Consider the following 57671-nt stretch of genomic DNA (forward strand, 5'->3'; position numbering starts at 1 on the left):
TACTTCATCAACCTATGATGAAACAACCGGCGTACTGACGGTCACTGGCACCAACATGGTCAAACAAGTCGGCGCTAACAATGATGTCGATATTACGAAGCTGACTTTCACCGGAGAGGGCGGTGCCACTTATACGCTCACCAGTGATACCAGCAGTGTGGAAATTACCAGTGCTACATCGTTTACCGTGACGTTGGGGGCGACGGATAAAGCCAGTGTTGACGCCTTGCTGGACCAGAACGGAACCTCTTCTAGCAGTAGCACCACCTATAACCTGGCGGCGGCGGATGACTGGAACGGGACGATCACCGGCGGCAGCATTGCGGATCTCACCGGCAATGGCATTACCGTCAGTGGCGTCAATGCCGCACCGGTGGTCAGTAATCTTAACGGCGACAGTGTAAGCTTCACTGAAGGCGGCAGCACGGTATTGCTCGATTCAGGCAGCGATAGCACGGTGACCGATGCGGATTCTACAGATTTCAACGGTGGCAACGTCACGGTCTCTATCACAGCCAATGGCGTGAGTGGCGAAGATGTGCTGGGGATTGTGGATCAGGGCACTGGAGCCGGACAAATTGGTTTGTCTGGAAGTAGTGTGTTGTATGGTGGCGTTGTCATTGGGACTTACGCCGGTGGCAGCAGTGGCAGCGATTTGGTGGTGACGCTTAATAGCAGCGCCACCCCCACAGCGGTGCAGGCATTATTGCGCACCTTGAATTATCAGAATACCAACACCACTGATCCCTCAACGTCTACCCGTACCGTCAGTATCACGGTGAATGATGGCGATGGAGGGACCAGTAACAGCTCCAGTGTTTCGGTGGGCGTGGTGGGCGTCAATGATGCGCCTACTGTCGCGGCGACCGGTAATGATCCTTCATATAACGAAAATGGCAGCGCAGTAGATCTGTTCAGTTCAGTGACGGTCAGTACCGTGGAAGCCGGGCAAACTATTACACAATTGATACTTACCGTGAGCAACCTGAGCGATGGCAGCAGTGAAGTCCTGGTGGCGGACGGTAGCAGCATCGCTCTCACTAACGGCAACAGCGGCACCACGACTACCAACAGCATGAGCTATAGCGTCAGTGTTTCGGGCAGCACGGCAACCGTGACATTCAGTAGTGTGGCTGGGATCAGCAGTGCAGCGGCCACTACGTTGGTGGATGGTCTCGGCTACCGAAATGATAGTGAGAATCCTACCAGCGACAGTCGGGTGGTGACATTAACCAGCGTGACTGATAATGGAGGTACCAGTAATAGCGGCGTGGATACCACGTCATTGTCACTGGCGTCAACCGTGACTGTTACGGCGATTAATGATGCTCCTACGCTTTCGGCTCCCGCATCAATCAGCGTTGACGAAGATGTTAGTACCGCCATTACCGGGATCAGTTTCGCGGATGTCGATGCTGGCAGCGCTACTGTCACCGCGACGTTTGCTGTCGGATCCGGAGCGCTGACTGCCACCAGCGGCAGCGGCGTCACCGTATCCGGCAGTGGTACTGCGACGCTCACGATGAACGGGTCGATTGCCAATATCAATGCGTTTATCGCGGCCAGTAATGTCACCTTTATCACCGATAGCAACGCCAACAGTAATGTTACACTGACAGTGACAATTGATGATGGCGGTAACACGGGGACCGATCCGGGATTGAGCGGCACCGGCAGCACTGAAGCCGCCTCGACAACAGTAACCCTGGCCGTTACAGCGATAAATGATGCGCCGGTAAACACGGTGCCTGCATCTCAGAGCACTCAGGAAGATACAAATCTGGTGTTCAATTCGGCCAACAGTAACCTTATCAGCATTAGTGATGTCGATGCTGGCAGTAGCGATATGCAGGTAACTTTGACTGCGACGCATGGCGTGCTGACATTGAGCAGTGTGAGCGGCTTGACGTTCAGTACCGGTTCTGGCACCAGTGATGCCACGATGACGTTCACCGGAACATTGACGTCCATTAATAATGCGCTTAATGGCATGGTATTTACGCCGGGCAGCGCTTATACCGGCAGCGCGTCTGTGCAAATAGTGACCAGCGATCAGGGCGCTTCCGGCAGCGGGGGCACACTGACTGATACGGATACCGTTACTATCGCGGTTAATCCGAACAGTGCCGCGATTTCCAATGTCAGTTCCAGCTCGGCCGACGGCAGCTACAAAATCGGGGATACGATAATCCTCACGGTCACGTTCGATGACACAGTGACGGTGGATACCAGTGGCGGTACGCCGACATTATTACTGGAAACCGGTAGCACTGATCGTCAGGCGACCTACCTTTCCGGGTCTGGCAGTAATACGCTAACGTTCAGTTATACCGTCCAGAGTGGTGATCTAAGTGCCGATCTGGATTATGTCAGTACCTCAGCGCTATCGTTGAATGGCGGCACCATCATTGATAGTAATAGCCTTGATGCAACCCTGACACTGCCGACGGTTGGCGGCGCCAGTGGTATTTCCGCGCAAAAGGCCATCCAGGTGGACGGTGTGCGGCCTACCGCCACGATAGACATGGCCGACACGGCGTTGAAGATAGGTGACACCTCGCTGGTGACCATTACTTTCTCCGAGGCGGTGAGCGGTTTTACCAATGCGGATCTGACGGTGGCCAACGGGACGTTAAGTAGCGTTGGCTCATCTGATGGCGGTATTACCTGGACGGCGACCTTTACCCCGACCGCCAGTATCGATGATGCCACTAATGTGATCACGCTGGATAACACCGGCGTGCAGGATGCGGCGGGCAATAGCGGCAGCGGCACCACCGATTCGGCGAACTACGCTATTGATACTCAGCGTCCTACCGCGACGATTACGTTGGCGGATTCGGCACTGAAGATAGGTGACACCTCGCTGGTGACCATTACCTTCTCCGAGGCGGTGACCGGCTTTACCAATGCGGATCTGACGGTGGCCAACGGGACGCTAAGTAGCGTCAGTTCATCTGATGGCGGTATTACCTGGACGGCGACCTTTACGCCGACTGCCAGTATCACCGACGCCACCAATGTGATCACGCTGGATAACACCGGCGTGCAGGATGCGGTCGGTAACAGCGGCAGCGGCACCACCGATTCGGCGAACTACAGCATTGATATGGTACGACCTACCGCCGCCATCGCCATGGCGGATACGGCGCTGAAAGCGAATGAAACGTCGCTGGTGACCATTACCTTCTCTGAAGCGGTGACTGGCTTTACCAACGCGGATTTGACGGTGGCTAATGGGACGCTGAGCAATGTCGCGTCATCCGATGGCGGTATTACCTGGACGGCGACCTTTACGCCCACCGACGGCATTACCGATGCCACCAATGTGATTACGCTGGATAACACCGGTATTCAGGATACAGCCGGTAACACCGGCAGCGGCACCACCGATTCGGCGAACTACAGCATTGAAACAGTACGACCCACCGCCGCCATTGCCATGGCGGATACGGCGCTGAAGATAGGTGATACCTCGCTGGTGACTATTACCTTCTCCGAGGCGGTGACCGGTTTTACCAATGCGGATTTGACGGTGGCCAACGGGACGCTGAGCAGTGTTAGCTCGTCCGATGGCGGTATAACCTGGACGGCGACCTTTACGCCGACCGTCAGTATCGATGATGCCACCAATGTGATCACACTGGATAACAGTGGACTCCAGAACGCCGCCGGTAACAGTGGTGCCGGCACCACTGATTCGTCAAATTACAGCGTTGATACTCTGCGTCCTACCGCTGCCATCACCATGGCGGATACGGCGCTGAAGATAGGTGATACCTCGCTGGTGACCATTACCTTCTCCGAGGCGGTGACCGGCTTTACCAATGCGGATCTGACGGTGGCCAATGGGACGCTGGGTAATGTCGCGTCATCCGATGGCGGTATTACCTGGACGGCGACCTTTACGCCGACTGCCAGTATCGATGATGCCAGCAACGTGATCACGCTGGATAACACCGGTGTGCAGGATGCGGCCGGTAACAGCGGCAGCGGCACCACTGATTCGGCGAACTACAGTATTGAAACAGTACGACCCACCGCCACCATTGCCATGGCGGATACGGCGCTGAAGATAGGTGATACCTCGCTGGTGACCATTACCTTCTCCGAGGCGGTGACCGGTTTTACCAATGCGGATTTGACGGTGGCCAATGGGACGCTAAGTAGCGTCAGTTCATCTGATGGCGGTATTACCTGGACGGCGACCTTTACGCCGACTGCCAGTATCACCGACGCCACCAATGTGATCACGCTGGATAACACCGGTATTCAGGATGCGGCCGGTAACAGCGGCAGCGGCACCACTGATTCGGCGAACTACAGTATTGAAACAGTACGACCCACCGCCGCCATTGCCATGGCGGATACGGCGCTGAAGATAGGTGATACCTCGCTGGTGACCATTACCTTCTCCGAGGCGGTGACCGGTTTTACCAATGCGGATTTGACGGTGGCCAATGGGACGCTGAGCAGTGTTAGCTCGTCCGATGGCGGTATAATCTGGACGGCGACCTTTACGCCCACCGACGGCATTACCGATGCCACCAATGTGATTACGCTGGATAACACCGGTATTCAGGATACAGCCGGTAACACCGGCAGCGGCACCACCGATTCGGCGAACTACAGTATTGAAACAGTACGACCCACCGCCACCATCACCATGGCGGATACCGCGTTGACAACGGGCGAAACGTCATTGGTGACCATTACCTTCTCCGAAGCGGTGACCGGTTTTACCAACGCGGATTTGACGGTGGCCAATGGGACGCTAAGTAGCGTCAGTTCATCTGATGGTGGTATTACCTGGACGGCGACCTTTACGCCCACTGCCAGTATCGATGATGCCAGCAACGTGATCACGCTGGATAACACCGGTATTCAGGATGCGGCCGGTAACAGCGGCAGCGGCACCACTGATTCGCCGAACTATAGCGTTAATACCCTTAGTGTTGATTTGACGGGCGATCCGGAATTCAAGTCTTCAGGGGGCAAGGGAGAATCGCTGACGGATATCAGTGGGTTTGGTTCGCAGTCACAGTTGGTGTTGATTAACTCACCTACCGAGATAGGTGGCGCCCTGGACGCTACCATGCCGTTCCTTACGACGTCTTCGTTGAGTGGGACGACGGCGGGCACTACCAGTGCATTCGCTCCTGCGTCTCAAGGTGGCGGTGCAACTCAACCAGGCAACATTGCCACCATATTTGCCGGTGATGGCGTGGCGACTCATGAGTCGGGCGTGGTATCGACCCGTATTCCATCATTGAATCAATCAATGGGTGGCCGTTCTACCTTGTCGGGGTTATTCACCGAACTTCCCCTACCGGATATGACACCGCTGTCCACTTTTTCCCAAGGTAGTTGGCAGGGTGTATTTGGTTCACACGTTACCTCTGGAGTTGCGCCGGTCTCTGTGTTCGGGACACCGGTGTTTAGCCAGCAGTTAAAAACCCTGGATGAGTATGACTATCAGCGACTGGCATCTCTTGCCGGGGCACTACAGCAAGTTAATCCATCGGTTTAAATGAACTCAGTAAAAATAAAAAATGGTGAGGGTAAGGAATTTTAATATGAATAAATACCCGAAAATTCTCAGTATCAGTGTTGTGGCGCTCGTTATCAGTGGTTGTACCGTGTCCACGAAGCCGATTAATAAAACGGAAAGCCTGCGGCGAGCAAACGCTGACCTCAGCATAATGTTTAGCCATCAGGAGCCGGTAACCGGGCCGATTACGCTACATGATGCGATGGCCAGAGCGCTTAAATATAATCTTGAAGCCAGGGTTAAGGTGATGGAGCATGCGTTGTCTCAAAATCAGCTCGATTTGGCGAGTTTTGATATGTTACCCAGACTGGCAGCAGAGGCTGGATATGTGACGCGCAGTAACATCAGTGCTTCCAGTAGTCGTAGTGTTGAAACCGGAAGCCAGTCTCTGGAACCTTCCACATCTCAGGATAAAACCCGTCGTGTCGCCGATTTGACCATGGTCTGGAATGTCCTCGACTTTGGCGTCAGTTATGTCACGGCGCAACAACACTCAGATCAGCGCTGGATTGCCGATGAACGCCGACGCAAAGTAGTACACACCATTGTACAGGACGTGCAATCTGCCTACTGGCGCGCTGTAGCTGCGGAGCGGTTGCTCAGTCGGATTGACGCACTAATCGATCGTGTAAACATGGCGCGGGAAAATAGCCAGAAAATGACCACTCAGAAAGTCGGTGATCTGGTGGAAGCCTATACTTATCAGCGTGCATTGCTGGATGCTACCCGGCAGTTGGAAGAACAGCGCCGGGCGTTGTCACTGGCCAAGACCGAGCTGGCGACCTTGATGAATTTACCATTAGGCACCCAGTATGTGCTGGCGTTACCGGATGAAAATCAGATGCCGGAACCGGCACTGCATGTTGACTTCAACCGGTTGGAAAAAGCCGCACTGGTTAACCGTCCGGAACTGCGCGAGCAGGATTATCAAGTGCGGATCAGCGCGGCGGAAACGCGTAAAACACTGTTACGCATGCTGCCGGGACTGGAAATGTCCGTCGGTGGAAATTACGACAGCAACTCGTTTTTGGTCAATCAAAGTTGGGCGGATGCCGGGATAAAAGTCACCTGGAATCTGTTTAATCTGTTTTCCGGCCCGACGGCGCATCGGGTAGCGAAAGCTGGGGAAGCCGTAGCAGAGGCTCGTCGTCAGGCGATGTCGATGGCGGTGATGGCGCAATTGTATGTAGCCCGTGCCAACTTTAGCGAAGCACAGCGGCAATACCGTACTGGGCGGGAACTACAAAAACTGGATTCGAAAATTCTGGAACAACTGCGTAATCGTTATAAGGCAGGCAGCATTGGTGAATTGCAGTTAATTCAGGGTGAACTGAATGCGGTGAATACTTCCTTGCGAAACGATCTGGCTTACGCGGAATTACGTAATGCTTATAGCCAGATTTTTGTGACGGTAGGACTCGATCCTCTGGCTGATAGCAAAGGGTTAAATGATATCGCGTCCGTAAGTCGGTCTCTGGATAAAACAGAGAAGAACTGGGCAGCAGGCAATATTGCCATGTAATACGACAGTATCAGCATGGCATCGCTAATGACTATCTATGATGATTTTTCGCGAGGCTAGTGGGTTTAGCAGTTAGTCAGGGATGACAATCAACACAGTGAAATAATCACTCTGATTTATCCCACCTTGCGTTTTGTATTAGGCTGGTAATGTGGACATTAGACTGACATCTTGGGTAAACACACTGTATTCGCTGGTGTTTGCCGGTTTTTTTACTATCTCATTCAATCTTTCCGCCGCTCAAACGGACGACGTTTTACTTCAGGAGCCTTCTGTACCCGCTGTTTCCGCTTCCACGCTCAGAGAAGCCAGAGGAGTGTTGCGCGCTATCGATCAGGCAACACTTTCCAGTGAACTGAATGCCAAAGTAGTGGAAATGCCATTCCGCGATGGCGAGTCGTTTCATAAAGGTGACTTGCTGGTGCGTTTTGATTGCTCGGCATATCAGGCCCAACTGGCAGCAGCGAAGGCGGCGGCACGTGCCGCTCAGCAGGAGCTGAGTCAAAACCGGCAACTGGCGGAAATGAAATCGGTGGGACGGAATGCTGTCGCGTTATCGGAAGCCCATCTGGCGCAGGCGGTTGCAGAAAGCCAAGTTTATCAGATTCAGACCAGCCGTTGTCTCATCACCGCGCCTTTTGATGGACAGATTGTCTCCCGCAAGGTTCAGGTATCCGAGTATGTTGGGCAGGGGACGCCATTGCTGGAGATTGTGGACAACCGTCATCTGGAAATACATTTGCTGGTGCCATCACGCTGGTTGATATCACTTAAGCCGAAACAGACCTTTACGTTTACCCCGGATGAAACCGGTGATCCGCTAGCGGCTGAAATCGTACGTATAGGCGCTCGTATCGATGAAAGCAGTCAGACTCTGAATTTGATCGGTCGGGTGATAAAACCGGATAGTCGTTTACTGGCTGGAATGAGTGGCAGCGCCCGCTTTACGGAGTCACAGTGAGTGAACCGCATTGCTCTCGTTCTGAACAGGTGTTTGCCAGGTTTATTCATCTTGAACATTTGGCCCGAGCCGCCAAAACCCCTGAAACATTGGCTTATACGATGGTCAATGATAGCCAGGGGCTATTTGGCTTTCGTCATGTCGCGTTGGTTATCGGTGGCCGGGTTCGCGCAGTAACCGGGGTTTCGGTACCTGACCCTCACGCGCCATTCATTGCATTTATCGAGCGGGCTTGCAGACAATTGGTCGTGAGACAGAAGGCCGCGCAGGCCACCACGATCGATGCCGCTTGGCTGGATCAACAGTCGCAGCATGACTGGCAAACATTATCTGCTCAAGAGGCGTTATGGGTGCCCTTAACGGATGGTCGTGGCCAACTGATAGGTGGGTTGTGGTATGCACGGGACCAGCCATGGCAGGAAGCTGAGCGTTTGTTGGCGGAACAACTGGCAGGCGCATACAGTCATGCCTGGTTAGCGTTGGAACCTCGTAAAGTCTGGCGGCCTGGCCTACCACGGGTAAAAGTTCTAGCCGGAGTCGTGGTATTGGCCCTGGTGATGATGATACCTGTACGACAATCGGTGTTGGCACCCGCGGAAGTTGTACCTTTAGAAGGGCAGGTTATCGCGGCGCCGCTGGATGGCGTCATTGCCGCGTTTATGGTGAAACCGAATCAGTCAGTAAAACAGAATGATGTGTTGGTACGCTTTGATAATACCACGCTGAAAGCGCAGGCGGATGTGGCTGCGAGAGCGTTGGGTGTGGCAGAAGCCGAGTTACGTACCCATTCTCAGCGTGCCTTTCAGGATATTGAATCCAAATCCAAACTTGACTTGCTTTCCGCTCAGGTGGAGCAGAAGCGTGCTGAGTTGGCGTATGCGAAGGATCTTTTACAACGCAGTGAGATCCACGCGGAACGCGATGGCATTGCCGTTTTTGCCGACGCTGATCGTTGGGCGGGTAAACCAGTCAGAACCGGTGAGCGACTGATGGAGTTGGCCAATCCCCAACAGGCAGAATTGAAGATAGAGTTGGATGTCGGGGATGCGATCCATTTCCCTCCATCGGCGGAGGTGGCTCTTTTTCTAAGCAGTGATCCGTTACAACGCCATGCCGCTAGCCTGGAACGCATAGCCTATGAAGCGGCACCAACGGATTATGGCACACTGGCATATCGTCTGGATGCCCGTTTTATCGGTGCGCCGCCCCGTATTGGTTTGCGTGGAACGGCAAAAGTATATGGTGAGCATGTGCCGTTGGGGGTGTATCTGTTTCGCCGGCCATTAGCGGCAGTACGTAAAACGTTGGGAATATGATGGCAGTTTTACCGGCGTTACGTGAAGATTTACAGCTCTCTGTCGCCGCTCCGGCATTGGACGGTTCACCTCAGTGGACGCTGGCGGATACGCTGGCCGGTCACTATTTCAAGTTGAACGCGACGGCGATCCGTCTACTACGCTATTGGTCATTGCAAGAGCCGGAGAGAGTGCTGGCGGCGGCCAACCAGGAACCCGGTATACCGGTTACTGATGCGGAATTGCAAAACTTGCTGCGATTCCTGCGCGCCTATGATCTGGTGTCTGCCTGTGATAACGAGCAGCGGGCCAGTTACGCCCTTAAAGCGGCGATGCGGCGTCAGAGCCTGCTAAAACAGGTATTACATCAATATTTGTTTTTCCGTGTTCCCTTATGGCGTCCAGAACCCTTTCTTAACCGCACATGGCCCTGGTTACAACGGAATGGTTATATCTGGCTGCGCTTTGTTTTACCGCTGATATTGCTGAGCGGGTTATTCCTGGTGGGTCGGGATTGGGCGCGTTATCGCAGCTCGTTTCCTCACTTGTTTAGTATATCGGGGATGATGGCGTTCGGCGGGGCATTGGTTTTTGCCAAATTCATTCATGAACTGGGTCACGCCTATATGGCGAAAAAAGCGGGTTGTCGGGTACAAAGTATGGGGGCGGCATTTATTGTCATGTTTCCGATGTTTTATACCGATGTCAGCGATGCCTGGCGTTTGAGCGACAATCGTTCACGTTTATTGATTGGCGCAGGCGGTATCCTGGCGGAACTGATGCTGGCTTCTGTCGCGTTGCTGGCTTGGTCTTTTCTTCCGGAAGGGCCGCTGCACACGGCGGCGTTTCTGCTTTCCAGCGCAACCTGGATTACTACGTTGATCGTGAATCTCAATCCCCTGATGCGTTTTGACGGCTATTTCATACTCAGCGATTTTTGGCAGGTTGATAACTTGCAGGGGCGCGCTTATGCGCTTTGTCGTTGGCATTTGCGGGAAATCCTGTTTGGGTATGGTGACGCTCCACCGGAACGTTGGTCACCCCGAATGAATTTTCGTCTGTTGTTGTGGGGATATGCCTCCTGGGTTTGGCGTTTCTTTTTGTTTTTCGGTATTGCGTTGACGGTATATCACTACTTTTTCAAGGTGTTAGGTATCTGCCTGATGTTGGTAGAGATGGGATGGTTCATCGGTTTGCCGGTGATGAGAGAAATGGTGCAGTGGTGGCAACAGCGCCATCGCAGTAATCCGCGTCGGGCAGTGGGGGCTGGTTTAGGTGCGGTGTTGCTACTACTTGTCCTGTTTGTCCCCTGGCGCAGCAGTGTGGAAATACCCGCAATACTGGAATCGGCACGCGTCAGTACATTGTATGCGCCTGCGCCGGCACAGATAATTCGTCTGCATGTCGTCAATGGTGAGATAGTGAAAGCGGGGCAGGTGCTGGCAGAGTTAGCATCACCTGATCTGAATTCCCGGTTGACCATCGTACGCCAGCGTATTGCTATTTTACAGTTACAGATGCGCCGTCAGGCGGCACGACGCGATACAGTGGGTGAAACATGGATACTGGAGCAAGAACTGGCGGAATCTCTGGCGCAATATCGTGGGCTGGCTGCGCAGTTGGCCCGCTTGCAAATCCGCGCCCCACAATCCGGGCAGGTGAGAGATATTGCAACCGATCTGACCCCTGGCCGTTGGGTTCCTTCTGAATTACCTTTACTGCGAGTCATGGACCCGAAGGCAAGTCGGGTACGAGGCTATCTGCGCGAAGATAACCTGCATCGTATTGTGAATGGTGAAACCGGACAATTCATTGCGGACGATCCTGCCTGGCCAGCAGTATCGGTGCAACTGACGTCGATTGATCCGACTGGCGTCCCTTTTTTGCAACTGGAGCCATTGACCTCTGATCATGGCGGTCCGATAGCCGTACGTCGGGACTATCAGAAAAAACCCATACCGATACAGGCCTGGTATGGCGTGGATATTAATGTCACATCCCCAATGGTTTTACCCGCTCAGCCGTTACGGGGAGTGGTGGTGCTCAGTGGCAAATCGGAGTCGCTGTTTTCCGGTATCTGGCGACGACTGGCGGCATTAGGTGTGAGAGAAAGCGGGTTTTAAACGATAACTTGGATTTTAGTTGAGAATATAGTTGGTCTGACGATCAGCATGTTTACTGACAGTCGAAAATAATATTTAGTCTTATGTGTTATTGCCATTCTGTAATAGAGGATGTTTTTTTACTGAAAAATACACTCCTCCTCTATTTTCTCCCTATTTTTTTCACTATGTAGTTAGGTATTGATTCATTTTACATCACACCAATTAACATTACTCTCAGATGACAGTTCTATACACTCAAGCTGTTAGTATTTTTCCAATCCTTGTTGATGTTATGTGTATACCCTGTCAGAGAGAGTAGTTTTTTCCCGCCTTGTGCGGGATTTTTTTTGCCAGAATAACCGGTCTGTAATGTGAAAAAACTAATATTACCTTAAGCTTGTAAGGATAAACTTGTTGCATCCTTATTATCCTATAGAGAAGGAATTCCATGAAAGAGAAATACCATTCTTCACAAATCGCATTACATTGGCTAGTTTTGTTGTTGGTGATTGCGACCTATGCATCGATGGAGTTACGAGACTTTGCTCCCCGGGGCGGTAGTGCGCGTGCATTGATGAGTTCCATACATTACAGCTGTGGTGTATCGGTTTGGGTTTTGATGATCGGGCGAATGTTATTGCGTTTCATTCATCCTACGCCCGAAATTACACCGAAGCCGGAACGTATTATCTCCATCGCTTCTCATGCAGTACACGGTCTTTTATATCTGATATTCCTTGCTCTACCCGTCTTTGGTGTTATGACGATGTATTTCCGTGGCATCGACTGGACAATCTTTGGTGTCTCAATGCCAATCGCGGCAGTACCTAACTATGATTTGAAAGAAACGATGGAAGGCATTCATGAAGTGATTGCCAATGCGGGCTATTTTGTGATTGGCCTCCATGCGGCAGCGTCACTGTATCATCACTATATAGTCCGTGATAATACGTTGCTGCGCATGATGCCTGGTAAAAAATAGTCCACTGATTCCAAATTATGATGGTTTAAACAGCTACCGGATCAAATCTCCGGTAGCTGTTTTATTGATGGTCGGTGTCTGGGGAGGGAAGTATTTCTCCCGTTTCCGCCAGAGTTTTAAATCGTTGCAACGTATTGCTCAGCATCTCTTTGGGCAGGAGTTGAAACACCTGGCTGATTTTCCTGCCTAAAAAACCTCCCGGTGGATCAAATCGGATCATTAATGTTACCGCTGTTCCATTCACTTGCGGCGCGGGACCGAATGATAACCGCCCTTCATTGGGTATGCGAGCGCCTTGCAGTGAGCGCCAGTAGATAAATTCTCCCGGTTGTTCGTCAACGATGCGCGCCTGCCACTCAATGTATTGCCCGAATGGCGCTTTCATTCGCCAGCGAGAGTCTGTTGCATTCAGAATATCGATTTGAGCAACATGACTCATTAATATCGGTAGTGTTTCCGGCTTCCTCCACAGGTCGAACAGGATGTCTGCCGGGCGTTCGATGACAATTGAGCTGCTGATGTGATCAGTATCGTGCTCGATTGTTCTCATGTGGCGTAAGAATAGTGATGGCACGTAAGATTCTCCCTTAACGAATGCTCAGTCCGACGATGAGCATTATCTAGCTGAATAGCATAGTAACAATGAAGTATGTCAATACATTGCCTGCCCCACTCATCATTATCCAGTATCATACTAAGGGTTGTAAGCATTTTGTGTACCCGACACATAATGGTTCAGCGAATTAGCTTGGTACGTCATATCATGGAGTATGGAATAACTTCGGAAAGTGTCGATGTAAATCAATTGGATGCTATGCTCATCATCGTTCAGATTGCAGGTACGTTATCTCTTGCAATACCCGATTAGCTCATTAACCTTAGACTCCGGTGTTATTGAGTAAAAATGCGGTTTTTCTGAAGATAGACTCATTTTCTCATAGCATAGAGAGGTTTTTTATAAGTATTTCTCTGTGTAATTTATTATTACCCGAGTGATTGTTTTTAATGATATTACTTCTGGTTTAAAAGGTACAATAAATATTGTTATTTTTGTCTCTTTTATATCTGTTTTTGTTTATTACTAAGGCTATCTTAAGGTTGGTGGCGTATATTTTTTTACAGGCAGAAGATAAATGCCTCGCCAGTGACACCAGGGAATTATTTCCTATAATAAGAAACATGGCCCACCAATAGGCGGGCTTTTTTATTGCTCTTCTTTAGTGGATTTATTCTGGCGGTGATAATCACATTGGTCATTATTTTTATTAATTTTGATATTACTAATGAAAAGTGAGTTTTTTATCAAGTAGCGGAACATTACCTGCCAATACCAACTGATTGCCGTTTCGATAAAATAAGAGATCGGTCGGGTTTCGTGATATGTTTTGAAATTTATGGGGTGTACATAGATGTATGTTTTTGATGAATAATTAACAGTGTTACTATTGTGAAATATTTCTCGCTGAAGTTAATATGGTTTTAAATAAGTCCAAAAAATAAAGTATAAAAACAGCAAAAGATAGTCAGTATCGCACCATCAGTGAGTTTTATATAATAAACTCTAACTTGTCTACCGGGGAGGGGGAACACTTTCCATTCAACCAATAATATCATTTATTCATGCTGTTGAAATAACTACCATAAACAATTTATTAATGTAATTCAGTATGATAACAGAAATTTATTGCCCATGATCTGACCCCATCCCTGATTTTCACTTCATATATATTATGTATACATGACGTATATTTTTCTTTTTCCCGTACACTAAACACAGCCTTTCACCCCAGTTTGCAAAGCTCATCGCATACCTTGCAGCAAGGCGTCTTTTCAGATGAAAAGTGCTACCCTGACTGGCGGGCTGTTAATTACTATGGTGTGGTTATGACAGAGAAAGAGGTGCTGCAGTTAAGTCGGCTGGTTGGGATCCGACTTAAGGATAATGGGGCTAAGGTGACTTGCGTCGAATCCTGTACGGGTGGATGGCTAGCCAAAGCTATCACCGATGTTGCAGGGAGTTCTGCCTGGTTCGATTACGGTTTCGTCACCTACAGCAATCAGGCTAAGCACGAGATGGTGGGTGTAAATGAAGAAACATTAGCGCGGTTTGGTGCAGTCAGCCAGGAAGTCGTACAGGAAATGGCCATTGGCGCTTTGCTTAGATCCAATGCCCACTATGCCGTTTCCATTAGTGGTATCGCTGGGCCTGACGGGGGAACGGAAGAAAAGCCAGTAGGAACAGTCTGGTTTGGATTTACCGATAATCAGGGGAAAACCCTTGCCCGAAAAGTTCTGTTTGAGGGCGACAGAGGTGACGTTCGACTTCAATCTGTCTATTACGCCTTGCAAATCTTGCTGGAAGAGTTTCTGCAAAAATAACCTTGATGCTGTATGGGTATACAGTATAATATCAACCATCAGTTCGGTGAATCATGATTAAGCAACAGTGTAAAAGCAGCCTTACGCTGCATGACAGGAGTAGAAATGGCTATTGATGAGAACAAACAAAAGGCATTGGCTGCGGCAATGAGCCAAATCGAAAAACAATTCGGTAAAGGTTCTATCATGCGATTGGGTGAAGATCGCTCAATGGATGTTGAAACCATCTCTACGGGCTCTCTGTCTCTGGATATCGCACTGGGTGCCGGTGGTTTGCCTATGGGTCGTATCGTGGAAATCTATGGGCCAGAGTCTTCCGGTAAAACCACGTTGACACTTCAGGTTATTGCCTCTGCTCAACGTGAAGGTAAAACCTGTGCATTTATCGATGCAGAGCATGCACTGGATCCGATCTATGCGAAAAAATTGGGTGTGGACATTGATAACCTACTATGTTCTCAGCCTGATACCGGGGAGCAAGCGCTGGAAATCTGTGATGCCTTGACCCGCTCTGGTGCCGTTGACGTTATCATCGTTGACTCCGTTGCTGCATTGACGCCAAAAGCTGAAATTGAAGGTGAAATCGGTGATTCCCATATGGGGTTGGCCGCCAGAATGATGAGTCAGGCAATGCGTAAGTTGGCTGGTAACCTTAAACAAGCCAATACGTTACTGATTTTCATCAATCAGATCCGTATGAAAATTGGTGTGATGTTTGGTAACCCAGAAACCACTACCGGGGGGAATGCCCTCAAATTCTACGCTTCCGTGCGCCTTGACATTCGCCGTATCGGTTCCATCAAGGACGGTGAAGAGGTTGTCGGTAGTGAAACTCGAGTAAAAGTGGTTAAAAACAAGGTGGCAGCACCGTTTAAACAAGCTGAATTCCAGATTCTCTACGGAGAAGGAATTAACATTTACGGTGAACTTGTCGATCTGGGTGTGAAGCATAAACTGATTGAGAAAGCGGGTGCCTGGTATAGTTACAATGGCGATAAGATCGGTCAGGGTAAAGCAAATGCCGGCAATTTCCTGAAGGAAAACCCGGCCATCGCATCTGAGCTGGATAAAAAACTGCGTGATATGTTGTTACATAAAAGTAGTGACTTAACGTCATCTGAATCCGCTGGTGATGTTGAGCTTGACAAAGTGATCGCTGGCGAAACTAGTGAAGATTTTTAATGTTGACGATGTCAGTAACGCGCTATCGAACAGTACTAGGATGACGGGATGTGCAGGCTATTACGTTATGCGATGAATGTGCTCTCGGTGCGTGACCATAGCGAAGCAGAAATACGCCGCAAACTAGCGGCGTATTTCTGTTCAGTAACTATTGAAGAAAGTCAGTCTTCCAGTAAAGAGCAGGAGATAGAGCAGGTTATCACCTACTGCAAGGAGCATGATTGGTTAGATGATACCCGTTTCGCTCGACGTTATATTGCCAGTCGCAGTCGTAAAGGTTATGGCTCACAACGTATCCGCAGTGAACTCAGTCAAAAAGGCATTGATAGATATACACAAGCTTTGGTATTTCAGGATTGTGATATCAATTGGTGTCAATTAGCTCAGGATATCGCCAGACGCAAATTTGGATCTCTCTTGTCAACGGAATGGAAAGAAAAAGCTAAAATCCAGCGTTATTTGCTCTATCGGGGCTTCTCGCATGAAGAAATTCAATCTATTTACATGAATTTTTCCGATTGAACGCACACGGTATTTTACTTCCCTCTTAAGAAAATTTATCTTATTCCCACTTTTCCTGTTCGTGTTTGGCATTGTTGCGTCGTTATGTCGCATTCATTTTGCCCACGACTGTTTTTTTTAGCTTGATTTCAGGATAATTATGAGCAAGAACACCGCTGAGATCCGTCAGGCGTTTCTCGACTTTTTTCATAGCAAAGGACACCAGGTTGTTTCCAGTAGCTCTCTGGTGCCGAGTAACGATCCGACATTGTTATTCACCAATGCGGGGATGAACCAGTTCAAGGACGTATTCTTGGGACTGGATAAGCGTAGCTATTCACGTGCCACTACCTCTCAGCGTTGTGTTCGTGCCGGTGGAAAGCACAACGATCTTGAAAATGTAGGTTATACCGCCCGTCATCATACTTTCTTTGAAATGCTGGGTAATTTTAGCTTCGGTGATTATTTTAAGCACGATGCTATCAGTTATGCCTGGGAACTACTGACCAGTGAGCAGTGGTTCAATTTGCCTAAAGAAAAACTGTGGGTAACGGTATACGCAACTGACGATGAGGCCTATGACATATGGGCCAATGAAGTGGGCATTCCCAGTGAACGTATTATCCGTATCGGTGATAATAAAGGGGCTCCATATGCCTCAGATAATTTCTGGCAAATGGGAGATACGGGGCCTTGTGGTCCCTGCACTGAAATTTTTTATGATCATGGTGACCATATTTGGGGTGGGCCTCCGGGAAGTCCGGAAGAGGATGGTGATCGCTATATTGAAATCTGGAACCTGGTTTTCATGCAGTTCAACCGCCAGGCTGACGGCACGTTATTACCGTTGCCAAAACCGTCAGTTGATACAGGTATGGGATTAGAACGTATTTCCGCTGTGTTACAGCATGTTAACTCCAACTATGACATTGACCTGTTCAAAACGCTGATCGATGCCGTTGCGAAGGTCATTGGCACTCAAGATTTGACTAACAAATCATTGCGCGTAATTGCTGATCATATCCGTTCCTGCGCATTTCTGATCGCAGATGGCGTGATGCCGTCTAATGAAAATCGTGGCTATGTACTGCGTCGCATCATCCGGCGCGCTGTCCGTCATGGTAACATGCTGGGTGCTGAAGAAACGTTCTTCTATAAATTGGTAGCGCCGCTGATTGATGTTATGGGGCCAGCGGCGGAAGCGTTGAAGTGTCAGCAAAACGTGGTTGAGCAGGCGTTGAAAAGTGAAGAAGAACAGTTTGCTCGCACACTGGAACGCGGTTTGTCACTGTTGGATGAGGAAATTAAAAACCTGCGAAGTGATACGTTGGACGGGGAGACTGCATTCCGCTTGTACGATACCTACGGATTTCCGCTGGATCTGACAGCCGATGTATGCCGTGAGCGTAATCTGAAGGTAGATGAGGCCGGTTTTGAACGAGCTATGGAAGCCCAGCGTCAGCGTGCTCGTGAGGCAAGTGGTTTTGACGTCGATTATAACACCCTGGTTCGTGTGGATACGGTTACACCGTTCTGTGGTTATCAACATACCGAGCTGCAATCCAACATTATTGCGTTGTATCGTGAAGGTGAATCCGTCGACGTGATTCATGCTGGTGATGACGCCGTCGTCATCTTGAATGAAACGCCTTTCTATGGCGAGTCGGGTGGGCAAGTGGGCGATCAGGGAGAGCTACAAACCCAAACAGCCCGTTTCATGGTGCAGGATACCCAGAAATATGGTCAGGCGATTGGTCATATTGGTAAGTTGACTATGGGTTCGCTACAGGTAAGTGATAGTGTTGATGCGTTGGTAGATAGTGCTCGTCGTAGTCGCATTCGTCTGAACCATTCGGCAACACATTTACTGCATGCCGCGTTGCGTCAAGTTCTGGGGGATCATGTTGCGCAGAAAGGATCCTTGGTGAATGACAGCTACCTGCGCTTTGATTTCTCTCATCAGGAAGCGATGAAACCTGAACAAGTGCGTCAGGTCGAGGATATCGTTAATGCTCAGATTCGCCGTAATCTCCCGGTTGAAACTGAAGTGATGGCATTGTCGGCGGCGAGAGAAAAAGGGGCAATGGCGCTCTTTGGCGAAAAATATGAAGATCATGTTCGCGTTTTAACCATGGGTGATTTTTCTATTGAGCTCTGCGGTGGTATACATGCCAGCCGTACTGGTGACATTGGTCTATTCCTGATTGAATCTGAATCCGGTACTGCCGCAGGTATCCGCCGTATCGAGGCTGTAACGGGAGACAATGCGATAGCTGCATTGCATCGTCAGAACGATCTTGTGGAAGATGTGACTCATCTTGTGAAGGGTGACAGCAATAATCTGGTTGAAAAAGTACGTTCTGTCCTTGAGCGCACTCGTATGCTGGAAAAAGAGTTACAACAGCTGAAAGCACAACAGGCGGCTCAGGAAAGTTCTTCTCTTTCCGGTAAAGCGAAAGATATCAATGGAGTAAAACTGTTAGTAGCCCAGTTGGACAATGTTGAGCCACAAATGCTTCGCACGATGGTTGATGATCTGAAAAACCAGTTGGGATCGGCGGTGATAGTGCTGGCAACGGCTTCGGATGGTAAGGTAAGTCTTATCTCTGGGGTAACCAAAACGTTGACTGACAGAGTCAAGGCTGGCGAACTCATCGGATTCGTGGCGAACCAGATTGGTGGCAAAGGTGGTGGTCGTCCTGATATGGCTCAGGCGGGCGGCAGTGATGTCAAGGCATTACCATCTGCGCTAGCCAGCGTTGAAGGCTGGGTGGCTAATAAGTTATAAGTATTATTATACCAAGCGCTATCCTGGCAAAACGCCATGACTCTTAATGGTTTTGGCGTTTTTGGCCTGCGGTAAAGGATGACCGTAAACAAGACGAATCGTGTGTCTCTTTCAGAATGTTGAATGCAGAATATGCCTTGGTCTGGTTGTGATAACAAAAAACGCAAGCTGTCTTATATCGGCTAAACTTAACATTAGTAACAAGCTATGAGTGGGATGATGAGGCAATTATTATCATCTAGGTTTACGTTTCCTCGGCACATGATGGATAATGGCGAGAGAACGAAGAGACCTGACTCTTTATAATCTTTCAAGGAGCAAAGAATGCTTATTTTAACTCGTCGAGTTGGCGAAACCCTCATGATTGGCGATGAGGTAACGGTTACCGTACTAGGAGTAAAGGGCAATCAGGTTCGTATTGGTGTGAATGCGCCTAAAGAAGTTTCTGTGCACCGCGAAGAGATTTACCAACGTATTCAGGCAGAGAAGTCTCAGCCAACATCTTATTGATTCACAATGCGTCTCGCTCTCACGAGGCGCTATTGTTGTTCTGGTTTTTTATTCGAATTTTCAGCTCCCTTCATTTTTATTTTTTGCATTCACATCTTGCCTGATACAGGATAATCAGTTGTTTTCCTGTTGATAATATATTCATTTTGTTGCCAATCCATCCGTGTTGGGTGCGAATTGTGCAAACAAACATGAGAAGGGAAAAATTGTTTGACTTATAAGTCCTGGAAAGTAATATGTGCGCCACGCAGTACCGGTGAGCACTGAACGAGAAATCAAAAAGTAATCATTGGTAGTGTAAGGTGAGGTGGCCGAGAGGCTGAAGGCGCTCCCCTGCTAAGGGAGTATGCGGTCAAAAGCTGCATCGAGGGTTCGAATCCCTCCCTCACCGCCATTAATATGCATCCGTAGCTCAGCTGGATAGAGTACTCGGCTACGAACCGAGCGGTCGGAGGTTCGAATCCTCCCGGATGCACCATTTAGTGGGTGTGTTTTGTCGGGTTTATCTAATGAATCCGAATAAAAAAGAGAATTTTCAGTAAGATTTAATGCATCCGTAGCTCAGCTGGATAGAGTACTCGGCTACGAACCGAGCGGTCGGAGGTTCGAATCCTCCCGGATGCACCATTAGCCTGTTGTTCTCTTCCTCTCATATCGAAACACAAACGATCCTGTTATCTCAGTATGCATCCGTAGCTCAGCTGGATAGAGTACTCGGCTACGAACCGAGCGGTCGGAGGTTCGAATCCTCCCGGATGCACCATATTGATTTGTTTCATCCATGTAGATTTTCCCTTCGTCAGCCGTTTTCTGAAATTTATCTTATAGTTCTGCTTTCATAGCCTGACGTTTGCCCAATTTTTTATGTAATTGTATGGTTTTATTGTGGTTATTGAGTCAGAGACAATGTTTTTACTTTACGTTAAAGTAGAAACTCTTTTTTAGTGACTGGAGTCGTGATGTACGATCGCTATCAAGGTTTGATCTTTGATATGGATGGCACCATCCTCGATACTGAACCAACACACCGTAGAGCATGGCAACAGGTGTTAGCAACGTATGGGATGCATTATGACCGTGTCGCCATGACAGCATTGAATGGATCTCCAACCTGGCGTATTGCGCAATCTATTATTGCCAGCCATCAGGTCAAACTTGATCCTTATATGCTTGCTGCTGAAAAAACGGCTATTGCAGAATCAATGTTGCTGGATGCGGTAAAACCTCTTCCATTGATAGACGTCGTCAAAAAGTATTATGGTCTCCGCCCAATGGCTGTCGGTACCGGTAGTTCACGAGCCCTGGCAGAACGTCTGTTGCGGCATCTTGGGTTACGTGATTATTTTGGTGCTGTTGTCGGTGCGGATGATGTGCAAAATCATAAGCCTTTCCCTGATACTTTCCTGCGCTGCGCCGAACTTATCGCAGTGGCGCCTGAACATTGTGTTGTTTTTGAAGATGCCGATTATGGTATTCAGGCGGCAGAACGGGCTCATATGGCTGTTGTTGATGTAAGAACATTTTGAGCGGAACCTGAGGGGATCTCCCTGTTCTGGCGCCGTTTTCTAAGTGTCTCCTTACGCCCCGCCAGATTTCGAAGCATTGCTGATCACTTTTAGTGATGAATAGCACAGGACTTATGCTATTGATATCTATCGTAACCATTGGGGAATGTGCTGAAAGATTAAGCAGTGTTGTTACTGGTCATTTTTTACCTGAACTGGAACGGTTGTCTCGTGTTGAAATGGCAATGCGCCAGTTACGCCATCATAGTCCAACTGCACTATTATTTAGCTGGGTTCCGGTAATAGGCGATTTATTATGTGTGTCGGCTGGTTGCGTACGCCCTGGTAAGGGTGACTCTTTATCTCTTTGTTGATAATGTCTTGCGCTATATCGTTTTTGACAAGGATCACTCTTCAAGGCATGGATGGTGATCCTGAACAGTTGTAATCATATCTGGTGAGCTCCATGTAGCCTTTACTATGCTTACCATCATTAAAATCAATAGCGGGAGGTCGATTTGATCCCGGACGTATCACAGGCGCTTTCCTGGCTGGAAAAAAATCCTCAGGCTATAAAGGGGATCCAACGAGGAATTGAGCGCGAAACATTGCGTATTATGGCAAACGGACATCTGGCTAATACGGGACACCCGGAACAACTAGGGGCAGCGTTGACGCACCCTTGGATTACAACGGATTTCGCTGAAACTCTATTAGAGTTTATTACTCCGGTGGATAGAGACGTTGATCATCTTCTTACCTTCTTGCGTGATATCCACCGTTATGTCGCCCGCAATCTTGGTGAAGAGCGGATGTGGCCACTGAGTATGCCGTGCTTTATTGCTGCAGAACAGGATATTGAGCTGGCGCAGTATGGCTCCTCTAATATTGGACGATTTAAAACATTGTACCGGGAAGGATTGAAAAATCGGTATGGTGCGCTGATGCAAACCATTTCAGGAGTACATTATAATTTTTCTCTGCCAATGTCCTTCTGGCGTGCCCGGGCCGGTGTTGAGGATGAGATTAGCGGCAAATCCGACATTTCTACCGGTTATTTCCAATTGATACGAAATTATTATCGTTTCGGTTGGATTATTCCGTATTTATTCGGTGCCTCACCGGCTATCTGTCAATCATTCCTGCAAGGCAGGGAAACCTCAATACCTTTTGAACGTACAGAAAACGGGATGTGTTACCTTCCTTATGCAACGTCGTTGCGCCTTAGTGATTTGGGTTATACCAACAAATCGCAAAGCAATCTTGGGATTACTTTCAATAACCTTGAGACTTATGTTTCGGCACTGAAGCGGGCGATAAAAACACCATCAGGGGAGTATGCTCGGATTGGGGTGAAAAAAGAGGGGCACTATCTGCAGTTGAACACAAATGTGTTACAAATAGAAAATGAATTGTATGCTCCGATTAGACCTAAGCGTGTTACACGTACAGATGAGTCTCCTTCTGATGCGTTATTACGTGGTGGTGTCGAATATATTGAAGTACGGTCATTGGATATCAATCCGTTCTCACCGACAGGTGTCAGTGCTGAGCAGGTACGTTTCCTCGATCTGTTCTTAATCTGGTGTACATTGGCGGATGCTCCGGAGATGAGTGCGGATGAGCTGCTTTGTACACGTAAGAACTGGAACCGGGTTATTCTGGAAGGGCGTAAGCCTGGTCAAACCATTGGTATGGGGTGCGAGTCTAAACAGCAGCTCTTGGCTGATGTGGGACGTAGATTATTTACCGATTTACGACGTGTTGCGGAATTGTTAGATCATGAGAATGACAAACCTTATTATCAGCAAGTCTGTGATCAGCTAGTCGGTGGTTTTGACGACCCAGAGAGTACTTTCTCTGGACGATTATTATCTATGATGTTGGAAAGCAGCAGTGGCAGTGTCGGGCTGAGATTGTCTGGACAGTACCGGGAAATCTTGTTGCAGGAGCCGTTGGAGATATTGTCAGAGTCTCGATTGGCGGCGGAAAGTGCACGTTCCTGGCAACATCAGCGTCAGTTGGAAGCAAGCGATACAGTGAGTTTCGATGAGTATTTGGCCGCTCATTAGTATCAAAAAGAAAAAGGCCACATGAGTAATGTGGCCAAAAGAAATATCTGATAATGATAATTAGGGATGATGATAATAAATGCGCGTCTTTCATATACTATGACTCGTACTGATCAGAAAAGTTTCCTGTAAACGAGAAAAATAATTTTTTCGATGAGGAGGTGGCAAGATGCCATTACTAGATAGTTTTACCGTAGACCATACCCGAATGGACGCTCCTGCAGTTCGTGTCGCAAAAATCATGAAAACCCCTCATGGTGACACGATTACTGTTTTTGACTTGCGTTTTTGTCGCCCAAATTCTGAAATCATGCCAGAGCGGGGTATTCATACGCTGGAGCATTTGTTTGCGGGGTTTATGCGCGATCATCTGAATGGAGATGGCGTGGAAGTTGTTGATATTTCCCCTATGGGTTGTCGTACGGGTTTTTATATGAGTCTGATTGGTACGCCAGCAGAACAACGCGTTGCTGAGGCTTGGAAAGCAGCAATGGCGGATGTACTGAAAGTCACTGATCAGCGTAAAATCCCGGAGCTCAATGTGTATCAGTGCGGAAGTTATACAATGCATTCTTTGGAGGAAGCGCAGGATATTGCTCGTCATATCCTGGAAAAGGATGTGTTAGTAAATAGAAATGACGATTTGGCATTGCCGAAGGATAAATTGGCCGAGTTGCATATTTAGTGGGCTAACTTTCCATATGCAGTGAAAAAAGAGAGCTCAGTGTTTAGGGGCTCTCTTTTTTTAATTTAGTGAGCAATAATGTTTTGAATAACCCTGCTGCCAAAATAGGCTAGCGTCAGTAATAATGCACCAATCAGGTTAAACCATACTACCCGACGACCTCGCCATCCTTCATGATAATGTCCCCATAACAGCAGGATATAAACAAACCAGGCTAGTAGGGAAAAAAGGGCTTTGTGAAAATTTTCTCTGTTGTTCAGCAGGTCATTCATATAAACAAGACCGGTACACAATGTAAGTGTGAGTAGAACAACACCGACCTGTGTAATATGGAACATTTTGCGTTCTATGCTTAGTAATGGTGGCATATCCGTTGCGAAACCCAGCTTTTTGGTTTTCAGCAGATAATCTAGAAAGGCCAGTTGCAGCGCGTAAAGTGCGGCGATCATCAGCGTGGCGTAGGAAAATAACGCCAGGCCAATATGCACCATAAGACCCGGTCTTGCTTCCAGATGCGTGATAAATTCTCCAGGCATGAAGCTGGCAAAAACCAGATTAAGCAACGCAAAAGTATAGACAATAGGCAATAGAAACCAGCCACGATTGCGTGATGCCACAATGGTCATTATCGTACAGATCATCAAGCTGATTAATGACCCAATATTCAACAGACTCAGGTTCTGTCCGACCTGAACATCAAAGATTCGTTGATATAGCGCCACTGCATGGCAGACAAGGGCGAGTGTGGCGGATACCACAGCCAGACGGCGATAGGCACTGTCTTTTCGCACCAGACTGGGGATAATCAGTCCGAGGCTGAGTGAATAGGCCGCTAAAGCCACAATAGCGAAAACAGACATAAACAATAGGTTATTAAATATCAACTGGGTAAAATAGAGAGTCAGTATAGCCTTAGTCAGTAAAGGCACCAACTTGTTATCCACGAGTAGCGCAGAGATTGGCAAGGCTTTCGTGTTATAATTCCCCTATTCGCGTCGCGGTAGCGGCCAGTTTTACGTTGAGCATGAGATATGTTTGAAAATTTAACCGATCGACTATCGCGCACATTGCGCACTATTAGCGGCCGTGGCCGGCTGACTGAAGAGAATATTAAAGAAACATTGCGTGAAGTGCGCATGGCTCTGCTTGAGGCTGATGTGGCTTTGCCGGTAGTTCGTGATTTTATCAACCGGGTCAAAGAGCAATCGGTAGGACAAGAAGTCAATAAGAGTCTGACGCCAGGGCAAGAGTTTGTCAAAATTGTTAAAAATGAACTGACTGCTGCGATGGGGGAGGTTAATGCCGAACTAAATCTGGCCGCACAGCCCCCTGCCGTGGTGTTGATGGCTGGCCTGCAAGGGGCCGGTAAAACAACCAGCGTGGGAAAGCTGGGCAAATTTCTGCGTGAGAAGCAAAAGAAAAAAGTGCTGGTGGTTTCTGCCGACGTTTACCGTCCTGCAGCCATTAAACAGTTGGAGACCTTGGCTCAATCTGTCGGTGTAGATTTCTTTGCGTCAGATGCGCAGGAAAAACCGATTGATATTGTTAACCGTGCGCTACAGCATGCCAAACTGAAATTCTACGATGTTCTGTTGGTGGATACCGCTGGCCGTTTGCATGTCGACGACGCCATGATGGATGAGATCAAGCAGATCCATGCAGCGATTAAGCCGATAGAAACCCTGTTTGTCGTCGATGCCATGACGGGGCAGGATGCGGCAAATACCGCGAAAGCGTTCAGTGAAGCACTACCGTTGACTGGGGTGATTCTAACCAAGGTTGATGGTGATGCACGTGGCGGTGCTGCGCTTTCTATCCGTCACATCACTGGTAAGCCGATTAAGTTCCTGGGGGTAGGTGAGAAAACGGAAGCCCTTGAACCTTTCTATCCTGAGCGTATTGCTTCCCGCATTCTCGGCATGGGGGATGTACTTTCTCTGATTGAGGATCTTGAAAGCAAAGTTGATCGTACTCAGGCTGAAAAACTGGCCAAGAAACTCAAAAAGGGTGATGGATTCGATCTTACTGATTTTCTGGATCAGCTAAAACAGATGCGCAATATGGGCGGCATGGCCAGCATGATGAGTAAATTGCCGGGGATGGGACAATTACCGGACAATGTGAAGTCTCAAATGGATGATAAAGTTCTGGTGCGCATGGAAGCGATTATCAACTCTATGACTCGGCAGGAACGTGCCAAACCTGACATCATCAAAGGTTCCCGTAAACGTCGTATTGCAATGGGGTCTGGGATGCAAGTGCAGGACGTAAATCGTTTGTTGAAGCAGTTTGATGATATGCAACGCATGATGAAGAAGATGAAAAATGGCGGTCTGGCCAAAATGATGCGCGGTATGAAAGGTATGATGCCACCGGGATTTTCGGGGCGTTAATACCGTCAATTTTAATCTGGCTCGTATAAAGTCTTACTTGATAAAGACGCTTTAGATTGCTTTTTGCGCCAAAATGAGTAAACTTTTCGGGCTTTTTATATGACACTGGGCCCCGTTCCTCGATGGGGCCTGGCTGTTTTATTCACTAAAGAGGATGTTATGGTAACAATTCGTTTGGCTCGTGGCGGCGCTAAAAAACGCCCGTTCTATCAAGTCGTCGTGACCGATAGCCGCAATGCGCGCGATGGTCGTTTTATTGAACGTGTAGGCTTCTTCAACCCGATCGCAACTGGTCAGGCTGAAGTCTTACGTTTGGATCTTGACCGTATTGAGCATTGGGTTGGTCAGGGTGCTACCGTTTCTGATCGCGTTTCTGCGTTGATCAAAGACGTTAAGAAAGCAGCATAATCTGTTGCGGTGGTGACAATGAGCAATCAACTTAGCTCGCATGCTCCCGTTAGCCCGGTTGTGATGGGTAAAATGGGGTCAACGTATGGTATCAGGGGTTGGCTCAGAGTGTTTTCATCCACCGAAGACGCCGAAAGTATTTTTGACTATCAACCCTGGTTTATCCAGAACAAAGGTCGTTGGCAGCTTATCGAAATTGAGAGCTGGAAGCACCATAATCAGGATCTGGTCATCAAAATTAAAGATGTTGATGATCGGGAAGCTGCGAATTTACTGACGAATTGTGAAATTATCGTTGATTCAGCGCAGTTGCCTGAACTGGGAGAGGGTGATTATTACTGGAAGGATCTTATTGGCTGTGAGGTTGTGACCACTGCTGGTTACGAGCTGGGGAAAGTCACTGATATGATGGAAACCGGTTCAAATGACGTCATAGTAGTAAGAGCTACTCTGAAAGATGCTTACGGAGTCAAGGAGCGGTTGATCCCGTTCCTGACTGAACAGGTTGTCAAGCATGTTGACCTCTCTACTCATCGTATCGAAGTAGATTGGGATCCTGGTTTTTGAACTCTGTACTGAATAGTAATATCGGGTGGAACAAAACTATGTGGATTGGGGTTATCAGCCTGTTTCCAGAGATGTTCCGCGCCATTACTGATTACGGAGTTACAGGCCGGGCAGTTAAAAATGGCCTGCTGAGCGTACAGTATTGGAGTCCGCGAGATTTCGCTTACGATCGGCATCGTACCGTAGACGATCGCCCCTATGGTGGTGGCCCCGGTATGCTGATGATGGTGCAACCTTTGCGGGATGCGATTCATGCAGCAAAAACAGCGGCAGGCGAAGGTGCGAAGGTGATTTATCTGTCACCGCAGGGCCGCAAATTAGATCAGCAAGGTGTACGTCAACTTGCCACTAATCAGAAGATGATTCTGGTTTGTGGTCGATACGAGGGAATTGATGAGCGCGTAATCAAGACTGAGATTGATGAAGAATGGTCAATCGGTGATTACGTTCTCAGTGGTGGTGAATTGCCAGCAATGACATTGATTGATTCCGTGTCCCGGTTTATTCCGGGGGTTCTGGGTCATGAAGCTTCAGCAGAAGAGGACTCTTTTGCGGATGGATTGTTGGATTGCCCCCATTTCACTCGTCCTGAAGTGTTGACCGGTATGGAAGTTCCGGCAGTTCTGCTGTCAGGCAACCATGCTGAAATACGTCGCTGGCGTTTGAAGCAGTCGCTGGGCCGAACCTGGCTTAGAAGACCTGAACTTCTGAAAAGCCTAGCTCTGACTGACGAGCAAGCAAGGTTGTTGACTGAATTTCAAAATGAATATCAGTCTGGACAACACAAGTATTAGTGGGTCGTTACGGGAGTGCCGAGCGAACCCAAATATCAGTTTACCTAGGGTAAGAGACATATTATGAGCAACATTATCAAGCAACTTGAACAAGAGCAGATGAAGCAAGATATACCTGCATTTCGTCCGGGTGATACCGTGGAAGTGAAGGTATGGGTCGTTGAAGGTTCCAAAAGACGTCTGCAGGCATTCGAGGGCGTGGTTATCGCTATTCGTAACCGCGGTCTGCACTCTGCATTCACTGTTCGTAAGATTTCTAATGGCGAAGGCGTAGAGCGCGTATTTCAGACTCACTCTCCAGTAGTGGATAGTATTACTGTTAAACGTCGCGGTGCTGTGCGTAAAGCCAAACTGTATTACCTGCGTGAACGTGCTGGTAAGTCTGCTCGTATTAAAGAGCGTCTTAACTAAGAGCGCGCTTTCGCAACATCCGAAAAGCGGTTATAGAAAAGGGACGTGCCACACTGGCATGCCCTTTTTTTTTACTATTAATTCCAGATAATACCCATGACAGATGGTGAGCAACACATCTTAATTTGACTTGCGTGCTATGACGGTTGGGAACATATGTATGCGATCATTGATAAATTCAACGTCGCTAAATCCTGCGTTTCCTAATTGAATCTGTGTTTGCTCGGGATGTCCATTTGGCTTCAATAATTCCGTGAGAAAAGCTGATGTTGAAACGACATTAATTTAGTATCAATTTCTTCAATTAAAACATCAACAAATGCAGCAACGTTCTAATCAGAATACCAAACAGGGCACCCAGCGCAGCGTAGCGGAATAAGCGGGTGAAACGTGAGCCCACGCCTAGAAAAATGCCAATTCCCGGTAAATCAAAGGTTTGTACCAGCAAACCGGTGGAGGCGTTGATCTGGCTGGCGGTCATTTTCCCTTGATGAATTAGGTCTGACACTACGCCAAAGTAAGCGGTGCCACCCGCCAGACATTTCACCAGTGTTGGCATCACGAAAACAGGAGAAATATTGACCGAAGCAAGTAGCGGCGAGAAAAAGTGTTCAAGTGCAGTTACCGCGCCAGCCGATTCCAGAATGCCGACAATCGTCATTGATAAAATTAGCATCGGCACCGATCCGAGCGCCAACCTGATGGCGTCTGCCCCCGCGCTATTGATGATACCGATAATCCCTTTCCGGCCAGGCTCCTCGGCAGAAACCTCATCGGAGCGGCTGCTTTCCGCCGCGGACAGTCTACGTCCAAGAACATGATAGGTGATAGCTGCGGCAGCCAGGCCACCAGTGATTGAAATCACGATGGCCGCAGCCCAGTTCAGGCCAAACGGAATAAGAGGGTAAAACACGTTGCCCTGTCCCATAGCGAATACCATGGCCAGTGTTGCTGCCATATGGCGATCGGATATGCCTCGTTTTTCCATAATTGATAAGGTCGCCAGTGGTGCGGCAAAGCTGACAAAGTTGAGCTGAATCAGTGCAAAGGTGCTCATGCCGGCTAGTCCAAAGGGTTTGAGGATGGGGGCCATCCACCTGACGAGTGCATCCACTATCCCTTTTGATTCCAGAAACTGCATGATGACTAGCATTACGACCATGATCGGCAGCAGCGTATAAAGCGCGACATCAACGGAGGATTTCCCCGACGACATGATGATTCCAATGACATCCATCTAAATATCTCTGAGCGGGTAGAACTATTCGGTTTTTTGTTGACCGACGAGGCTGACCCGAAATTTCTGTCCCGCTATTTTCGTGATAAATGTCACAATATTCCAGTAAGTTTTTGCCAGCGTTGGCGATAACTTTGGTGGTCAAAGGTTATTACTGATCTTGGTGAAAACCATTAACCTTTTTGTCAGATGCGTATGCTAGGGGCGAGTTCTTCATTAAAAACAACATTCAGGTGATACCCAGTTTTTCTTTCAATAATTTTAAATATCGTCGACTCACTGGTATCTGCTTACCGGTGTTGGTAATGACCTCCGCAGAGCCGTTATCCAGTAACTGTATTTCCTTCAATAACTCAGTATTGACCATATATTGCCGATGGCAGCGAATAAACGGTGTCTTTTCTTCCAGCGTTTTCAATGACAGTTGGGTATAACCTGATTGTGTCACGCCTACGACATGTACACCGCTGAGTTCTGAGCTTAAATATTCCACCTCTTCAATTTTCAATAAAAAAATACGGTTGTGCCCATAACAAGGAATATGGCGTAAATAGGGTTCGGCAATTAATTGTACATTTTTATTTACACTTACACCTCGCCGTAATCTATTTAGCGTCTTTGATAACCGTTGAGCATCAAGAGGCTTGAGTAGATAGTCGAAGGCATGTTCTTCGAAAGCGCGTATGGCATATTCATCATATGCTGTGACAAAAACCACATATGGCATAGTGTCTGGATCAAGCATGGCCACCATTTCCAATCCGTTGATTTTTGGCATTTGGATATCGAGAAATATCACATCCGGTTGAAGACGATTTATCGTCGGTATGGCTTCCAGCGCATTGTTGCATTCGGCGATAATAGTGATATCCGATTCGTTCGCCAGGAGTAGCCCCAGCTCTTCGCGGGCTGGTTTCTCATCATCAATAATTATTACTTTTAACATTATTTCCCCCTTATGTATTGATTCTATCATTTCCCAACAAAGGGATAGAGCGGTGTTGGCTGGAAGTGAGGGTTGATGCAAATTTAGTGATCTTTATCTGGTTTTACAGGCAGTAATTTTTTCTTTACGGATGTGGATTGAAAAATTTACGCGGTATGTTATGGTGTCATTCATAACGCGATATGGGCGCTAGTGTCCCTCATAGACAGGAATCAACAGGATCATGAATATGCAAAAAGATTCGCTCAATAATATCAATATCAGTGATGAACAGGTGTTAATCACGCCTGATGAATTGAAAGCCAAATTCCCACTGAATGATCGAGAACAGCAAGCTATTGCGCAGTCACGTAGCACCATTGCGAATATTATTCATGGCCGTGATGATCGACAGTTGATCGTTTGTGGCCCTTGTTCAATCCATGATACGGATGCTGCTCTGGATTATGCGCGTCGTTTAAAAACGCTTTCAACTGAATTGAGTGATCGGCTGTATATCGTTATGCGTGTCTATTTTGAAAAACCGCGTACCACTGTTGGTTGGAAAGGATTAATCAATGATCCTTACATGGATGGGTCGTTTGATGTAGAAGCTGGATTGCATATTGCCCGTGGTCTGTTACTTGAATTGGTCCACATGGGATTGCCGTTGGCGACTGAAGCTCTGGACCCGAACAGCCCACAATATTTGGGGGATCTCTTTAGTTGGTCTGCAATCGGCGCGAGGACCACTGAGTCCCAGACGCATCGGGAAATGGCTTCTGGCCTCTCAATGCCGGTCGGCTTTAAAAATGGTACGGATGGTAGTCTTGGTACTGCTATTAATGCAATGAAAGCAGCCTCAATGCCACATCGTTTTGTTGGTATTAACCAGGGCGGTCAGGTATGTCTACTGCAGACACAAGGCAACGCTGATGGACATGTTATTTTACGCGGCGGAAAAAGACCTAATTACAGTGCACAGGATGTCGCTGAGTGTGAAAAACAGATGCGGGACGCAGGGCTGAAGCCGGCGCTGATGATAGATTGTAGCCACGGTAATTCCAATAAGGACTATCGTCGGCAGCCGTTGGTGGTGGAATCGATTATTGAGCAGATTAAGGCAGGTAACCGTTCTATCATAGGATTGATGCTAGAGAGCAATATTAACGAAGGCAATCAGTCATCCGAGCAGCCACGTTCGCAGATGCATTATGGTGTATCCGTGACTGATGCCTGTATCAGTTGGGAAAGTACGGAAACATTGTTACGTTCGTTACATCAGGAACTTGATGCGGTAGGCACAAATCGGTTAGGAGAATAATAAATGGTCGCTGAACTGACCGCTTTACGTGATCAGATTGATGAGGTAGATAAAGCGCTACTGACGCTGTTATCACGCCGATTACAACTGGTAGCGGATGTTGGCGAAGTGAAAAGTCGCTATGGGTTACCGATTTACGCTCCGGAACGAGAAGCTGCGATGCTGAGTTCACGCCGAAAAGAAGCGGAGATGTTAGGTGTTCCTCCTGATCTGATTGAGGATGTTTTGCGTCGTGTCATACGGGAATCATATTCTAGTGAGAACGATAAAGGGTTTAAAACGCTATGTCCTCAACTCCGCTCCGTGGTGATTATTGGTGGTCATGGGCAGATGGGGCGGTTGTTTGACAAAATGCTGACGTTGTCTGGTTACCAGGTCAAGATTTTGGAACAGGATGACTGGCCGCAGGCTGACGCGTTATTATCCGATGCAGGTATGGTTATTGTCAGTGTTCCTATTCATGTAACGGAACAGGTCATTGCCCTGCTTCCCAAACTACCTGATGACTGCATCTTGGTAGATCTGGCATCGGTAAAAAATGGTCCATTGCAGGCGATGTTAGCGGCTCATTCGGGTCCTGTATTGGGATTGCATCCGATGTTCGGACCAGACAGTGGTAGCCTGGCCAAACAGGTGGTGGTGTATTGTGACGGTCGTCAACCTGAAGCCTATCAGTGGTTGCTGGAGCAAATTCAGGTATGGGGAGCGAGATTACATCGTATCAGTGCCGTTGAACACGATCAGAATATGGCCTTTATTCAGGCTCTACGCCATTTCGCTACTTTTGCTTATGGGGTGCATTTGGCAGAAGAAAATGTGCAATTGGAACAATTACTGGCTTTATCTTCACCGATTTATCGCCTGGAACTGGCAATGGTAGGCCGTCTGTTTGCTCAGGATCCGCAGTTGTATGCAGATATCATCATGTCTTCAGAAAATAATCTGGCATTGATCAAACGCTATTATCTGCGATTTGGTGAGGCTATCGCGTTGCTGGAGCAAGGAGATAAAGCTGCTTTTATCAGTAGCTTCAGAAAAGTTGAACACTGGTTTGGTGATTATGCACGCCGTTTCCAATCAGAGAGCCAAGTGTTATTGCGCCAGGCTAACGATATTCGGCAGTAGAAAATTAGTCTTTAATGATATTACCGCCATTCCCCTTTAGTCGGGTATGGCGTTTTTTGTTATCAATCAGTCTCTACTGGTACAATGTTTTCACTGGGATAGCAGCCAAGCACTTTTAATGAACGGGTTATCATCGCCAGATCTTTGAGCGCATTTTGCATTTCTTTACTGCGCAGATTGGCCTGAACATCAATATAAAACATCTCTTCCCATGGATTACCGTGAATGGGTCGGGACTCCAGTTTTGTCATTACGATACCGTGTTCACGCAGTACAAGTAATGCCTCCACCAAAGCGCCGGATTGCTGACCTGTTGCCATGATAAGCGTTGTTTTGGCTGGTACCTGCTCGGTAACTTCGATAGGTTTTCGGGCCAATATAATAAAGCGGGTAATATTTTGTGACTGGTTCGCCAGGTTATGTTCCAGTACTTGTAACTGGTAAAGCGTACCTCCTGCCTCGCTACCTAACGCGGCAACCTTGGGTGATTTCAGTTCTGATACTTTGGCCATTGCCGCAGCCGTACTTTCGCAGTATTTGATTTTCCAGTGTGGGAAGCGATTAATAAAATTGCTGCATTGTTGAAAGGGTTGGGGATGGCTGTAAACCGTTTCTATTTGATCAAGGTGGGTATCAACAGCGACCAGAACACAGTGATCAATCGGATTGGTTAGTTCACCAACAATAGATAATCCTGTGTGTTGCAGTAGGTCATAGACATCATTGATAGAACCTGAACTGGTATTTTCAATCGGTAATACAGCGTAATCAGCCTGACCGATTTCCACTATGTTGATAATATCGTGAAACTTTTGGCATCCGCACTCAATAATATTGTCGAAATGGCGAGCTGCATACTGGCGGGCTGCCAAATGAGAATAAGAACCTTTCGGACCTAAAAAAGCAATACGTGCTGAATGTGACGTGGTTTGATTCAAATGTTGTTGCAGTAAGGCTTGCTGAGTAAGAACAGAGTCTTCGATAATAAGCTGGAACAGCCGAGTAATATAGTGGCCATCAAGATGATGTTTTTTCCCTTCGTCAATCAAGGCTGAAAGCAAGTCGCGTTCACGTTCCTTATCGCGGATGGGGCGGTGAGTATGTTGTTTAGTTTTTGCTACCTCCAGTGCCAGCTCCCGTCTTTGAGCTAACAATTCAAGCAGTTGCATATCTAGAGCGCTGATGCGGTCGCGTAATATCAGTAACGGATTGTCGGTCATAAGGCATTTACCTGTTTGCTGTCCATATAAAAAAGCCCCCTAAGTTCAGGAGGCTTTTTTGTTCGTCTTCGTATTCTCACTCACACGACAATTGCCCCCAGCCGGGTAGAATGAAAAAAAATACGAAGTAGAACAACTTTTGATGCATGATTAAAATCCTTGCTGTTGATGTTAGTAAGGTAACTGCTGCCTTTTCATCCTGTCAATAAAAAACGCGCCTGACGGCGCGTTAGTGGAAATAAAATACATAACCTGCTTTTATTCCTCCGGAGAAACCTGCAGATTGACATCTTTTATACAAGACTCGGCACGACGCGCTTCGCTTTTATGCTGTACTTTATTCAGCTGGCGTTCGAGTTTGGCAATGAGCTCATTGATGGCAGTATACATATCTTCGTGTTTGGCACTGGCGACCAGGGGACCATTGGGGGTATTGATCGTGGCATCGGCAACAAAGCCTTGTGGCTCTTTGGATAGGATAATATGTGGGTTAATTAACTGTGTTTGCCATTTATCCAGTTTCGTGAGACGGTCTTCGACATGTTGACGTATTGCGGGGGTAATATCCATTTGCTTACTGGTAATATTGATAGTCATAAAAACTTACCTCTCTGCCTTGTCCGTCTTGGATAGTTTCAGCATACCTCTAGATGGAACAAAATGGGTGATTCCGATCACTTTTTTTTGTCACTTTTCGTCAATAAACCTTGATTTGTGAACTGTCTTTGGGAATAACCATACTGGTCTTGTGGCTGTGTAAAGGCTATGGCATTATCGGTAAGATTTATTGTTGACGCCGGGTGTTTGATTTCCCGGCGTTTCATTTTCAAACAAGAAATACGGTATAAAAAACGGCAGCCTAAGCTGCCGTGGTGATAGGCTTTGTAATCGTTAAACAGGGTTGACGGCGATAATTTTTGCTACTTTGTCTGCCTCTGCAGTTAACTGCAATTTACGGTAAGCATTTTCCATTAATGGCAGCGCTTTTCTTGTCGCCTGCGTATCCGGATAATCTTTCATCATTTGCTCAACACGGTTAACAACCGCTACATAAGCGCCGCGTTTCGTGTAATATTGCGCGACTGAAAGTTGATATTTGGCCAGGCGTTCTTTCAGGAATTCCAGACGTTTGCTGGCATCAGTAGCGTAGAGACTTCTCGGGTAACCTTGCACTAGCTGGCGAAAGGCTTGGAAAGCTGCACGGGCGTACTGAGGATCGCGGTCTGAACGATCAACACCAAAGAATCCTTGTAATGCACTATCATCTAACGCCATGTTGGTCAGGCCACGCATATAGAGCACATAGTCTATGTTAGGATGCGTAGGGTTCAGACGGATAAAACGATCAATGGATGCCTGAGCTAACGGTAGTTCGGCAGATTTATAGTAGGCATAAATGAGATCCAACTGAACCTGTTGTGAATAAGGACCAAATGGATAACGGTTATCCAACGCTTCCAACTGCGTAATGGCGGCCTTAAAGTTGCCATCCTGCAGTTTTTCCTGAGCAGTGGCATAAATTTCTGAAGGTGGGCGATCAGGAACTGCATCTTTGGAGTTGCTGGAGCAACCAACCAGCGCCAGGCTCAACGTGGCTGCAGCCACCAGGTATTTCATACGCGTCATGACGTTTTGATTATCCTCAGTGTTTTTTCGGGAAACTGTCCGTTAAGCTCCCGATTAAGACCAGCTACAATAGTACATTATTTTAAACGGCGTCGCCGTTAAAACCCAACGTTAATAAAGAAGCTGCATACTATGGCACAACAAGTACAACTCACGGCAATAGTGGCCGAATCTCAACTCGGACAACGTTTAGATCAGGCTTTAGCCGAATTGTTCCCTGATTATTCCCGTTCACGCATAAAAGAGTGGATTTTGGAACAGCGGGTACAGATTAACGGCAATATTATGAATAAGCCAAAAGAGAAGGTGCTTGGTGGCGAATTAGTGGCCATTGATGCATTGATCGAAGAGGATGCGCGTTGGGAAGCACAAGCAATTGCACTGGATATTGTTTATGAAGACCAGGATATTCTGGTGATCAATAAACCCCGAGATCTGGTTGTACATCCTGGCGCGGGAAATCCTGACGGTACGGTATTAAATGCATTGCTCCATCATTATCCAGAAATTGTGGATGTTCCTCGTGCTGGGATTGTTCATCGACTGGATAAAGATACCACTGGATTGATGGTTGTGGCGAAGACCGTACCGGCCCAAACCCGGCTGGTGGAGTCGTTGCAGGCCCGTGAAATTACCCGTGAATATGAAGCGGTGGCGGTTGGTACGATGACGGCGGGAGGGTCGGTTGATGAGCCGATAGCCCGTCATGCTACAAAACGTACTCACATGGCTGTTCATCCGATGGGAAAACCTGCTGTTACGCATTACCGGATTATGGAACATTTCCGCGCTCATACCCGTTTGCGGTTACGTTTGGAAACCGGCCGTACTCATCAGATTCGCGTACATATGGCACATATAAATCATCCTTTGGTGGGTGATCCTTTATATGGTGGGCGTCCACGCTCTCCGAAAGGAGCGTCAGACGAATTTATCGCGGTTCTCCGTGGTTTTGATCGCCAGGCTCTACATGCCACCATGTTGCGTTTGTATCACCCTATCAGTGGAATTCAGATGGAGTGGCATGCTCCCCTGCCACAGGATATGGTGAGATTGATAGACGCATTAAAAGCTGACACAGAAGCGTTTAAAGAACAACTGGGCTGGTGACTACATGCTTATACAACCCAATTGGCCAGCACCACATAATATTCGTGCTTACAGCACTACCCGCATTGGGGGCGTCAGTATGCCGCCCTATGATTCCTTTAATTTAGGAAATCATGTCGGTGATGATGCACTACACGTGTATGAAAATCGAAATAAGCTGGTGGAAGTCGCATCTTTACCATCAATGCCATACTGGTTGGAACAGGTTCATGGTGCACAGGTTGTGGAATTAGATAATGACACGCCGGTTTCACTGAAAGGGGATGCTGTATATACCAGGTGCAAAGAGCGAGTTTGTGCGGTGATGACGGCCGACTGTCTGCCTGTGTTGTTTTGTACTGAAGCTGGTGATGAAGTCGCCGCCGCTCATGCTGGTTGGCGAGGATTGCAGGCTGGGGTGCTGGAACAATCGGTATTGCGATTCCGCTCCTCTCCATCGAATATCATGGCATGGTTAGGTCCGGCTATTGGTCCGCGACAGTTTGAGGTGGGTGCTGAAGTAAAAGCTGCCTTTACTCAGGATGATCCCCAATCGGCAATGGCTTTTGTCTCTCAAGGTGAAAAATTTCTGGCGGATATTTACCAACTTGCACGTTTACGTTTGCAGGCTGCGGGTGTGACGAAAATTTTTGGCGGAGAGGCCTGTACCGTTAGTGAACCGCAAAAATTTTTCTCATATCGACGCGATGGCGTAACTGGTCGTATGGCAACTTTAGTCTGGGTGATATAACCTATTGAATTAAGGCGGTCCGGGACAGTTAACGTTTTTCCTCCTATTATTACTGGCAAAGTCATCTTGAAATTTTGAAAGATGGCCTTATTTAATCTCCGGTAGCAATTTTGACCAGTATGTATGGGAGGAGTTATGCGTCTGGATCGTCTTACCAATAAATTCCAGCTTGCCCTCGCCGATGCTCAATCTCTCGCACTTGGGCGGGATCATCAATTTATTGAACCACTTCATCTGATGAGTGCTCTCCTGAACCAGGAAGGTGGCACGGTTAGCCCTTTGTTAACGGCGGCGGGCGCAAATGTTGTCAATCTTAAAAGTGCCATTGAACAGGCATTAGGTCGCTTACCACAGGTAGAAGGGACTGGTGGCGATGTTCAGCCATCCAATGAACTGGTAAAAACTTTAAATATCTGCGACAAGCTGGCCCAAAAACGGGGCGATACATTTATTTCTTCAGAACTGTTTGTCTTGGCTGTTTTAGAGTCCCGAAGCACATTCAGTGATGTGCTAAAGAACGCTGGCGCTACCGAGGAAAACGTGACTAAAGCGATCGAACAGATTCGGGGAGGAGAACAGGTGAATGAGCAGGGAGCAGAAGATCAGCGGCAGGCTTTAAAAAAATACACTATTGATTTAACCGAGCGTGCCGAGCAAGGCAAGTTGGACCCCGTTATTGGCCGGGATGAAGAAATTCGCCGTACTATCCAGGTATTACAGCGCAGAACAAAAAACAACCCGGTACTCATTGGTGAGCCTGGCGTAGGTAAAACCGCAATTGTGGAAGGGCTTGCACAGCGTATTGTCAATGGGGAAATTCCTGAAGGATTAAAGAATAAACGCGTTTTATCGTTAGATATGGGCGCGCTGATTGCAGGAGCCAAATACCGTGGTGAGTTTGAAGAGCGCCTGAAAGGTGTACTAACCGACCTCTCGAAGCAGGAAGGCAATGTCATCTTGTTCATTGATGAACTACATACCATGGTCGGTGCTGGCAAGGCTGATGGTGCGATGGATGCAGGTAATATGCTGAAACCTGCGCTTGCTCGCGGTGAATTGCATTGTGTCGGCGCAACCACGCTGGATGAATACCGTCAGTATATCGAAAAAGATGCCGCACTTGAGAGACGTTTCCAAAAGGTGTTTGTCGCTGAGCCAAGCGTGGAAGATACCATCGCGATTCTACGTGGTCTGAAAGAACGTTATGAGTTACATCACCATGTACAGATTACCGATCCGGCGATAGTCGCTGCTGCTATGTTATCTCATCGTTATATTGCCGATCGTAAATTACCAGATAAGGCTATCGATCTGATCGATGAAGCGGCATCAAGCATTCGTATGCAAATCGACTCTAAACCAGAACCGCTGGATAGATTGGATCGCCGTATTATCCAGTTGAAGCTGGAACAGCAGGCGTTGAAGAAAGAGTCTGATGAAGCCAGCCTGAAACGCCTGGAGCTGTTAAGTACTGAACTGGAGCAAAAAGAGCGTGAATACTCGAAGTTAGAGGAAGAATGGAAGGCGGAAAAAGCTTCTCTGACGGGGACTCAGAATATTAAAGCTGCGTTGGAACAAGCGAAAATCACTTTGGAACAAGCGCGTCGTCAGGGTGATCTGGGACGTATGTCAGAACTGCAATACGGCAAGATCCCCGAATTGGAAAAACAGCTTGCTGCAGCGACCCTGGTAGAAGGCAAGACAATGCATCTACTGCGTAACCGGGTTACAGATGTGGAAATCGCCGAAGTACTGGCGCGGTCGACCGGTATTCCTGTCTCCAGAATGCTGGAGGGCGAACGTGAAAAACTGTTACGCATGGAGCATGCGTTACATCAGCGTGTGATTGGTCAGGATGAAGCGGTTGAGGCAGTCGCCAACTCTATTCGGCGTAGCCGTGCCGGACTCTCTGATCCAAATCGTCCCATTGGGTCATTTCTATTCCTGGGACCAACTGGTGTCGGTAAGACTGAACTTTGCAAGTCACTGGCTTCATTCCTGTTTGACAGTGACGATGCCATGGTTCGTATTGATATGTCTGAATTTATGGAGAAACATTCTGTATCGCGTCTGGTTGGCGCCCCTCCGGGATATGTTGGGTATGAAGAGGGGGGTTATCTGACGGAAGCCGTGCGCCGTCGTCCTTACTCGGTGATTTTGCTGGATGAGGTGGAAAAAGCACATCCGGATGTATTCAATATTTTGTTGCAGGTATTGGATGATGGGCGTCTTACTGATGGTCAGGGGCGGACAGTCGATTTTCGTAATACGGTTGTTATCATGACGTCTAATCTGGGGTCAGATTTAATTCAGGAACGCTTCGGCGACATGAATTACACCCAGATGCGTGACATGGTGCTAGAGGTTGTTAGTCATCACTTCCGTCCTGAATTTATCAACCGAATTGATGAAGTTGTGGTATTCCATCCCTTGGGGCGTGCACATATTGCTTCTATTGCCCAGATTCAACTTCAACGTTTGTACCAGCGTTTGGAAGAGCGAGGTTACAGCGTGACGATTACCGAACCTGCGTTGGCGCTACTTGGAGAGTTGGGGTTTGATCCGGTTTATGGGGCCCGACCGCTTAAACGAGCTATCCAACAGTTAATTGAGAACCAACTGGCCCAGCAGATTCTGTCCGGCAAGTTAATTCCCGGTAAACTCGTGACGTTAGATGTTGAGGGAGATACGATCGTCGCGCATCAATAGTTATGTTGACATGTGTTACAAGCAAAAGACCTGAATTTAGTTATTCAGGTCTTTTGCTTGTAAAAGTAGCGATTAATGCTCAATAAAGTTCCATGCAAAAGCGCATTGATTCAAAAGTGAGCAAACGAATTTTTTTTTGCAATTACCCCTTGTCAGGCCAGGAGAAGTGCCTATAATGCGCCTCCACTGACCCGGCGCTGGTGAACAACACAACGCAGAGTCAGGCCGGGAAAAACGAATTATTCGTTGACTCTGCAAGAGGATGGCGTAGTATACGCGACCTCACGTCAGCGGCAGTGCCGCGGCGAACGCTCTTTAACAATATAATCAGACAATCTGTGTGGGCACTCACAGGACCCTATCGTAATCAATACGAAAAGACTTGAAGAGTGACTGACAGTAAATTCATTACGAATAAACAGTTATAAATTCTTTGAGCATCGCTTCTTCGGAAGCATATCAAACAAATCTTAAATTGAAGAGTTTGATCATGGCTCAGATTGAACGCTGGCGGCAGGCCTAACACATGCAAGTCGAGCGGCAGCGGGGGGAAGCTTGCTTCCCCGCCGGCGAGCGGCGGACGGGTGAGTAATGTCTGGGGATCTGCCTGATGGAGGGGGATAACTACTGGAAACGGTAGCTAATACCGCATGACGTCGCAAGACCAAAGTGGGGGACCTTCGGGCCTCACGCCATTGGATGAACCCAGATGGGATTAGCTGGTAGGTGAGGTAATGGCTCACCTAGGCGACGATCTCTAGCTGGTCTGAGAGGATGACCAGCCACACTGGAACTGAGACACGGTCCAGACTCCTACGGGAGGCAGCAGTGGGGAATATTGCACAATGGGGGAAACCCTGATGCAGCCATGCCGCGTGTATGAAGAAGGCCTTCGGGTTGTAAAGTACTTTCAGCGGGGAGGAAGGGGAGCGCTTTAATAGAGTGTTTCATTGACGTTACCCGCAGAAGAAGCACCGGCTAACTCCGTGCCAGCAGCCGCGGTAATACGGAGGGTGCAAGCGTTAATCGGAATGACTGGGCGTAAAGCGCACGCAGGCGGTCTGTTAAGTTGGATGTGAAATCCCCGGGCTTAACCTGGGAACTGCATTCAAAACTGACAGACTAGAGTCTCGTAGAGGGGGGTAGAATTCCAGGTGTAGCGGTGAAATGCGTAGAGATCTGGAGGAATACCGGTGGCGAAGGCGGCCCCCTGGACGAAGACTGACGCTCAGGTGCGAAAGCGTGGGGAGCAAACAGGATTAGATACCCTGGTAGTCCACGCTGTAAACGATGTCGACTTGAAGGTTGTGGCCTTGAGCCGTGGCTTTCGGAGCTAACGCGTTAAGTCGACCGCCTGGGGAGTACGGCCGCAAGGTTAAAACTCAAATGAATTGACGGGGGCCCGCACAAGCGGTGGAGCATGTGGTTTAATTCGATGCAACGCGAAGAACCTTACCTACTCTTGACATCCTCAGAAGAGACTGGAGACAGACTTGTGCCTTCGGGAACTGAGAGACAGGTGCTGCATGGCTGTCGTCAGCTCGTGTTGTGAAATGTTGGGTTAAGTCCCGCAACGAGCGCAACCCTTATCCTTTGTTGCCAGCGCGTAATGGCGGGAACTCAAGGGAGACTGCCGGTGATAAACCGGAGGAAGGTGGGGATGACGTCAAGTCATCATGGCCCTTACGAGTAGGGCTACACACGTGCTACAATGGCGCATACAAAGAGAAGCGAACTCGCGAGGGCAAGCGGACCTCATAAAGTGCGTCGTAGTCCGGATTGGAGTCTGCAACTCGACTCCATGAAGTCGGAATCGCTAGTAATCGTAGATCAGAATGCTACGGTGAATACGTTCCCGGGCCTTGTACACACCGCCCGTCACACCATGGGAGTGGGTTGCAAAAGAAGTAGGTAGCTTAACCTTCGGGAGGGCGCTTACCACTTTGTGATTCATGACTGGGGTGAAGTCGTAACAAGGTAACCGTAGGGGAACCTGCGGTTGGATCACCTCCTTACCAAAGATAGCCGTTGTGTGAAGTGCTCACACAGATTGTCTGATGAAAACAGAGCGCGCGTCAGCGAAGCCGACATGATGTGTCCCCTTCGTCTAGAGGCCTAGGACACCGCCCTTTCACGGCGGTAACAGGGGTTCGAATCCCCTAGGGGACGCCAAAAATGACAGTGGGTGAAAGGCACGGTCGACGATAACCTAAAGCTGATTAGCGATAGTCAGGTTTATGTTATTTGCTCTTTAACAATCTGGAACAAGCTGAAAATTGAAACGATACAGCGAAACCTGCCTTGATGGCGGGAGTTGGCTGTATCAGAGTCTCTCAAATAATCGCATCCCGGATATTCCGAATCGATGAATGAGCGAGCCCGATGAAGACAAGGCGTACCGCACGGAGGAAGCGCAGTGGACGTGATGTCCATGAGCATACCGAGTACGGCACAACGCAGTATTCATGAGGCGCAGCCATTCAGAAAAGAAGAAACACCTTCGGGTTGTGAGGTTAAGCGACTAAGCGTACACGGTGGATGCCTAGGCAGTCAGAGGCGATGAAGGGCGTGCTAATCTGCGAAAAGCGTCGGCAAGGTGATATGAACCGTTATACCCGACGATACCCGAATGGGGAAACCCAGTGTGTTTCGACACACTATCATGTCATGAATCCATAGTGACATGAGGCGAACCGGGGGAACTGAAACATCTCAGTACCCCGAGGAAAAGAAATCAACCGAGATTCCCCCAGTAGCGGCGAGCGAACGGGGAAGAGCCCAGAACCAGAATCAGTTTGTGCATCAGTGGAAGCGTCTGGAAAGTCGCACGGTACAGGGTGATAGTCCCGTACACAAAGATGCGCTTGCTGTGAGTTCGACGAGTAGGGCGGGACACGAGATATCCTGTCTGAAGATGGGGGGACCATCCTCCAAGGCTAAATACTCCTGACTGACCGATAGTGAACCAGTACCGTGAGGGAAAGGCGAAAAGAACCCCGGCGAGGGGAGTGAAACAGAACCTGAAACCGTGTACGTACAAGCAGTGGGAGCCCCACCACCAAAGCATTCTCTGGTGATGAAGGCACCGCAACAGCAGCATCGCGGTGGCGGCGCGTCTTTTGCGACGCCCAACACACAAGACAAGCGGTGAGTGCTTTGGGGTGGGGTGACTGCGTACCTTTTGTATAATGGGTCAGCGACTTATATTTTGTAGCAAGGTTAACCGAATAGGGGAGCCGCAGGGAAACCGAGTCTTAACTGGGCGTCAAGTTGCAAGGTATAGACCCGAAACCCGGTGATCTAGCCATGGGCAGGTTGAAGGTTGGGTAACACTAACTGGAGGACCGAACCGACTAATGTTGAAAAATTAGCGGATGACTTGTGGCTGGGGGTGAAAGGCCAATCAAACCGGGAGATAGCTGGTTCTCCCCGAAAGCTATTTAGGTAGCGCCTCGTGAAGTCATCTTCGGGGGTAGAGCACTGTTTCGACTAGGGGGCCATCCCGGCTTACCAACTCGATGCAAACTACGAATACCGAAGAATGTTATCACGGGAGACACACGGCGGGTGCTAACGTCCGTCGTGAAGAGGGAAACAACCCAGACCGCCAGCTAAGGTCCCAAAGTCATGGTTAAGTGGGAAACGATGTGGGAAGGCCCAGACAGCCAGGATGTTGGCTTAGAAGCAGCCATCATTTAAAGAAAGCGTAATAGCTCACTGGTCGAGTCGGCCTGCGCGGAAGATGTAACGGGGCTAAACCATGCACCGAAGCTGCGGCAGCGGACATATCACTTAAGACAATTATGCGAAAACCGATTGACGGAGCGCCGCGACGTCAAAGCGTTCATTACGTCGAGTTGACTTAAGGATATGTCCGTTGGGTAGGGGAGCGTTCTGTAAGCCGTTGAAGGTGGTCTGTGAGGATTGCTGGAGGTATCAGAAGTGCGAATGCTGACATAAGTAACGATAATGCGGGTGAAAAACCCGCACGCCGGAAGACCAAGGGTTCCTGTCCAACGTTAATCGGGGCAGGGTGAGTCGACCCCTAAGGCGAGGCCGAAAGGCGTAGTCGATGGGAAACAGGTTAATATTCCTGTACTGGGTGTTACTGCGAAGGGGGGACGGAGAAGGCTATGTTGGCCGGGCGACGGTTGTCCCGGTTTAAGCGTGTAGGTGGGTGCTCCAGGCAAATCCGGAGCGCTGTCAACGCCGAGGCGTGATGACGAGGCACTACGGTGTCGAAGTGACAAATGCCACGCTTCCAGGAAAAGCCCCTAAGCTCCAGGTAACATCGAATCGTACCCCAAACCGACACAGGTGGTCAGGTAGAGAATACTCAGGCGCTTGAGAGAACTCGGGTGAAGGAACTAGGCAAAATGGTGCCGTAACTTCGGGAGAAGGCACGCTGTGCGAGGTGAAGTCCCTTGCGGATGGAGCGTTGCGCAGTCGCAGATACCAGCTGGCTGCAACTGTTTACTAAAAACACAGCACTGTGCAAACACGAAAGTGGACGTATACGGTGTGACGCCTGCCCGGTGCCGGAAGGTTAATTGATGGGGTAAGCCGCAAGGCGAAGCTCTTGATCGAAGCCCCGGTAAACGGCGGCCGTAACTATAACGGTCCTAAGGTAGCGAAATTCCTTGTCGGGTAAGTTCCGACCTGCACGAATGGCGTAATGATGGCCAGGCTGTCTCCACCCGAGACTCAGTGAAATTGAACTCGCTGTGAAGATGCAGTGTACCCGCGGCAAGACGGAAAGACCCCGTGAACCTTTACTATAGCTTGACACTGAACCTTGAGCCTTGATGTGTAGGATAGGTGGGAGGCTTTGAAGCGTGGACGCCAGTCTGCGTGGAGCCAACCTTGAAATACCACCCTTTAATGTTTGATGTTCTAACGTGGGCCCGTGAACCGGGTTGCGGACAGTGTCTGGTGGGTAGTTTGACTGGGGCGGTCTCCTCCCAAAGAGTAACGGAGGAGTACGAAGGTTAGCTAATCCTGGTCGGACATCAGGAGGTTAGTGCAAAGGCATAAGCTAGCTTGACTGCGAGAGTGACGGCTCGAGCAGGTGCGAAAGCAGGTCTTAGTGATCCGGTGGTTCTGAATGGAAGGGCCATCGCTCAACGGATAAAAGGTACTCCGGGGATAACAGGCTGATACCGCCCAAGAGTTCATATCGACGGCGGTGTTTGGCACCTCGATGTCGGCTCATCACATCCTGGGGCTGAAGTAGGTCCCAAGGGTATGGCTGTTCGCCATTTAAAGTGGTACGCGAGCTGGGTTTAGAACGTCGTGAGACAGTTCGGTCCCTATCTGCCGTGGGCGTTGGAAGATTGAGGGGGGTTGCTCCTAGTACGAGAGGACCGGAGTGAACGCACCACTGGTGTACGGGTTGTGATGCCAATTGCATTGCCCGGTAGCTACGTGCGGAAGAGATAACCGCTGAAAGCATCTAAGCGGGAAACTTGCCCCGAGATGAGTCTTCCCTGGGCCTTAAAGGCCCCTGAAGGGACGTTTAAGACGAAGACGTTGATAGGCTGGGTGTGTAAGCGCAGTGATGCGTTGAGCTGACCAGTACTAATGACCCGAGAGGCTTAACCTTACAACACCGAAGGTGTTTTGGAAGAGAGACGATATATTTTCAGTGATGTTCCGAGATTGGTTCTGATGGTTACACGGAAGTGTGACGGTCGGGATGAAACAGAATTTGCCTGGCGGCGATAGCGCGGTGGTCCCACCTGACCCCATGCCGAACTCAGCAGTGAAACGCCGTAGCGCCGATGGTAGTGTGGGGTCTCCCCATGTGAGAGTAGGGAACTGCCAGGCATCAAACACGTGCTAGCAGAGATATCTGATAGCCAACAGAATTACGGAAGTAGTTCTGAGCATGGAAAGTGAGCCCTGATGAGGGGTAAGTATCAGGATGATACATCGTAGCAGAATCGGTGGAGCGGTAGTTCAGTTGGTTAGAATACCTGCCTGTCACGCAGGGGGTCGCGGGTTCGAGTCCCGTCCGTTCCGCCACTTATCTATTCCGAGATGTATTTATACTTCTCAGAATGAAAGAACCGTATAGCCGTCATAGGTATACGGTTTTTTTTCGTTTCTATAATACCCTCAGCACATATTGAGGTGTCAGGTGCAAAATGACCCCAGTGACCTATGTACTGGAAAGATAAATTGCATAGGCCATTTTCTGTTTTATAGCTGATAAAAGGTTGCGGGTACAGAATATTACACCACTCCTGTCGTTTGGTTTTTTTACGATAATCAAGGGGTGAATGATGAGCGGAACACACAACCTGCTTTCTGCCGTCGCAGTACAAAAAGCAAGACCCGCCGATAAGGATTACGATCTGACTGATGGTCATGGACTGACACTTTCCATCAGGACTACTGGTAAGAAAATCTGGTATTTTCGTTACCAGCGCCCCAATTCCGCAACGCGTACCAACATTACACTGGGCATTATATCCTGCCATGACGCTGGCTGCTGCCGTGCGTGCCCTTCACGATGAATGTATCGCGCTGTTGATTAAAGGTATCGATCCCAAAAAACAGGAGCAGGACGAGGCTGAGCAGGAAAAAAGAGCCAAAGACAGCCTGTTCGTTAATGTAGCAACGAGGTGGTTCGCCATTAAAAAAACCAGTGGTATTTCCGAAGTTCATACCGGTGATATCTGGCATTCACTGGAGCGGGATGTTTTTCCGGTTATAGGACAGATAGCTGTGGCAGACCTGAAAGTGCCGGGCTTGAACCGGTATCCGTGGCTACGGGTACCGTCCTCCCCACTCTCGGCAGGGGAAGCAGCGCAGCCCACTCCTGTTGCAGCCGCTGTTCTGGCGGAACACCGGTCGTGCCATGATTGCGGGCGTTAGCCACGGTAATAAGCCATGGCCCAATGCGGCTGTTGGCTGAGTCGACATCAAGCAGCAGACCGGCCTGTTTAAACGTGGTGGCCAGCGGAACGACAAAACTATGCTTCAGATAGCGGTTGAATCGTTCAACTTTGCCCTTGGTCTTTGCGCGATAAGGCCTGCACACCCGGGGAGTAAAACCGTACTTTTCGGCGAGAGCCAGTAATGGCGGGTTCCACCGGTGACGGCCATCGCCATAAACGTCACGTTCAAGAATAATGGTCTTGGCATTATCAAACAGGAGATGTCTCGGTGTTCCGCCAAAGGCCAAAAGCGCCTGTTCAATACCGTCACACCATGCCGCCGTATCCTGGCGGGGATAAAAACGTACAAAGGTTGCCCGACTCCACACCATGTGTGATGACTACCTTGGTCAGGTGATGGACAAGCTGAAAGCGCTGGGTCTGTGGGAAAACACAATGTTTATCGTCTGTACCGACCACGGTTTCCTACTCGGTGAGCATCAGTGGTGGGGCAAGAACATCATGCCGGTGTACAACGAAATCGCTAACACGCCGTTCTTTATCCGCGATCCACGTTGTAAATCCGAAGGCGTTCGCCGCAGCGCGCTGGCACAGACTGTCGATATTCCGGCGACTCTGCTGGAGTATTTCGATGTTCCACGTCCGCCATCCATGACCGGTAAACCGCTGCGTCCGGCGGTGGAAAATGACACCCCGGTACGTGATTATGCGATGTTTGGCTACTTTGGCGACCACATCAATATCACCGACGGCGACTATGCCTATATGCGTTGTCCGCGGGAGGAAATGAAGGGGAATCTGTATGAATACACCCTGATGCCGACCCGGATCGACAGTATGTTCAAAGCGAGTGAACTGCAGAACATCAGCATCCATCCCGGCTTTGATTTCACACAGGGCGCGCAGGTCATGCAAATCCCTGCAACCTTCGGGTATCTGAATCCGTGGCGGTTCGGAGATAAACTCTTCGACCTCAAAGCCGATCCGCAGCAGATGCGTCCTCTTCACGACAGCGAACGTGTGTTTCAGTATGCACAGGCGATGACCAGGATGATGCGGTTGCATGATGCACCACCGGAACTCTACGCCCGTTTCGAACTGGACACCCTGTCACCAGAGCGGGAGCAGGCCTTTGCTGAGCGCTGGGCCAGACACACCCTTTGGACAGAGAAAGAGTATCGCTGTGAGCATCATGGCGTGGAAGAGGCGTTACGCTTTGTCATCAGTGCAGCCAGGGAACAGGGCTTATCTCAGGAAGAGCTTCTGAAGCATTTCCCGGTCGGACATTTACTGGTAGAAATGGACATCTTCACCCTGATTGACGCCTGTTTTACCGGAGACCGGCATAAGGCGCTGGTTTATCAGACCCGATTGTTACTGAGGACAGAGTGACCATGAGCGTCTGGCAGCTTGAAAACGATCGCTATCTGGTCGCAGTGAACGCGACAGGCGCTGAACTATCCAGTATCCGCGATAAATTTGCTGGCCGTGAATGGCTGTAGCAACCGCAGCCAGGCGTCTGGAATAACTCGGCCACCCAGCTGTTTCCGGTGGTCGGGGCGCTTGTCCATGAAGGAGTCCGTGTTGACGGACAGTTCCTGCCGCTACCAGCACACGGCTTTTTGCGAGGTCAGACGTTTACCTGCATTGAGCAGAGTGTTAAGCACCTGGTGCTGGAAGCCCGGTCCACACCTGAAACTCTGGGCCTATGGCCATGGTGCTGGCGGGTTCAGTTACAACTCGCGCTGCATGAAAACGGGTTCAGTGTGACACAACATGTCTTTAATGATGACCGCCAGCCGTTCTGGTATTCCATTGGCTGGCACCCAGGGTTCGCACTGCCAGTGGCCAGCGAAACGGGCTGGCATGTGACGTTTGATGAAAAGGCTGTCAGGGGGCCCTTTACGACCCGTAACAGAACGCTGATAACGGAAGGTCAGACTCAGACAATTACGTCCTTTCCGCTGACAGGGGCATCATTCCGTGATGGTGCCATTTACTTCGGAGACTGCCAGCAGCAACAGATCAGGGTCTGCTCACCTGACGGAACAGCCGTTATGACGCTTGAAACGGCTGAACACGACTGGATGGCACTCTGGGGCGTTCCCGGTGCTGACCTGCTCTGTATCGAGCCGCTCGCCGGGACGACCGATGCGCCTGATTTTGACGGAAATGCAGAGAATAAGCGCGGAATACGACAGCTTGCGCCGGGTCAGAGCCAGGCATTCAACGTAAGACTGCGCTTTGCGGTGGACGCATGCGCAGGGGATTGACAGAATACCCGTTATTTTTCATGTAAAAGGGTCAGGTGCTGCAATGAGCGTGAACCGCGAAAATGTGCGAGTGTATATTAGTAATGTACTGGGCGGACTCGGTGAAACGGACCAACATATTGCCGGGTTTATTCTGGAGCAGCCTGCGGCAGTGGCGCAGATGCCGGTGCGTAAACTGGCCGAAGCCATGTCGGTCAGCGAAGCGACTATCGTGCGCTTTTGCAAAAAAATTGGTTATACCGGACTGCTTGAGCTGAAAGCGGCCCTCAAACGCGAGTTGCTGGACGATCGCGAACAACTGCTGCCATCTTCCCCGGATATCTTCCTGGATGATACTCGCAACGATGTGGCGCAGAAGATTGCCATGACGGTGGAAACCACCCTGAATGAGACTATCGGCCTGCTGGACATGACAGTGGTCAAGCCGGTGGTCAAAAGGTTTCTGACAGCCAACCGTGTTCTGTTCGTAGGTTTTGGAGCCTCAGGTCTTTCTGCAATGGAGGCTCTGTCAACGCCACGATCTTTGACCGTTATTTGCCATTTTCATGCCCGCTAGATGCTTTCTTTACTGATGCTGTCCGCTTTCCGCCATTTCATCGTCACTGATTGGCGTGGCGTTTTTGGTCAGCACTCCAGCTTTACGTTTTTCCTTCAACCTATAGCTTTCTCCTTTGATATTCAGCGTGGTTGAGTGATGCAGCAGCCGATCCAGGATCGCCGTAGCCAGCACGTTATCTCCAAACATCTCTCCCCAGTCTGCGAAGCCTTTATTTGACGTCAGGATGATGCTCGCTTTTTCATATCGACGGTTCAGTAGCCGGAAGAACAGGCCGGCTTCCTCTCTGGTCATTGGCAGATAGCCTATTTCATCCAGGATCAGCACCCGGACATAACTCAGTTGCTGTAACTGGCGCTCCAGCCGGTTTTCCAGTTTCGCTTTCATCAGCGTCGCGATCAGTCTGTCCAGTGGCATGAACAGTACCCGATGCCCTGCATCCGCCGCTTTCACGCCGAGAGCAACGGCCAGATGGGTTTTCCCGACACCTGGAGGACCCAGCAGGATTACATTCTCGCAGCGCTCCACGAACGCCAGACCGGCCAGCTCCCGGACAACCTTACGATCGATGCCCGGCTGGAAGGTGAAGTCGAACTGCTCCAGCGTTTTGACCCATGGCAGACGCGCCTGCTTCAGTCGGGACTCCATGCCGCGCTGATGTCTGCCGTTCCACTCCTGCTGCAGCGCCATGCACAGGAACTCCCGGTAGTTCAGCTCTTTTTTAGCCGCCTGCTCCAGCAGGCTTTCAACGTGATAGCTCAGGTGCTCCATTTTCAGGCGACTCAGCAGCGCTTCAAGTTCATGCATCACAGCAACTCCTCATAAGCACTCAGTGGGCGATGTTCTACCATGCTGACCTGCTGCCAGAGCGGGGCGTGGTGTTCCGGCACAGTCTGCCAGCCAGACGATGCTGAACAGAGTCGGTGTGACGCCACCTGTTGCTCATTGCTGTAGATCCGCAACTCATCATCCAGTGAGATCCGTATTGAGACCGGCTGTCCACACAAGGTTTCAGGAACACTGTAACGATTGCCGCCAACCTCGATATAACTGTCCCAGGACACATGGCGGATGTCGAAGTAGCTGGTATCGAAGTCTGTATCCGGCAACGGCTGCAGATGCTCCTGTTCCAGCGCGAAGCGCTGTTCCGGTGTTTCTTTGAACTGGCGAAGCTCCCGTTTATCAGCAACATCCGCCATCCACTGCTCCAGTTGCTGGTTAACATGAGCGAAGCTGTCGAACGTGCGGTACCGGACGAAGAAGTTCTCCTTGAGATACTTCACCATCCGCTCTACTTTTCCTTTGGTTCTGGCCCTGCGTGGGCGGCAGGCCCGTGGCAGGAAGTCATAGTGATCGGCCAGCAAGAGGAACCCGGAGTTGAACACCACTTTTCCGTTGTTATTTTTCAGCACCGCTGCCTTCTGGTTATCAACCAGCACAGTTTTCACACTGCCATCGAAGTAGCGGAAGGCGCGAACCAGCGACTCATAGGTGTGTTCAGCATCCTGCTTTGGCGCGGCGAAGACATGGAAGCGTCGGGAGAACCCCAGCGTATTAACCGCGAAGTTAACTTTACACCGTAGCCCGGCAACCTCCAGCTCGACTTCGCCCCAGTCGTGCTGGAGCTGATATCCCGGCTGGGTTTCGAAGCGAACCGTTCTTTTTGATGGGCGCATTTTACGTTTGGGCTGGATGTAGTAACGCAGCATGGAACGCCCGCCGGTATAGCCCATTGCCTTAATTTCCGCGAGGATGACCTCGCTATTCCAGACATTCTCGGCCAGGCGCATGTCAATGTAGTCCATAAACGGTTTCAGCTTAACCATTTTGTGGCGAGTCTTTCTGGCTGGCGGTTCAGGGTATTTGAGGTAGCGTCTGACAGTTCGTTCAGAGCAACCCACCTGAGTCGCAATATCGACAATGTACGCACCCTGCTGGCGCATTTGCTTTATCATGTAAAAGTCCTCTCTGCTCAGCATGTTGATGTCCTTTCTGGTGTGAGAACCTAAAGGAAACAACATGTAGGGTGGAGCGGACAATACTAATGGTGAATTACCGTCTTATATCACTGGCGCTAACAGCTCGCGACAAAATGAACCGTCAGGGCATCGATTCGGAAGCCTACACCGACCGTTTTACCATGACGCTGAAACTCACTAACCTCAAATCCGAAGACCTGGTGGTCGCGTTTTCTCACTCTGGCGAAACACCGGAAGTGGTGAATGCTTTCCGGCTGGCCAAAAAAGCGGGGGCGCAGTGTCTGGCCATAACGCACAGCCCGCAGTCACCGCTGACTGAGCTGGCGGACACCTGGTTGCTGACCAGCGGCAGCGCTGGCCCCTACCAGGGCGACTCGATTGCCACCCGTATGTCACAGCTGTTCATGATTGAGTTTTTGTGCACAGAAATCACCCGCCACAACCTGCGCGACAGCGCATCGACCGGACTGTCCATTAAAGAATTACTGATAAAAGAAAGGATTAAACGTGAGTCTACAGGATAACAGTCAGTCAACACGCCCAAAGGGTAAGTGGTGGCTTGCCGGCAAAACCCCCGATTACCGTTTTACGCTCGCCAATGAACGTACATTTTTTGCCTGGATCCGTACTGCTCTGGCGCTGATGGCGGGCGCTGTCGGCATAGAGCAGTTCTCTCCCCAATTATCTTCTGCTGAACTGCGTATCGGCATCTCAACGCTACTCCTGGTAGCTGCATCAGCCATGGGATTTATGGCATGGCGACGCTGGCGCCGGAATGAATATGCCATGCGTCTTGAAAACAATTTACCCTACACCCGCACGCTTGTCATTCTGGCGGCGCTTATGATTTTTCTCGCAATATTACTGGGAGTGTTACTGTGGCAGGGAAGACCATAATGAAAAGAGATCCGGGCCTGCAACCGGAGCGTACGCACCTGTCCTGGCGCAGAACTGGCTGGTCGATGCTTGTGCCGGTTTGCTGTGCCTGCGGGGCTGGAGTTATACCGGAATGCGTTATACTCGCTTGTTGGGATGTTGTTGCTGAGTGGCTCCATTGCGATGTTTTGTGGTATTGCTAAACAACGGCATAACTTTGTATCACTGATTATTGTGGTTACTCCGCCATGACGCTGGCTGCCGTGCGTACCCTTCACGATGAATATAAGAGAGCACCCACGCGTTACAAGCCTCACGGGAATGCATGTATTTTATGTTTTTATATAGAAGCTATTTTTGTTATGAAGAGATAGTAGTGACTGAAATGCCAGTGATGATGGAGTGAAAACCGAGCGATTAAACACAAGCAAGTAGATTCCTGTTTGCAGAACAATTTCAAAATGGTTTATAACGCTGCCAGAAGCGATAACAGATGGTGATTAATTTTATTATTTATCAAATAGATGATGGTTCTGGTTTCCATCCGTTTCGCCAAATTTACCAAAACACTGGGTATTAAGGGAGTGTTAGAAATTCCGTGTCATTCCAGTAATATATCATCAAAAAGGAATGACAAATGTCCCAACCCTTTGATTTCGACAAAGCCCTGAAAGCGCTACAGTCCGGTCAGTCACTGACCGGCAAAGATGGCATCTTAACCCCGTTAATCAAACAGTTAACTGAAGCAGCCCTGTCTGCGGAACTTGACTCCCATTTGGCTTCAGATGTGGAAGCCAACCGTAAAAACGGCTCTGGTAAAAAAACCATTAAAGCCCCGACCGGCAGCTTCGAACTGACGACTCCGCGCGATCGTAATGGCACTTTTGAGCCTCAACTGGTGAAAAAGCATCAGACCACACTGTCCGATGAGATCGAGCGCAAAATCATTCGTCTGTTTGCGCTGGGGATGAGTTACCAGGATATCAGCCGGGAGATTGAAGATTTATACGCATTCAGCGTGTCTACCGCCACCATCAGTGCCGTCACCGATAAAGTCATTCCTGAGTTAAAACAGTGGCAACAGCGCCCGCTGGAGAAAGTTTATCCTTTCGTCTGGCTGGACGCCATTCACTATAAAATCCGCGAGGATGGCCGTTACCAGAGCAAAGCCGTTTACACTGTGCTGGCGCTGAATCTGGAAGGCAAAAAAGAAGTTCTGGGTCTGTATCTGTCGGAAAGCGAAGGGGCAAACTTCTGGCTATCTGTATTAAGCGATCTGCAAAACCGTGGCGTTGAAGACATCCTGATAGCCTGCGTGGACGGGCTGACTGGGTTCCCGGAGGCGATAAACAGCATTTATCCGCAGACAGAGGTGCAGTTGTGCGTTATTCACCAGATACGCAACTCGATTAAATACGTGGCCTCAAAGCACCATAAAGCCTTCATGGCCGACCTGAAGCCGGTGTATCGTGCGGTGTCAAAAGAAGCCGCAGAAACGGCACTGGATGAGCTGGAGGCCAAATGGGGTCAGCAATATCCGGTGGTGCTCCAGTCATGGCGGCGCAAGTGGGAAAACCTGTCAGCGTACTTCCGCTACCCGGCTAACATACGCAAAGTGATCTACACAACCAACGCGATAGAATCGGTGCACCGTCAGTTCAGGAAACTGACCAAAACCAAAGGCGCTTTTCCGAATGAAAACAGCCTGTTGAAACTGCTTTATCTGGGACTGATGAATGCACAGGAGAAATGGACAATGCCGATCCAGAGCTGGAATTTGACATTGTCGCAGTTAGCCATTTATTTTGAAGGGCGACTGAATAGTGTGATAACGCTATAGAGTTTTTAACGTGACACAGAATTCTGAACGCTCTCGGTATTAACGCAGGTTTTTTTTGTATATACCCAATAAACCTCAAGATGCAGATTTCAGTACCTGAAAACGGTCATTAATTCGGGACGTCAGAGAACCCGCCATGTCCGGTAGCGTATCGCTGAAAAATTCAGATATTGCATCCCTGAACTCCCTGCTACTGCTGAAGTAGCGATTATTCCGGGCATGTTCGTTCATTAATTTCCACATTCGTTCTATCGGATTCAGGTTCGGACTGTACGGCGGGAGATAATGAAGTTTTATATTTACCACCTCCGCCCACTCTTTCACTAACTGTGAACGGTGATAACCTGCACCATCCAGAATAACATGAACTTTCTGGCCATAATCAGGATAAACCTTACGTATCTCATTGAAAAAACGAGATACATTGTATTCATTAATCGTTTTATATTCGCAGATTAGCGGGTGTTCCGGGGCCTTCAGATTCAGCGCCCCCATGATGTTCAGCCGTGTACGACTTCCCGTTGTTTTTACCGCTTTTCTCTGGCCTTTGCGTATCCAGCCATAACTGATTTTAGTGGCCTGAGTAGGATGGACAGCATCAATAAAAAGAACCGGTTCATCACCCGCAGTTGCTTTCAGTTCCTCATAATATTCAATGAATTGTTTTTGTTTCTCTTCACTAAATTTATGGGGAACACCTGACGGTTTTTTGTAGGTAAAGCCGTTACGGTGCAGCCACTTATTCATTCCCGGAACGCTGAAAACGATGTTCCATGTCCGGGCGACAAACGCGACAATATCACGGGTCTGATGAAATACGTTATCAGATAACTGGCTGATTAAAGAGGCTGTTTTTTCAGCACTGAGTTTACTGTCTGAACCGCCATTCTCTGGTTTCAGTTTCCCTTTATTCAGAAACTCGCTGATATGATGGTCAACGGTGGTCTGATGCAGCCGCAAAGCCTGAGCGATCATGGCCGAACTCCAGCCTTCGGAAGCCAGAAGAATGGCTTTAATACGATCGCAAACACGTTTATCACGACTGGAATCGTGAAGGCGCTCAAGTTCAGCTTTTTGTTGGTCAGTGATGAATATTTTCATGGTGAACAGCATGATCTTCTGTTGCCTGAAAATCAAGCATCTTCAATGATCAGGGGTATATAATGACTACAATGTTTTCCTTTTCCCCTTGGTCTCGGTTTATTCACCAGATCTTTTCTCTTCTTCTGATTGTCTACCGTAACCATTTATCCTACATTTTTCATTCTATTGATTTGGCGCGTTGAAAGTCAGCCATAAAGTCCCTATAACTGAGTTGTACCTTATTCAATAAAGAAAATATGAAAGCAGGCAATACGTGCGAAAAAAAACTTATGCGATGAGATACGTTGCGGGGCAGCCAGCAGAGCGGATTTTCCAGCCAGTGGCTATGCAGTCTATGAAACAATCTTCATCCTCTGGTTTATTGCTGCCAGAAAAAGATATCCTGCGCGTTATGGTATGGAATATTTTTAAACAGCAACGTATGGATTGGCTATCAGTGCTGCAGGGTTTTGGTAGTAATACGCAGCTTATGTTGTTACAGGAAGCTCAAAGTACACCAGAGCTTATCCGTTTTGCGACCACCAATTATCTGTCTGCTGATCAAGTCCCTGCGTTTGCACTTCCTCAATATCCATCCGGTGTTATGACATTGTCGGCTGTTCAGCCAATGTACTGTTGTCCATTGCGTGAACGTGAACCATTGCTTCGCTTATCTAAATCGGCGTTAGTAACGGTTTACTCACTACATGGTGGGTATAAATTGATGGTGGTGAATATCCATGCGATAAATTTTAGTTTTGGGGTGGAAATCTATAGCAAACAATTAGAGGCGATTGGTGACCAACTGGGTTGTCACAACGGACCTGTAATTATGGCTGGCGATTTTAATACCTGGAGTCAGCCAAGGATGAATGCATTGTACCGATTCGCTACGCGGATGGGATTGATGGAAGTGTGTTTTTCTGATGACTATCGACGCCGGTCATTTGGGCGTCCTTTGGACTTTGTTTTCTTCCGTGATTTGGATGTGGCTGCTTCATCGGTATTGGTGACTAAAGCTTCGGATCACAATCCTTTGTTGGTTGAGTTTGTATTGGTTTGAATTGTGGTGATGAAAAAAGACCACCAAAGGTGGTAATGCCAGTCAGTTAATCAACTGACTGGCTGTTTTTATTAACTTTGTGATATTTCCAGAGCCTTTTCTTTACCACCCTTGGGAAGGCCGCATCGTTGTCCGGCGTACGCCAGACAACACCATCGACAACCAGCAGGGTCAAGACCGTACCAGTGGGGATGTGCTGTGGCACCGAGCCACAATTGCGCGGTTTGTGTGAACACACGGCGAACGGCCTCGTTCCCCAGTCGCTGACGGACCTGAATAACGGCACTGGGCAGGCGAAGGGACGGTTGCCCGGCAGCATGTGATATCCAGCCGGTTAACGATTTGATAGAGGGGGTCTTTGCGTTCCAGCACCATGCCGACGATGCACCAGACCATTATCTCCAACGGCAGACGACGCTTGCACCGGATTCAGTGAGACAACGGGCAATCAATTCCGGATCAAGAAAATCACCGAGAAAGGT

At 48.9% G+C, this 57671-nt stretch carries 44 protein-coding genes, 6 tRNA genes, 3 rRNA genes, 2 pseudogenes and 1 other annotated feature (2 of these 56 only partly in view); of the genes and pseudogenes, 43 read left to right on the forward strand and 12 right to left on the reverse strand.

The features are described 5' to 3' along the window. From RS889_RS05265 to cybB, 6 genes are all read left to right on the forward strand, one after another. Positions 1–5530 carry the 3' portion of an Ig-like domain-containing protein gene (locus RS889_RS05265; RefSeq protein WP_315709646.1) on the forward strand. It extends 1664 nt beyond the left edge of the window, so only the last 5530 of its 7194 coding nucleotides appear in the window; its start codon lies off the left edge, out of view; it ends in the stop codon at positions 5528–5530. A 46-nt stretch (positions 5531–5576) separates the two neighbouring features. Then, positions 5577–7073: a TolC family protein gene (locus RS889_RS05270; RefSeq protein ID WP_315709648.1), complete on the forward strand. Its 1497-nt coding sequence runs from the start codon at positions 5577–5579 to the stop codon at positions 7071–7073. 184 nt (positions 7074–7257) lie between these two features. Then, positions 7258–8034, forward strand: a complete 777-nt coding sequence (locus RS889_RS05275; protein ID WP_425475135.1) for an efflux RND transporter periplasmic adaptor subunit — start codon at positions 7258–7260, stop codon at positions 8032–8034. Then, the gene (locus tag RS889_RS05280) at positions 8031–9350 is read left to right on the forward strand and encodes an efflux RND transporter periplasmic adaptor subunit (protein WP_315709649.1); all 1320 of its coding nucleotides are present in this window, start codon (positions 8031–8033) and stop codon (positions 9348–9350) included. The genes RS889_RS05275 and RS889_RS05280 overlap by 4 nt, the downstream gene beginning before the upstream one ends. Further along, on the forward strand, positions 9347–11452 hold the full coding sequence (locus RS889_RS05285) for a site-2 protease family protein (RefSeq protein WP_315709650.1): 2106 nt from the start codon (positions 9347–9349) through the stop codon (positions 11450–11452). Before RS889_RS05280 ends, RS889_RS05285 begins: the two co-directional genes overlap by 4 nt. A gap of 430 nt (positions 11453–11882) precedes the next feature. Then, positions 11883–12416 carry a cytochrome b561 gene (gene cybB, locus RS889_RS05290; protein WP_315709652.1) on the forward strand — a complete coding sequence of 178 codons (534 nt, stop codon included), beginning with the start codon at positions 11883–11885 and terminating at the stop codon, positions 12414–12416. Positions 12417–12477: 61 nt separating this feature from the next. Here cybB and RS889_RS05295 read toward each other — a convergent pair whose 3' ends face one another. Next, positions 12478–12966 carry an SRPBCC family protein gene (locus tag RS889_RS05295; protein ID WP_037381977.1) on the reverse strand — a complete coding sequence of 163 codons (489 nt, stop codon included), beginning with the start codon at positions 12964–12966 and terminating at the stop codon, positions 12478–12480. Between the two features lie 1334 nt (positions 12967–14300). Here RS889_RS05295 and pncC point away from each other — a divergent pair. The 12 genes from pncC (at position 14301) to luxS (ending at position 24038) form a co-directional block, all read left to right on the forward strand. Then, positions 14301–14795, forward strand: a complete 495-nt coding sequence (gene pncC / locus RS889_RS05300) for a nicotinamide-nucleotide amidase (RefSeq protein WP_037381975.1) — start codon at positions 14301–14303, stop codon at positions 14793–14795. Positions 14796–14900: 105 nt separating this feature from the next. Further along, complete coding sequence (gene recA / locus RS889_RS05305) at positions 14901–15977, forward strand: recombinase RecA (protein ID WP_021017040.1); 1077 nt, start codon at positions 14901–14903, stop codon at positions 15975–15977. 48 nt (positions 15978–16025) lie between these two features. Beyond that, positions 16026–16499: a regulatory protein RecX gene (locus RS889_RS05310; RefSeq protein ID WP_315709654.1), complete on the forward strand. Its 474-nt coding sequence runs from the start codon at positions 16026–16028 to the stop codon at positions 16497–16499. A 139-nt stretch (positions 16500–16638) separates the two neighbouring features. Next, the gene (gene alaS / locus RS889_RS05315) at positions 16639–19266 is read left to right on the forward strand and encodes an alanine--tRNA ligase (protein WP_315709656.1); all 2628 of its coding nucleotides are present in this window, start codon (positions 16639–16641) and stop codon (positions 19264–19266) included. Positions 19267–19590: 324 nt separating this feature from the next. Continuing rightward, positions 19591–19776 carry a carbon storage regulator CsrA gene (gene csrA, locus RS889_RS05320; protein ID WP_005972168.1) on the forward strand — a complete coding sequence of 62 codons (186 nt, stop codon included), beginning with the start codon at positions 19591–19593 and terminating at the stop codon, positions 19774–19776. Positions 19777–20077: 301 nt separating this feature from the next. After that, positions 20078–20170: transfer RNA gene (locus RS889_RS05325), tRNA-Ser, on the forward strand. A 7-nt stretch (positions 20171–20177) separates the two neighbouring features. Further along, positions 20178–20254: transfer RNA gene (locus RS889_RS05330), tRNA-Arg, on the forward strand. 72 nt (positions 20255–20326) lie between these two features. Further along, positions 20327–20403: transfer RNA gene (locus RS889_RS05335), tRNA-Arg, on the forward strand. Between the two features lie 59 nt (positions 20404–20462). Then, positions 20463–20539 (forward strand) — tRNA-Arg (locus tag RS889_RS05340). A 196-nt stretch (positions 20540–20735) separates the two neighbouring features. Then, the gene (gene yqaB / locus RS889_RS05345) at positions 20736–21302 is read left to right on the forward strand and encodes a fructose-1-phosphate/6-phosphogluconate phosphatase (protein ID WP_315709699.1); all 567 of its coding nucleotides are present in this window, start codon (positions 20736–20738) and stop codon (positions 21300–21302) included. A 497-nt stretch (positions 21303–21799) separates the two neighbouring features. Further along, positions 21800–23353: a glutamate--cysteine ligase gene (gene gshA, locus RS889_RS05350; protein WP_315709700.1), complete on the forward strand. Its 1554-nt coding sequence runs from the start codon at positions 21800–21802 to the stop codon at positions 23351–23353. A gap of 169 nt (positions 23354–23522) precedes the next feature. After that, complete coding sequence (luxS, locus tag RS889_RS05355) at positions 23523–24038, forward strand: S-ribosylhomocysteine lyase (protein ID WP_021017035.1); 516 nt, start codon at positions 23523–23525, stop codon at positions 24036–24038. 65 nt (positions 24039–24103) lie between these two features. Here luxS and RS889_RS05360 read toward each other — a convergent pair whose 3' ends face one another. After that, positions 24104–24898: a cytochrome C assembly family protein gene (locus RS889_RS05360; RefSeq protein ID WP_315710925.1), complete on the reverse strand. Its 795-nt coding sequence runs from the start codon at positions 24896–24898 to the stop codon at positions 24104–24106. 171 nt (positions 24899–25069) lie between these two features. Between RS889_RS05360 and ffh the strand changes: the two genes are divergently transcribed. The 5 genes from ffh (at position 25070) to rplS (ending at position 28611) form a co-directional block, all read left to right on the forward strand. After that, complete coding sequence (gene ffh, locus RS889_RS05365) at positions 25070–26431, forward strand: signal recognition particle protein (RefSeq protein ID WP_021017033.1); 1362 nt, start codon at positions 25070–25072, stop codon at positions 26429–26431. A gap of 159 nt (positions 26432–26590) precedes the next feature. Next, a complete protein-coding gene (gene rpsP / locus RS889_RS05370) occupies positions 26591–26839 on the forward strand; it encodes a 30S ribosomal protein S16 (RefSeq protein ID WP_021017032.1) in 249 nt (82 codons plus the stop codon). Positions 26840–26857: 18 nt separating this feature from the next. After that, the gene (gene rimM, locus RS889_RS05375; RefSeq protein ID WP_021017031.1) at positions 26858–27406 is read left to right on the forward strand and encodes a ribosome maturation factor RimM; all 549 of its coding nucleotides are present in this window, start codon (positions 26858–26860) and stop codon (positions 27404–27406) included. Between the two features lie 38 nt (positions 27407–27444). Then, complete coding sequence (trmD, locus tag RS889_RS05380; RefSeq protein ID WP_315709701.1) at positions 27445–28200, forward strand: tRNA (guanosine(37)-N1)-methyltransferase TrmD; 756 nt, start codon at positions 27445–27447, stop codon at positions 28198–28200. Positions 28201–28263: 63 nt separating this feature from the next. Continuing rightward, positions 28264–28611: a 50S ribosomal protein L19 gene (rplS, locus tag RS889_RS05385; protein WP_021017029.1), complete on the forward strand. Its 348-nt coding sequence runs from the start codon at positions 28264–28266 to the stop codon at positions 28609–28611. Positions 28612–28915: 304 nt separating this feature from the next. Here the strand turns inward: rplS and RS889_RS05390 are convergent, their stop codons facing one another. Further along, on the reverse strand, positions 28916–29848 hold the full coding sequence (locus RS889_RS05390) for a nucleoside recognition domain-containing protein (protein WP_315709702.1): 933 nt from the start codon (positions 29846–29848) through the stop codon (positions 28916–28918). Positions 29849–30077: 229 nt separating this feature from the next. Further along, positions 30078–30794 carry a two-component system response regulator BtsR gene (gene btsR / locus RS889_RS05395; RefSeq protein ID WP_315709704.1) on the reverse strand — a complete coding sequence of 239 codons (717 nt, stop codon included), beginning with the start codon at positions 30792–30794 and terminating at the stop codon, positions 30078–30080. Positions 30795–31023: 229 nt separating this feature from the next. Here btsR and RS889_RS05400 point away from each other — a divergent pair, with 229 nt between their 5' ends. Together RS889_RS05400 and tyrA are read left to right on the forward strand one after the other, a co-directional pair. Next, entirely contained in the window at positions 31024–32097 is a 1074-nt protein-coding gene (locus tag RS889_RS05400; RefSeq protein ID WP_021017026.1) for a 3-deoxy-7-phosphoheptulonate synthase, read from the forward strand. A 3-nt stretch (positions 32098–32100) separates the two neighbouring features. Continuing rightward, on the forward strand, positions 32101–33222 hold the full coding sequence (gene tyrA, locus RS889_RS05405) for a bifunctional chorismate mutase/prephenate dehydrogenase (protein WP_021017025.1): 1122 nt from the start codon (positions 32101–32103) through the stop codon (positions 33220–33222). Between the two features lie 62 nt (positions 33223–33284). Here the strand turns inward: tyrA and pheA are convergent, their stop codons facing one another. The 3 genes from pheA to bamD all read right to left on the reverse strand — a co-directional run bounded on the left by pheA (position 33285) and on the right by bamD (position 36068). Continuing rightward, positions 33285–34442: a bifunctional chorismate mutase/prephenate dehydratase gene (gene pheA / locus RS889_RS05410; RefSeq protein ID WP_315709706.1), complete on the reverse strand. Its 1158-nt coding sequence runs from the start codon at positions 34440–34442 to the stop codon at positions 33285–33287. A 25-nt stretch (positions 34443–34467) separates the two neighbouring features. Continuing rightward, positions 34468–34591 (reverse strand) — a sequence feature (Phe leader region). Positions 34592–34700: 109 nt separating this feature from the next. Continuing rightward, positions 34701–35039 (reverse strand): ribosome-associated translation inhibitor RaiA, encoded by a 339-nt coding sequence (raiA, locus tag RS889_RS05415; RefSeq protein ID WP_021017023.1) that lies wholly within the window; start codon positions 35037–35039, stop codon positions 34701–34703. Between the two features lie 294 nt (positions 35040–35333). Next, positions 35334–36068 carry an outer membrane protein assembly factor BamD gene (gene bamD / locus RS889_RS05420; RefSeq protein ID WP_315709707.1) on the reverse strand — a complete coding sequence of 245 codons (735 nt, stop codon included), beginning with the start codon at positions 36066–36068 and terminating at the stop codon, positions 35334–35336. Positions 36069–36200: 132 nt separating this feature from the next. Here bamD and rluD point away from each other — a divergent pair, with 132 nt between their 5' ends. The 10 genes from rluD (at position 36201) to RS889_RS23745 (ending at position 47496) form a co-directional block, all read left to right on the forward strand. Further along, a complete protein-coding gene (rluD, locus tag RS889_RS05425; RefSeq protein WP_315709708.1) occupies positions 36201–37178 on the forward strand; it encodes a 23S rRNA pseudouridine(1911/1915/1917) synthase RluD in 978 nt (325 codons plus the stop codon). Between the two features lie 4 nt (positions 37179–37182). Continuing rightward, positions 37183–37908 (forward strand): purine nucleoside phosphorylase YfiH, encoded by a 726-nt coding sequence (yfiH, locus tag RS889_RS05430; RefSeq protein ID WP_315709709.1) that lies wholly within the window; start codon positions 37183–37185, stop codon positions 37906–37908. A gap of 135 nt (positions 37909–38043) precedes the next feature. Further along, positions 38044–40617 (forward strand): ATP-dependent chaperone ClpB, encoded by a 2574-nt coding sequence (gene clpB, locus RS889_RS05435; protein ID WP_021017019.1) that lies wholly within the window; start codon positions 38044–38046, stop codon positions 40615–40617. Between the two features lie 472 nt (positions 40618–41089). Next, a 16S ribosomal RNA gene (locus RS889_RS05440) occupies positions 41090–42632 on the forward strand. Positions 42633–42713: 81 nt separating this feature from the next. After that, positions 42714–42789: transfer RNA gene (locus RS889_RS05445), tRNA-Glu, on the forward strand. Between the two features lie 339 nt (positions 42790–43128). Beyond that, positions 43129–46219 (forward strand): 23S ribosomal RNA (locus RS889_RS05450). A 108-nt stretch (positions 46220–46327) separates the two neighbouring features. Next, a 5S ribosomal RNA gene (gene rrf, locus RS889_RS05455) occupies positions 46328–46443 on the forward strand. The 16S, 23S and 5S rRNA genes sit together here with 2 tRNA genes alongside, the layout of an rRNA operon. A gap of 121 nt (positions 46444–46564) precedes the next feature. After that, positions 46565–46641: transfer RNA gene (locus RS889_RS05460), tRNA-Asp, on the forward strand. Between the two features lie 257 nt (positions 46642–46898). Next, complete coding sequence (locus RS889_RS05465) at positions 46899–47135, forward strand: integrase arm-type DNA-binding domain-containing protein (protein WP_315709710.1); 237 nt, start codon at positions 46899–46901, stop codon at positions 47133–47135. After that, the gene (locus RS889_RS23745; protein ID WP_425475113.1) at positions 47098–47496 is read left to right on the forward strand and encodes a phage integrase central domain-containing protein; all 399 of its coding nucleotides are present in this window, start codon (positions 47098–47100) and stop codon (positions 47494–47496) included. Before RS889_RS05465 ends, RS889_RS23745 begins: the two co-directional genes overlap by 38 nt. On the opposite strand, the pseudogene istA (RS889_RS05470) reads toward RS889_RS23745, so the two are convergent. Further along, positions 47393–47884 (reverse strand): annotated as a pseudogene (istA, locus tag RS889_RS05470) (IS21 family transposase); the annotation flags it as partial. The gene RS889_RS23745 and the pseudogene istA (RS889_RS05470) overlap by 104 nt on opposite strands. 4 nt (positions 47885–47888) lie before the next feature. Between istA (RS889_RS05470) and RS889_RS05475 the strand changes: the two are divergent. The 3 genes from RS889_RS05475 (at position 47889) to RS889_RS05485 (ending at position 50348) form a co-directional block, all read left to right on the forward strand. Then, positions 47889–48911, forward strand: a complete 1023-nt coding sequence (locus RS889_RS05475; RefSeq protein WP_315709711.1) for a sulfatase/phosphatase domain-containing protein — start codon at positions 47889–47891, stop codon at positions 48909–48911. 158 nt (positions 48912–49069) lie between these two features. Continuing rightward, positions 49070–49792, forward strand: a complete 723-nt coding sequence (locus RS889_RS05480) for an aldose epimerase family protein (RefSeq protein ID WP_315709712.1) — start codon at positions 49070–49072, stop codon at positions 49790–49792. A 43-nt stretch (positions 49793–49835) separates the two neighbouring features. Beyond that, complete coding sequence (locus tag RS889_RS05485) at positions 49836–50348, forward strand: MurR/RpiR family transcriptional regulator (protein WP_315709713.1); 513 nt, start codon at positions 49836–49838, stop codon at positions 50346–50348. Positions 50349–50357: 9 nt separating this feature from the next. Here RS889_RS05485 and istB read toward each other — a convergent pair whose 3' ends face one another. Both istB and istA (RS889_RS05495) read right to left on the reverse strand, forming a co-directional pair. Further along, a complete protein-coding gene (gene istB / locus RS889_RS05490) occupies positions 50358–51155 on the reverse strand; it encodes an IS21-like element helper ATPase IstB (RefSeq protein WP_315707434.1) in 798 nt (265 codons plus the stop codon). Further along, positions 51155–52327 (reverse strand): IS21 family transposase, encoded by a 1173-nt coding sequence (gene istA / locus RS889_RS05495; RefSeq protein WP_315707433.1) that lies wholly within the window; start codon positions 52325–52327, stop codon positions 51155–51157. The genes istB and istA (RS889_RS05495) overlap by 1 nt, the downstream gene beginning before the upstream one ends. A gap of 65 nt (positions 52328–52392) precedes the next feature. Here istA (RS889_RS05495) and RS889_RS05500 point away from each other — a divergent pair, with 65 nt between their 5' ends. The 4 genes from RS889_RS05500 (at position 52393) to RS889_RS05510 (ending at position 55043) form a co-directional block, all read left to right on the forward strand. Next, positions 52393–52851, forward strand: a complete 459-nt coding sequence (locus RS889_RS05500) for a MurR/RpiR family transcriptional regulator (RefSeq protein ID WP_315709714.1) — start codon at positions 52393–52395, stop codon at positions 52849–52851. Then, entirely contained in the window at positions 52835–53224 is a 390-nt protein-coding gene (locus RS889_RS05505; protein WP_315709715.1) for a YidH family protein, read from the forward strand. Before RS889_RS05500 ends, RS889_RS05505 begins: the two co-directional genes overlap by 17 nt. After that, the gene (locus tag RS889_RS23750) at positions 53224–53406 is read left to right on the forward strand and encodes a DUF202 domain-containing protein (RefSeq protein ID WP_425475114.1); all 183 of its coding nucleotides are present in this window, start codon (positions 53224–53226) and stop codon (positions 53404–53406) included. Before RS889_RS05505 ends, RS889_RS23750 begins: the two co-directional genes overlap by 1 nt. A gap of 434 nt (positions 53407–53840) precedes the next feature. Next, positions 53841–55043: an IS256 family transposase gene (locus RS889_RS05510; protein ID WP_315707929.1), complete on the forward strand. Its 1203-nt coding sequence runs from the start codon at positions 53841–53843 to the stop codon at positions 55041–55043. A gap of 75 nt (positions 55044–55118) precedes the next feature. Here the strand turns inward: RS889_RS05510 and RS889_RS05515 are convergent, their stop codons facing one another. Further along, a complete protein-coding gene (locus RS889_RS05515) occupies positions 55119–56144 on the reverse strand; it encodes an IS630 family transposase (RefSeq protein ID WP_315710871.1) in 1026 nt (341 codons plus the stop codon). A gap of 256 nt (positions 56145–56400) precedes the next feature. Here RS889_RS05515 and RS889_RS05520 point away from each other — a divergent pair, with 256 nt between their 5' ends. Continuing rightward, positions 56401–57189, forward strand: coding sequence for an endonuclease/exonuclease/phosphatase family protein (locus tag RS889_RS05520; protein WP_021017015.1), 789 nt, complete (start codon positions 56401–56403; stop codon positions 57187–57189). Between the two features lie 109 nt (positions 57190–57298). Here RS889_RS05520 and RS889_RS05525 read toward each other — a convergent pair. Then, positions 57299–57671, reverse strand: a pseudogene (locus RS889_RS05525) (transposase domain-containing protein) (its annotated part continues 77 nt past the right edge of the window); the annotation flags it as partial.

The sequence above is a fragment of the Brenneria uluponensis genome, assembly GCF_032395385.1.
In the GTDB taxonomy this organism is placed as follows: Bacteria; Pseudomonadota; Gammaproteobacteria; order Enterobacterales; family Enterobacteriaceae; genus Prodigiosinella; species Prodigiosinella aquatilis.

Excerpts from the sequence above, each read along its gene's own strand:
- RS889_RS05270 (WP_315709648.1), top strand. The coding sequence starts at position 5,577 with ATGAATAAATACCCGAAAATTCTCAGTATCAGTGTTGTGGCGCTCGTT.
- RS889_RS05285 (WP_315709650.1), top strand. The coding sequence starts at position 9,347 with ATGATGGCAGTTTTACCGGCGTTACGTGAAGATTTACAGCTCTCTGTC.
- cybB (WP_315709652.1), top strand. The coding sequence starts at position 11,883 with ATGAAAGAGAAATACCATTCTTCACAAATCGCATTACATTGGCTAGTT.
- RS889_RS05295 (WP_037381977.1), bottom strand. The coding sequence starts at position 12,966 with ATGAGAACAATCGAGCACGATACTGATCACATCAGCAGCTCAATTGTC.
- pncC (WP_037381975.1), top strand. The coding sequence starts at position 14,301 with ATGACAGAGAAAGAGGTGCTGCAGTTAAGTCGGCTGGTTGGGATCCGA.
- recA (WP_021017040.1), top strand. The coding sequence starts at position 14,901 with ATGGCTATTGATGAGAACAAACAAAAGGCATTGGCTGCGGCAATGAGC.
- RS889_RS05310 (WP_315709654.1), top strand. The coding sequence starts at position 16,026 with ATGTGCAGGCTATTACGTTATGCGATGAATGTGCTCTCGGTGCGTGAC.
- alaS (WP_315709656.1), top strand. The coding sequence starts at position 16,639 with ATGAGCAAGAACACCGCTGAGATCCGTCAGGCGTTTCTCGACTTTTTT.
- csrA (WP_005972168.1), top strand. The coding sequence starts at position 19,591 with ATGCTTATTTTAACTCGTCGAGTTGGCGAAACCCTCATGATTGGCGAT.
- yqaB (WP_315709699.1), top strand. The coding sequence starts at position 20,736 with ATGTACGATCGCTATCAAGGTTTGATCTTTGATATGGATGGCACCATC.
- luxS (WP_021017035.1), top strand. The coding sequence starts at position 23,523 with ATGCCATTACTAGATAGTTTTACCGTAGACCATACCCGAATGGACGCT.
- RS889_RS05360 (WP_315710925.1), bottom strand. The coding sequence starts at position 24,898 with ATGTCTGTTTTCGCTATTGTGGCTTTAGCGGCCTATTCACTCAGCCTC.
- ffh (WP_021017033.1), top strand. The coding sequence starts at position 25,070 with ATGTTTGAAAATTTAACCGATCGACTATCGCGCACATTGCGCACTATT.
- rpsP (WP_021017032.1), top strand. The coding sequence starts at position 26,591 with ATGGTAACAATTCGTTTGGCTCGTGGCGGCGCTAAAAAACGCCCGTTC.
- rimM (WP_021017031.1), top strand. The coding sequence starts at position 26,858 with ATGAGCAATCAACTTAGCTCGCATGCTCCCGTTAGCCCGGTTGTGATG.
- trmD (WP_315709701.1), top strand. The coding sequence starts at position 27,445 with ATGTGGATTGGGGTTATCAGCCTGTTTCCAGAGATGTTCCGCGCCATT.
- rplS (WP_021017029.1), top strand. The coding sequence starts at position 28,264 with ATGAGCAACATTATCAAGCAACTTGAACAAGAGCAGATGAAGCAAGAT.
- RS889_RS05390 (WP_315709702.1), bottom strand. The coding sequence starts at position 29,848 with ATGGATGTCATTGGAATCATCATGTCGTCGGGGAAATCCTCCGTTGAT.
- btsR (WP_315709704.1), bottom strand. The coding sequence starts at position 30,794 with ATGTTAAAAGTAATAATTATTGATGATGAGAAACCAGCCCGCGAAGAG.
- RS889_RS05400 (WP_021017026.1), top strand. The coding sequence starts at position 31,024 with ATGCAAAAAGATTCGCTCAATAATATCAATATCAGTGATGAACAGGTG.
- tyrA (WP_021017025.1), top strand. The coding sequence starts at position 32,101 with ATGGTCGCTGAACTGACCGCTTTACGTGATCAGATTGATGAGGTAGAT.
- pheA (WP_315709706.1), bottom strand. The coding sequence starts at position 34,442 with ATGACCGACAATCCGTTACTGATATTACGCGACCGCATCAGCGCTCTA.
- raiA (WP_021017023.1), bottom strand. The coding sequence starts at position 35,039 with ATGACTATCAATATTACCAGTAAGCAAATGGATATTACCCCCGCAATA.
- bamD (WP_315709707.1), bottom strand. The coding sequence starts at position 36,068 with ATGACGCGTATGAAATACCTGGTGGCTGCAGCCACGTTGAGCCTGGCG.
- rluD (WP_315709708.1), top strand. The coding sequence starts at position 36,201 with ATGGCACAACAAGTACAACTCACGGCAATAGTGGCCGAATCTCAACTC.
- yfiH (WP_315709709.1), top strand. The coding sequence starts at position 37,183 with ATGCTTATACAACCCAATTGGCCAGCACCACATAATATTCGTGCTTAC.
- clpB (WP_021017019.1), top strand. The coding sequence starts at position 38,044 with ATGCGTCTGGATCGTCTTACCAATAAATTCCAGCTTGCCCTCGCCGAT.
- RS889_RS05465 (WP_315709710.1), top strand. The coding sequence starts at position 46,899 with ATGATGAGCGGAACACACAACCTGCTTTCTGCCGTCGCAGTACAAAAA.
- RS889_RS23745 (WP_425475113.1), top strand. The coding sequence starts at position 47,098 with ATGACGCTGGCTGCTGCCGTGCGTGCCCTTCACGATGAATGTATCGCG.
- RS889_RS05475 (WP_315709711.1), top strand. The coding sequence starts at position 47,889 with ATGTGTGATGACTACCTTGGTCAGGTGATGGACAAGCTGAAAGCGCTG.
- RS889_RS05485 (WP_315709713.1), top strand. The coding sequence starts at position 49,836 with ATGAGCGTGAACCGCGAAAATGTGCGAGTGTATATTAGTAATGTACTG.
- istB (WP_315707434.1), bottom strand. The coding sequence starts at position 51,155 with ATGCATGAACTTGAAGCGCTGCTGAGTCGCCTGAAAATGGAGCACCTG.
- istA (WP_315707433.1), bottom strand. The coding sequence starts at position 52,327 with ATGCTGAGCAGAGAGGACTTTTACATGATAAAGCAAATGCGCCAGCAG.
- RS889_RS05500 (WP_315709714.1), top strand. The coding sequence starts at position 52,393 with ATGGTGAATTACCGTCTTATATCACTGGCGCTAACAGCTCGCGACAAA.
- RS889_RS23750 (WP_425475114.1), top strand. The coding sequence starts at position 53,224 with ATGAAAAGAGATCCGGGCCTGCAACCGGAGCGTACGCACCTGTCCTGG.
- RS889_RS05510 (WP_315707929.1), top strand. The coding sequence starts at position 53,841 with ATGTCCCAACCCTTTGATTTCGACAAAGCCCTGAAAGCGCTACAGTCC.
- RS889_RS05515 (WP_315710871.1), bottom strand. The coding sequence starts at position 56,144 with ATGAAAATATTCATCACTGACCAACAAAAAGCTGAACTTGAGCGCCTT.